The organism is Streptomyces sp. NRRL WC-3742, assembly GCF_000720635.1.
Taxonomy (GTDB): domain Bacteria; phylum Actinomycetota; class Actinomycetes; order Streptomycetales; family Streptomycetaceae; genus Kitasatospora.
Genome location: NZ_JOCF01000063.1, coordinates 1 through 56,203, shown reverse-complemented (window position 1 = coordinate 56,203; position 56,203 = coordinate 1). Strand labels below are relative to the sequence as shown.

49 protein-coding genes, 1 other RNA gene and 4 pseudogenes (1 of these 54 cut by a window edge) are annotated in these 56,203 nt (G+C 72.8%); 25 read left to right on the top strand and 29 right to left on the bottom strand.

Features of this window, described 5'->3' with window-relative positions; translation table 11 throughout:
• Positions 1-1,861, bottom strand: partial view of a pullulanase-type alpha-1,6-glucosidase gene (gene pulA, locus IH61_RS0129895; protein WP_031075494.1) — the beginning only. 3,653 nt of this gene lie to the left of the window's left edge; 1,861 of the gene's 5,514 nt are visible here — the first part of the coding sequence; the start codon lies at positions 1,859-1,861; its stop codon lies beyond the left edge, outside the window.
• A gap of 329 nt (positions 1,862-2,190) precedes the next feature.
• Here pulA and IH61_RS0129890 point away from each other — a divergent pair, with 329 nt between their 5' ends.
• Complete coding sequence (locus IH61_RS0129890) at positions 2,191-3,156, top strand: phosphatase PAP2 family protein (RefSeq protein ID WP_078911497.1); 966 nt, start codon at positions 2,191-2,193, stop codon at positions 3,154-3,156.
• 69 nt (positions 3,157-3,225) lie between these two features.
• Here the strand turns inward: IH61_RS0129890 and IH61_RS0129885 are convergent, their stop codons facing one another.
• On the bottom strand, positions 3,226-6,252 hold the full coding sequence (locus tag IH61_RS0129885) for a bifunctional [glutamine synthetase] adenylyltransferase/[glutamine synthetase]-adenylyl-L-tyrosine phosphorylase (protein WP_031075489.1): 3,027 nt from the start codon (positions 6,250-6,252) through the stop codon (positions 3,226-3,228).
• A 154-nt stretch (positions 6,253-6,406) separates the two neighbouring features.
• Between IH61_RS0129885 and IH61_RS0129880 the strand changes: the two genes are divergently transcribed.
• The gene (locus IH61_RS0129880) at positions 6,407-7,588 is read left to right on the top strand and encodes an acyltransferase family protein (RefSeq protein ID WP_063763299.1); all 1,182 of its coding nucleotides are present in this window, start codon (positions 6,407-6,409) and stop codon (positions 7,586-7,588) included.
• Here the strand turns inward: IH61_RS0129880 and IH61_RS0129875 are convergent.
• The gene (locus IH61_RS0129875) at positions 7,555-8,769 is read right to left on the bottom strand and encodes a hypothetical protein (protein WP_031075484.1); all 1,215 of its coding nucleotides are present in this window, start codon (positions 8,767-8,769) and stop codon (positions 7,555-7,557) included. The two genes, IH61_RS0129880 and IH61_RS0129875, sit on opposite strands and share 34 nt — an antisense overlap.
• Before the next feature lie 178 nt (positions 8,770-8,947).
• The gene (gene glnA / locus IH61_RS0129870; RefSeq protein WP_031075482.1) at positions 8,948-10,309 is read right to left on the bottom strand and encodes a type I glutamate--ammonia ligase; all 1,362 of its coding nucleotides are present in this window, start codon (positions 10,307-10,309) and stop codon (positions 8,948-8,950) included.
• A 185-nt stretch (positions 10,310-10,494) separates the two neighbouring features.
• On the opposite strand from glnA, the gene IH61_RS0129865 reads away from it, so the two are divergent.
• On the top strand, positions 10,495-12,246 hold the full coding sequence (locus IH61_RS0129865; RefSeq protein ID WP_031075480.1) for an NAD+ synthase: 1,752 nt from the start codon (positions 10,495-10,497) through the stop codon (positions 12,244-12,246).
• On the opposite strand, the gene IH61_RS0129860 is transcribed toward IH61_RS0129865, so the two are convergent.
• From IH61_RS0129860 to IH61_RS0129850, 3 genes are all read right to left on the bottom strand, one after another.
• On the bottom strand, positions 12,243-13,271 hold the full coding sequence (locus IH61_RS0129860; protein WP_031075478.1) for an endonuclease/exonuclease/phosphatase family protein: 1,029 nt from the start codon (positions 13,269-13,271) through the stop codon (positions 12,243-12,245). The genes IH61_RS0129865 and IH61_RS0129860 overlap by 4 nt on opposite strands.
• Before the next feature lie 239 nt (positions 13,272-13,510).
• Complete coding sequence (locus IH61_RS0129855; RefSeq protein WP_051838350.1) at positions 13,511-14,170, bottom strand: TetR/AcrR family transcriptional regulator; 660 nt, start codon at positions 14,168-14,170, stop codon at positions 13,511-13,513.
• A 126-nt stretch (positions 14,171-14,296) separates the two neighbouring features.
• A complete protein-coding gene (locus tag IH61_RS0129850) occupies positions 14,297-15,949 on the bottom strand; it encodes an MFS transporter (protein WP_031075475.1) in 1,653 nt (550 codons plus the stop codon).
• Between the two features lie 257 nt (positions 15,950-16,206).
• Between IH61_RS0129850 and panB the strand changes: the two genes are divergently transcribed.
• A complete protein-coding gene (gene panB / locus IH61_RS0129845) occupies positions 16,207-17,076 on the top strand; it encodes a 3-methyl-2-oxobutanoate hydroxymethyltransferase (protein ID WP_031075472.1) in 870 nt (289 codons plus the stop codon).
• A gap of 39 nt (positions 17,077-17,115) precedes the next feature.
• Here panB and IH61_RS0129840 read toward each other — a convergent pair whose 3' ends face one another.
• From IH61_RS0129840 to IH61_RS0129830, 3 genes are all read right to left on the bottom strand, one after another.
• On the bottom strand, positions 17,116-17,919 hold the full coding sequence (locus IH61_RS0129840; RefSeq protein WP_031075471.1) for a hypothetical protein: 804 nt from the start codon (positions 17,917-17,919) through the stop codon (positions 17,116-17,118).
• Between the two features lie 67 nt (positions 17,920-17,986).
• Positions 17,987-18,121: a hypothetical protein gene (locus IH61_RS49750; protein WP_267884079.1), complete on the bottom strand. Its 135-nt coding sequence runs from the start codon at positions 18,119-18,121 to the stop codon at positions 17,987-17,989.
• Positions 18,118-18,894, bottom strand: a complete 777-nt coding sequence (locus tag IH61_RS0129830) for a radical SAM protein (protein ID WP_324607633.1) — start codon at positions 18,892-18,894, stop codon at positions 18,118-18,120. The genes IH61_RS49750 and IH61_RS0129830 overlap by 4 nt, the downstream gene beginning before the upstream one ends.
• Before the next feature lie 29 nt (positions 18,895-18,923).
• Between IH61_RS0129830 and IH61_RS47915 the strand changes: the two genes are divergently transcribed.
• Together IH61_RS47915 and IH61_RS43330 are read left to right on the top strand one after the other, a co-directional pair.
• Positions 18,924-19,289, top strand: coding sequence for a hypothetical protein (locus tag IH61_RS47915; protein ID WP_051838346.1), 366 nt, complete (start codon positions 18,924-18,926; stop codon positions 19,287-19,289).
• 636 nt (positions 19,290-19,925) lie between these two features.
• Positions 19,926-20,558 (top strand): hypothetical protein, encoded by a 633-nt coding sequence (locus tag IH61_RS43330; RefSeq protein WP_051838343.1) that lies wholly within the window; start codon positions 19,926-19,928, stop codon positions 20,556-20,558.
• Positions 20,559-21,033: 475 nt separating this feature from the next.
• On the opposite strand, the gene IH61_RS0129820 is transcribed toward IH61_RS43330, so the two are convergent.
• From IH61_RS0129820 to IH61_RS0129810, 3 genes are read right to left on the bottom strand one after another with little or no spacing between them, the layout of a single operon-like run.
• Complete coding sequence (locus IH61_RS0129820) at positions 21,034-21,468, bottom strand: NUDIX hydrolase (protein ID WP_031075469.1); 435 nt, start codon at positions 21,466-21,468, stop codon at positions 21,034-21,036.
• Positions 21,465-22,718, bottom strand: a complete 1,254-nt coding sequence (locus IH61_RS0129815; RefSeq protein ID WP_031075467.1) for a DegT/DnrJ/EryC1/StrS family aminotransferase — start codon at positions 22,716-22,718, stop codon at positions 21,465-21,467. Before IH61_RS0129815 ends, IH61_RS0129820 begins: the two co-directional genes overlap by 4 nt.
• Positions 22,715-23,707 (bottom strand): Gfo/Idh/MocA family protein, encoded by a 993-nt coding sequence (locus tag IH61_RS0129810; RefSeq protein ID WP_031075465.1) that lies wholly within the window; start codon positions 23,705-23,707, stop codon positions 22,715-22,717. The genes IH61_RS0129815 and IH61_RS0129810 overlap by 4 nt, the downstream gene beginning before the upstream one ends.
• 155 nt (positions 23,708-23,862) lie before the next feature.
• On the opposite strand from IH61_RS0129810, the gene IH61_RS0129805 reads away from it, so the two are divergent.
• The gene (locus IH61_RS0129805) at positions 23,863-25,188 is read left to right on the top strand and encodes a helix-turn-helix transcriptional regulator (protein WP_031075463.1); all 1,326 of its coding nucleotides are present in this window, start codon (positions 23,863-23,865) and stop codon (positions 25,186-25,188) included.
• Between the two features lie 47 nt (positions 25,189-25,235).
• Here the strand turns inward: IH61_RS0129805 and IH61_RS0129800 are convergent, their stop codons facing one another.
• Entirely contained in the window at positions 25,236-25,526 is a 291-nt protein-coding gene (locus IH61_RS0129800; RefSeq protein WP_031075461.1) for a hypothetical protein, read from the bottom strand.
• Positions 25,514-26,122 carry an ATP-binding protein gene (locus tag IH61_RS0129795; RefSeq protein ID WP_051838341.1) on the bottom strand — a complete coding sequence of 203 codons (609 nt, stop codon included), beginning with the start codon at positions 26,120-26,122 and terminating at the stop codon, positions 25,514-25,516. Before IH61_RS0129795 ends, IH61_RS0129800 begins: the two co-directional genes overlap by 13 nt.
• 191 nt (positions 26,123-26,313) lie before the next feature.
• Here IH61_RS0129795 and IH61_RS41680 point away from each other — a divergent pair, with 191 nt between their 5' ends.
• The 4 genes and pseudogenes from IH61_RS41680 to IH61_RS0129775 all read left to right on the top strand — a co-directional run bounded on the left by IH61_RS41680 (position 26,314) and on the right by IH61_RS0129775 (position 29,778).
• Positions 26,314-27,357: a helix-turn-helix transcriptional regulator gene (locus IH61_RS41680; protein WP_037973540.1), complete on the top strand. Its 1,044-nt coding sequence runs from the start codon at positions 26,314-26,316 to the stop codon at positions 27,355-27,357.
• Between the two features lie 22 nt (positions 27,358-27,379).
• Positions 27,380-27,738 (top strand): annotated as a pseudogene (locus IH61_RS41675) (hypothetical protein).
• Between the two features lie 196 nt (positions 27,739-27,934).
• A complete protein-coding gene (locus IH61_RS0129780) occupies positions 27,935-28,960 on the top strand; it encodes a daunorubicin resistance protein DrrA family ABC transporter ATP-binding protein (RefSeq protein WP_031075454.1) in 1,026 nt (341 codons plus the stop codon).
• Entirely contained in the window at positions 28,957-29,778 is an 822-nt protein-coding gene (locus IH61_RS0129775; protein WP_031075452.1) for an ABC transporter permease, read from the top strand. The genes IH61_RS0129780 and IH61_RS0129775 overlap by 4 nt, the downstream gene beginning before the upstream one ends.
• Positions 29,779-29,947: 169 nt before the next feature.
• Here the strand turns inward: IH61_RS0129775 and IH61_RS0129770 are convergent, their stop codons facing one another.
• Positions 29,948-33,379, bottom strand: coding sequence for an AfsR/SARP family transcriptional regulator (locus IH61_RS0129770; RefSeq protein WP_037973539.1), 3,432 nt, complete (start codon positions 33,377-33,379; stop codon positions 29,948-29,950).
• A 174-nt stretch (positions 33,380-33,553) separates the two neighbouring features.
• Here IH61_RS0129770 and IH61_RS0129765 point away from each other — a divergent pair, with 174 nt between their 5' ends.
• Positions 33,554-34,330, top strand: coding sequence for a site-2 protease family protein (locus IH61_RS0129765; protein ID WP_031075448.1), 777 nt, complete (start codon positions 33,554-33,556; stop codon positions 34,328-34,330).
• 38 nt (positions 34,331-34,368) lie between these two features.
• Here the strand turns inward: IH61_RS0129765 and IH61_RS0129760 are convergent, their stop codons facing one another.
• Entirely contained in the window at positions 34,369-34,563 is a 195-nt protein-coding gene (locus IH61_RS0129760; protein WP_031075445.1) for a hypothetical protein, read from the bottom strand.
• Positions 34,564-34,696: 133 nt separating this feature from the next.
• Positions 34,697-35,410 carry an NADPH-dependent F420 reductase gene (npdG, locus tag IH61_RS0129755; RefSeq protein WP_031075442.1) on the bottom strand — a complete coding sequence of 238 codons (714 nt, stop codon included), beginning with the start codon at positions 35,408-35,410 and terminating at the stop codon, positions 34,697-34,699.
• 47 nt (positions 35,411-35,457) lie between these two features.
• On the opposite strand from npdG, the gene IH61_RS0129750 reads away from it, so the two are divergent.
• Both IH61_RS0129750 and IH61_RS0129745 read left to right on the top strand, forming a co-directional pair.
• Entirely contained in the window at positions 35,458-36,063 is a 606-nt protein-coding gene (locus IH61_RS0129750; protein ID WP_031075441.1) for a hypothetical protein, read from the top strand.
• A gap of 109 nt (positions 36,064-36,172) precedes the next feature.
• Positions 36,173-37,402, top strand: a pseudogene (locus IH61_RS0129745) (MFS transporter); the annotation flags it as partial.
• 84 nt (positions 37,403-37,486) lie between these two features.
• Here the strand turns inward: IH61_RS0129745 and IH61_RS49040 are convergent.
• A complete protein-coding gene (locus IH61_RS49040; RefSeq protein WP_078911499.1) occupies positions 37,487-37,711 on the bottom strand; it encodes a hypothetical protein in 225 nt (74 codons plus the stop codon).
• 105 nt (positions 37,712-37,816) lie between these two features.
• On the opposite strand from IH61_RS49040, the gene map reads away from it, so the two are divergent.
• Complete coding sequence (gene map / locus IH61_RS0129740; RefSeq protein ID WP_031075498.1) at positions 37,817-38,662, top strand: type I methionyl aminopeptidase; 846 nt, start codon at positions 37,817-37,819, stop codon at positions 38,660-38,662.
• A gap of 18 nt (positions 38,663-38,680) precedes the next feature.
• On the opposite strand, the gene IH61_RS0129735 is transcribed toward map, so the two are convergent.
• On the bottom strand, positions 38,681-39,373 hold the full coding sequence (locus tag IH61_RS0129735; protein ID WP_031075438.1) for a bifunctional DNA primase/polymerase: 693 nt from the start codon (positions 39,371-39,373) through the stop codon (positions 38,681-38,683).
• A gap of 438 nt (positions 39,374-39,811) precedes the next feature.
• Here IH61_RS0129735 and IH61_RS0129730 point away from each other — a divergent pair, with 438 nt between their 5' ends.
• Positions 39,812-40,021 carry a hypothetical protein gene (locus tag IH61_RS0129730; protein ID WP_063763298.1) on the top strand — a complete coding sequence of 70 codons (210 nt, stop codon included), beginning with the start codon at positions 39,812-39,814 and terminating at the stop codon, positions 40,019-40,021.
• 73 nt (positions 40,022-40,094) lie between these two features.
• Here IH61_RS0129730 and IH61_RS0129725 read toward each other — a convergent pair whose 3' ends face one another.
• Entirely contained in the window at positions 40,095-40,739 is a 645-nt protein-coding gene (locus tag IH61_RS0129725; RefSeq protein ID WP_031075434.1) for a PadR family transcriptional regulator, read from the bottom strand.
• A 185-nt stretch (positions 40,740-40,924) separates the two neighbouring features.
• Between IH61_RS0129725 and IH61_RS0129720 the strand changes: the two genes are divergently transcribed.
• Positions 40,925-41,323 carry an ACT domain-containing protein gene (locus IH61_RS0129720; RefSeq protein ID WP_031075432.1) on the top strand — a complete coding sequence of 133 codons (399 nt, stop codon included), beginning with the start codon at positions 40,925-40,927 and terminating at the stop codon, positions 41,321-41,323.
• 70 nt (positions 41,324-41,393) lie between these two features.
• A complete protein-coding gene (locus IH61_RS0129715; RefSeq protein WP_031075430.1) occupies positions 41,394-41,651 on the top strand; it encodes a hypothetical protein in 258 nt (85 codons plus the stop codon).
• Positions 41,652-41,730: 79 nt separating this feature from the next.
• Here the strand turns inward: IH61_RS0129715 and rnpB are convergent.
• The 4 genes and pseudogenes from rnpB to IH61_RS0129700 form a co-directional block, all read right to left on the bottom strand.
• An RNA gene (rnpB, locus tag IH61_RS43340) (RNase P RNA component class A) lies at positions 41,731-42,128 on the bottom strand.
• Positions 42,129-42,141: 13 nt separating this feature from the next.
• Entirely contained in the window at positions 42,142-43,617 is a 1,476-nt protein-coding gene (locus tag IH61_RS0129710) for an MFS transporter (protein ID WP_037973538.1), read from the bottom strand.
• Between the two features lie 27 nt (positions 43,618-43,644).
• Positions 43,645-45,103 (bottom strand): annotated as a pseudogene (locus IH61_RS41670) (RNB domain-containing ribonuclease).
• Between the two features lie 63 nt (positions 45,104-45,166).
• Complete coding sequence (locus tag IH61_RS0129700) at positions 45,167-45,466, bottom strand: hypothetical protein (RefSeq protein WP_031075425.1); 300 nt, start codon at positions 45,464-45,466, stop codon at positions 45,167-45,169.
• A gap of 93 nt (positions 45,467-45,559) precedes the next feature.
• On the opposite strand from IH61_RS0129700, the gene IH61_RS41665 reads away from it, so the two are divergent.
• Both IH61_RS41665 and yaaA read left to right on the top strand, forming a co-directional pair.
• Entirely contained in the window at positions 45,560-46,039 is a 480-nt protein-coding gene (locus IH61_RS41665) for a DUF3995 domain-containing protein (protein WP_037973537.1), read from the top strand.
• A gap of 9 nt (positions 46,040-46,048) precedes the next feature.
• Positions 46,049-46,834: a peroxide stress protein YaaA gene (gene yaaA, locus IH61_RS0129690; protein ID WP_031075419.1), complete on the top strand. Its 786-nt coding sequence runs from the start codon at positions 46,049-46,051 to the stop codon at positions 46,832-46,834.
• Positions 46,835-46,867: 33 nt separating this feature from the next.
• On the opposite strand, the gene IH61_RS0129685 is transcribed toward yaaA, so the two are convergent.
• Genes IH61_RS0129685 through IH61_RS0129675 form a run of 3 tightly spaced genes read right to left on the bottom strand, consistent with a single transcriptional unit; the run spans position 46,868 to position 49,609 of the window.
• Complete coding sequence (locus tag IH61_RS0129685) at positions 46,868-48,001, bottom strand: bifunctional RNase H/acid phosphatase (RefSeq protein WP_031075417.1); 1,134 nt, start codon at positions 47,999-48,001, stop codon at positions 46,868-46,870.
• 4 nt (positions 48,002-48,005) lie between these two features.
• The gene (locus IH61_RS0129680) at positions 48,006-48,749 is read right to left on the bottom strand and encodes a zinc ribbon domain-containing protein (RefSeq protein WP_031075414.1); all 744 of its coding nucleotides are present in this window, start codon (positions 48,747-48,749) and stop codon (positions 48,006-48,008) included.
• 23 nt (positions 48,750-48,772) lie between these two features.
• Entirely contained in the window at positions 48,773-49,609 is an 837-nt protein-coding gene (locus IH61_RS0129675; RefSeq protein WP_031075413.1) for a Nif3-like dinuclear metal center hexameric protein, read from the bottom strand.
• Positions 49,610-49,970: 361 nt separating this feature from the next.
• On the opposite strand from IH61_RS0129675, the gene IH61_RS43325 reads away from it, so the two are divergent.
• Both IH61_RS43325 and IH61_RS47910 read left to right on the top strand, forming a co-directional pair.
• Positions 49,971-51,971, top strand: a complete 2,001-nt coding sequence (locus tag IH61_RS43325) for an alpha/beta fold hydrolase (RefSeq protein WP_051838339.1) — start codon at positions 49,971-49,973, stop codon at positions 51,969-51,971.
• A gap of 250 nt (positions 51,972-52,221) precedes the next feature.
• Positions 52,222-52,365 carry a hypothetical protein gene (locus IH61_RS47910; protein ID WP_199823407.1) on the top strand — a complete coding sequence of 48 codons (144 nt, stop codon included), beginning with the start codon at positions 52,222-52,224 and terminating at the stop codon, positions 52,363-52,365.
• A 60-nt stretch (positions 52,366-52,425) separates the two neighbouring features.
• On the opposite strand, the gene IH61_RS0129660 is transcribed toward IH61_RS47910, so the two are convergent.
• A complete protein-coding gene (locus tag IH61_RS0129660; protein ID WP_031075409.1) occupies positions 52,426-53,508 on the bottom strand; it encodes an alcohol dehydrogenase catalytic domain-containing protein in 1,083 nt (360 codons plus the stop codon).
• A gap of 150 nt (positions 53,509-53,658) precedes the next feature.
• On the opposite strand from IH61_RS0129660, the gene IH61_RS0129655 reads away from it, so the two are divergent.
• The 3 genes and pseudogenes from IH61_RS0129655 to IH61_RS47305 all read left to right on the top strand — a co-directional run.
• Entirely contained in the window at positions 53,659-54,987 is a 1,329-nt protein-coding gene (locus tag IH61_RS0129655) for a M48 family metallopeptidase (protein WP_051838352.1), read from the top strand.
• A gap of 117 nt (positions 54,988-55,104) precedes the next feature.
• Positions 55,105-55,758, top strand: a complete 654-nt coding sequence (locus tag IH61_RS0129650; protein ID WP_031075405.1) for a class I SAM-dependent methyltransferase — start codon at positions 55,105-55,107, stop codon at positions 55,756-55,758.
• Between the two features lie 159 nt (positions 55,759-55,917).
• Positions 55,918-56,203: pseudogene (locus tag IH61_RS47305) on the top strand (hypothetical protein); the annotation flags it as partial.

The window sequence follows — 56,203 nt, the reverse complement described above, 5'->3', positions numbered from 1 at the left end:
AGGACAGCGCCGGTACGGTCACCGTCACCCTGCGGTCGGCGCCGGAGGTCAGGGTGGAGCCCGCCGACGGGTAGATCCGGTCGAAGCCCGTCCCCGCCGAGAAGGTGTCCAGGGTGACGGTCTTCGCCTCGGCCGCGTTGTTCACGGCCACCAGGTACTCGACCTGCTGCCCGGCGTCGATCCGGGAGAAGGCGTACACGCCCGCGCCGTCGGCGGCGTACCGCTCGATCTGCGCGCCGTCGGCCAGCGCCGGGTTCTCGCGCCGCAGTTCGGCCAGCGAGGCGAGGCCCTGGTAGAGCCCGCCGCCCTGCCCGTACCGGTCGGCCGGGCCGGAGGGGCCGCCGAGGACGCGGTCGGCGTTGTAGGAGGCGGTCCTCGAGGCGAACATGTCCTGCCGGGCGTCCTTGTCGCCGCCCGCGCCGGTGAAGCCCTGCTCGTCGCCGTAGTAGACGACGGGCTGGCCGCGGGTGAGGAACTGCAGCTCGTTGCCGAGCCGGTCCTTCCTCAGCAGGGTGGCCTCGTCGGCGCCCGGGTTGTCGGCGAGCAGGAAGGAGCCGAAGCGGCCCATGTCGTGGTTGCCGAGGAAGGTGGGCAGCTCGTAGGCGTCGGTGTCGGCGCTGGTGTAGCGGTAGTCCTGGGCGTACACGTCGGCGAGGGCCTTGGCGGTGCCGCCCTGGGAGACGTACGAGCGGGCCGCGCCCTGGAAGGGGAAGTCCAGGGTGGCCTGGAGCTTTCCCTTGGTGACGTAGGGCGAGGTGACGGCCGGGTCGCCGGAGTAGACCTCGCCGAACATGAAGAACTTCCTGTTGCCCTGCTCGGCGGCGAACTCCTTGAGCGCGGGCGCCCACTGCTGCCAGAAGGCGAGGTTGACGTGCTTGACGGTGTCGATGCGGAAGCCGTCCACCCCGGCGTCCTTCACCCACTGCTGGTAGACCTTCTCGAAGCCCTTCACCACCCGGGGGTTCTGGGTGTCGAGGTCGTCCAGCCCGCTGAAGTCGCCCTCGGTGGCGGACTCGCCGACGAAGGTGGAGTCGCCCCGGTTGTGGTAGAGCGACGGGTCGTTGAGCCAGTCCGGGCTCTTGGCCTTGGCGTCGGCCGGGGTGCGGAGGACCGGGGTGTAGGGGAAGGAGTCCCTGGTCAGGTTCGGCCAGGGGGCGCGCGCGTCGGCGACGGCCGTCTCGTCGACGGGGTTCCCGTCCGCGTCGAGCGTCGGGTAGGCGCCCGCGGAGCGGTAGGTGTGCTGCTGCTCCGCGTAGTCGACGACGTCGGCGGTGTGGTTGGTGATGACGTCGAAGAAGACCTTGAGGCCGCGCGCGTGCGCCTTGGCTATCAGCTCCTTGAGCTGCTCGTTGGTGCCGAAGTGCGGGTCGACCTGGGTGAAGTCGGTGATCCAGTACCCGTGGTAGCCGGCCGAAGCCTGGTCCCCGGTGCCCTGCACCGGCTTGTTCTTGAAGATCGGCGCCATCCAGATCGCCGTGGTGCCCAGGTTCTGGATGTAGTCGAGCTTCTGGATCAGCCCGGCGAGGTCGCCGCCGTGGTAGAAGCCCTTGTCGGCGGGGTCGAGGCCGTTCTCCAGCCGCCCGCCGGTGATGCCGCCGGTGTCGTTGGCGGTGTCGCCGTTCGCGAACCGGTCGGGCAGGACGAAGTAGAACTGCTCGCGGCTGAGGTCGTGGCGCCCGGCGGTGGCCGCGAGCGCGGCGTCGGAGGGCGGGGCGGGCGGGGCTGCGGCCAGGGCCGCGGGGGCGCCGCCGAGGCTCGCGGCGGTGAGGACCGCGGAGAGGGCGGCGGCGAGCAGCGCGGCCGTACGGCCGGATCTGCGGCGGGGGGTGCTCGGCGGAGGGCGGAGCGGCGAATCGGCCACTGAGGGGCTCCCTAGGGGGGAGGGGCGGTCGGGTTGCCTGGAAGCTAGCGGCCTGCAATATGTTTCAGCAAGATGCAGAAACGGTTTCCTGCCGGGAAAATGCAGGCCGACAGCGGTCACGGCCACCCCGATTACGCGCCCGGGGCGGTCGGCGTGACAATGGGACGTATGCCAGTCCCACCGGTGAGCACCAGACCCGTCCGCACCCCCTACTCCGGTGGGAGCCACCCCCTAGGACAGGCTGTACGCCTCAAGGGGGACAGCTGGTGAAGAATCCACTTCCGGAGGATGAGCGGACGGCGACGAGCCGTCTGGCAGACTTCTCGTCCATGGGGGAACCGACCGAGATCCAGCAGGGCGACACCGTGCGCGCCGAAGCGGCCCACGGTGGCGGTTCCACAACGGCGACGGCCACCTCGGTCCGCGTGCCCGAGGGAGCCACCCGTGCCGCCCAGTCCCGTACCGCCGCGCTGCGCAGCCGCATCCGCGACCAGCGCCGCTCCCCGGCCAGGCCCCGGCTCTGGATCGAGCTCGCCCTCATCGGTGTCAGCTACTGGATCTACTCGGTCGTGCGCAACGCGGTTCCGGAACAGGAATCGATAGCCCAGAAGCACGCGAGCTGGATCTGGAGGCTCGAGCAGAACCTCGGCATCGCCGTCGAGCGCTCGGTCAACCACGCCATGGACGGCGTCGGGTGGCTCATCACCGGGATGAACTACTACTACGCGACGCTGCACTTCGTCGTCACCATCGGTGTGCTGGTCTGGCTCTACCGCAGCCACCCCGGCCGCTACGTGGCCGCCCGCACCGTGCTGTTCGTCACCACCCTGATCGCCCTGGTCGGCTTCTACTCCTTCCCGCTGGCCCCGCCCCGGCTGATGACGGACGGCGGCTTCGTCGACACGGTGAAGGACCACGGCACCTGGGGCTCCTTCGCCTCCGGCCCGGCCGCGCACGTCTCCAACCTGTACGCGGCGATGCCCTCCATGCACATCGGCTGGTCGATGTGGTGCGGCCTGGCGATCTTCTTCCTGGCCCGCCGCAGGTGGGTCAAGGTGCTCGGCCTGATGTACCCGGCCGCCACGCTGCTGGTCATCGTCTCGACGGCCAACCACTTCTGGCTGGACGCGGTCGGCGGCGAGATCTGCCTGGCCGGGGGTTTCCTGGCCGCCCGCTGGCTCTACCACGAGTGGGTCTACAAGCTGCCGCAGGTGCCCGCCCGGGAGCAGGCCGAGGCGCCGATCACCGTGCCCGAGCAGTGGAGCGAGCCGGCGGTCAGCAGCGGCCGGCGCTGAACGTACGAAAAAGCTGAACATACGAAAAAGGGGCCCTTCTCCGTCCGGAGAGGGGCCCCTTCGCATCGCTCAGCTGTACCCGTAGAACAGCCGGTCCACGACCGCCCTGGCCCGCCGGGTGGTGCGCCGGTAGTCGTCCACCAGCTCCCCGCTGTGCCCGGCGCCGTACCCGAGGTAGCGCGCCACCCCGGCCAGCTCCCTGGCCTCCCCGGGGAAGCTGTCGCCCGGCCGGCCGCGCACCAGCATCACCGCCGAGCGCACCCGGGAGGCCAGCAGCCAGGCCGCGTCCAGCACCCGCGCGTCCGCCTCCTCGACCAGCCCGGCCGCGACGGCGGCGGCCAGCGCGGCCCTGGTCCGGGTGGTGCGCAGGGCCGGCACCTCGTGCCCGTGCCGCAGCTGCAGCAGCTGCACCGTCCACTCCACGTCCGCCAGCCCGCCCCGGCCGATCTTGGTGTGGGTGGTCGGGTCGGCCCCGCGCGGCAGGCGTTCGGCCTCGATCCGGGCCTTGATCCGGCGGATCTCCATCAGGTCCCGCTCCGGCACGCCCGTGCCCGGGTAGCGCAGCGGGTCGATCAGCCGCCGGAACCGCTCGCCCAGCTCCTCGTCCCCCGCCACCGGCTCGGCCCTCAGCAGCGCCTGGCTCTCCCAGGCGTGCGACCAGCGCCGGTAGTACGCCTCGTACGAGGCGAGGGTGCGCACCAGCGGGCCGCTGCGCCCCTCCGGCCGCAGGTCGGCGTCCACCAGCAGCGGCGGTTCGGTGGAGGGCGCGGCCAGCAGGGTGCGCAGTTCGTTGCAGACGGCCTGGGCGGCCCGGGCGGCGTCCTCGTCCAGGGAGCCGAGCAGCGGCTCGTGGACGAAGAGGACGTCGGCGTCGGAGCCGTAGCCCAGCTCGTGGCCGCCGAAGCGGCCCATCGCGATGACCGCGATCCTGGTCGGCAGGCCCCCGTGCTGGGCCTCCCAGCCCGCGACGCAGGCGCGCAGGGCGCCCTGGAGGGTCGCGGCGTTGAGCGAGGTCAGCGCCTCCCCGGCGAGGTCCAGCGCCTCGGACGGGTCGTCCGCGAGCCGCCCGAGCACGTCCGCGGCGGAGGTGCGGAACAGCTCCCGGCGCCGGACCGACCGGGCGGCGGCCACGGCGGCGGCGGTGTTCCCGGCCCGGCCGACGGCGGCCAGTATCTCCGACTCCAGAGCCGCCCGGCCGCGCGGCGCCAGGCCCTGCGGGTCGCCCAGCATGGCGACGGCCTCGGGGGCGCGAAGCAGCAGGTCGGGGGCCAGCCGGCCGGCCGAGAGCACCCGGGCGAGCTGCTCGGCGGCGGCGGACTCGTCGCGCAGCAGCCGCAGGTACCAGGGGGTGCGGCCGAGGGCGTCGGAGACCTGGCGGAAGTTGAGCAGCCCGGCGTCCGGGTCGGCCGAGTCGGCGAACCAGCCGAGCAGCACCGGCAGCAGGGTGCGCTGGATCGCGGCCTTGCGGCTCACCCCGGAGGCGAGCGCGCTGAGGTGGCGCAGGGCGGCGGCCGGGTCCGTGTAGCCGAGCGCCTCCAGCCGGGCCCTGGCCGCGTCCGGGGTCAACCCTGCGGCGCCGGGCGGCAGTTCGGCGACGGCGTCGAGCAGCGGGCGGTAGAACAGCTTCTCGTGCAGCCGCCGCACCTCGACGGCGTGGCGCCGCCACTCGCGGCGCAGCGCGGCCACCGGGTCGGTGCGGGTGTCGCCGTTGATCAGCGGCGCCAGCGAGCGGGCCAGGCGGCGCTGGTCCTCGTCCCCGGTGGGCATCAGGTGGGTGCGGCGCAGCCGGTAGAGCTGGATGTGGTGCTCCAGCGAGCGCAGGAACCGGTAGGCGGCGTCGAGCGCGGCGGCGTCCGCCCGGCCGACGTACCCGCCTCGGGAGAGCGCGGCCAGCGCCTCCAGGGTGTTGCCGCTGCGAAGCGCCTGGTCGGTGCGGCCGTGCACCAGCTGGAGCAGCTGCACGGAGAACTCGACGTCGCGCAGCCCGCCGGGGCCGAGCTTGAGCTGGCGGTCCAGTTCGGTGGCGGGGATGGAGTCGATCACCCGGCGGCGCATCTGCTGCACGTCGGCGACGAAGTTCTCCCGGGCGGCGGCCTGCCAGACCATCGGGGCGAGCGCCTCCACGTACGCGGCGCCGAGCTCGGCGTCCCCGGCGACGGGGCGGGCCTTGAGCAGGGCCTGGAACTCCCAGGTCTTGGCCCAGCGCTGGTAGTAGGCGAGGTGGCTGGCCAGGGTGCGCACCAGCGGGCCGTGACGGCCCTCGGGGCGCAGGTTGGCGTCCACCGGCCAGATGGTGCCCTCGCCGGTGGTGTCGGCGCAGAGGCGGGTGAGGGCGGCGGCGAGCCGGGTGGCCGCCTTGACCGCCTCGTGCTCGTCGACGCCCTCGCGGGGCTCGGCGACGAAGACCACGTCCACGTCGGAGACGTAGTTGAGCTCCCGGCCGCCGCACTTGCCCATCCCGATGACGGCCAGGCGGCAGGCGGCGGCCGCCTCCGGGTCCCGGTCGGCGGCGAGGTCCAGGGCGGTCTGGAGGGTGGCGCCGGCCAGGTCGGCGAGTTCGGCGGCGGTCTGGGCGAGGTCGGTGGTGCCGGTGAGGTCGCGGGCGGCGACGGCCAGCAGGCAGCGGCGGTAGGCGATGCGCAGCGCGTCGGCGGGGTCGTGGCGGTGGTCGCGGACGCCCTCGGCGAGGGCGCGGCGGAAGTCCTCGGGGCCGGGGTGCATGTCGCGCAGCTCGAAGGTGACGAGCACGTGCCAGTCGTGCGGGTGCCGGGCCAGGTGGTCGCCGAGGGCGGCGGAGACGCCGAGGACGCCGAGCAGCCGGTCGCGCAGCGGCTTGGAGGTGGTGAGGGTGTCGCGCAGGGTGTGGCGGTCGGCCTGGTCGGACGCCTCCAGGAGGCGGGCCAGGCCGAGCAGGGCGAGGTCCGGGTCGGCGGTGGCGCCGAGCGCGTCCAGCAGCACGGGATCGTCGGCGAGGCCCTCCAGCCCGGGGCCGTCCAGCAGCCGCACCGCCTGCGCCGGGTCGGTGAACCCGCGCCTGACCAGCCGCATCTCCGGCCGGCTCACCCGGCCGCCGGTCCGCTGATCCTCCACCGCCATCGGCCCCTCCATCCCGTCTCCCCCCAGCAGGCTACGCGCCCGCGCGACCCCGTGCCGGGCGTGACCACCAGCCGGGCGGGCTCGTTCACCCGGCGCCCATCCTCCACCTCACTCCCCCTTCCTCCCCACCCCAGTTACGCTCCGGAGCCGCCCGATGCCCAGCCGCCTGCCCTCGCTGACCGGGCTGCGCTTCTGGGCCGCCCTGCTCGTGGTGCTGTACCACCTCTCCCGCAAGGTCGGCGAGGTGCCGCTGCTCAGTCCCCTTGCCTGGTACGGGCGTTCGGGCGTCACCTTCTTCTTCGTCCTCTCCGGCTTCGTCCTCGCCTGGACGTACGACGCCTCCCCCGCCTCCCCCACCCGCGCCGCGGCCTTCGCCCGCCGCCGCTTCGCCCGGATCTGGCCGCTGCACGCGCTGACCACCGCGCTCTCCCTCGGCGTCGACGCGGCGATCGGCGCGGCCCTGCCCCTCGCGGCGGCGATCTGGTCGCTGGCCCTGCTGCACACCTGGGCGCCGGGGACGGTGTACGGGGGCAACCCGGCCTCCTGGTCGCTGGGCGCCGAAGCCTGGTTCTACCTGCTGTTCCCGTACCTGCTACGGGTGTTGAGGCCCCGCCCGCGCACCTGGCTGCCCCTCGCGGCGCTCTGCGCGGCCCTCGGCCCGGTCCTGTGGGCGGCGGGCGCCCTGCTGCCGTCCGACCCGGTGCTTCGCGGCTTCCTGCTGGACTACCTGCCGCTGACCCGCACCCCGCAGTTCCTCCTCGGCGTGGTCACGGGCCTCGCCGTACGCCACGGGCTGCCGTGCCACGGGCCGCTCCCCCGGCTGCGGCTCGCCCCGGCCGTCCTCGCCGTGGCGGCCTGGCACCTGGCGCTGCTCCCCTGGCACGCCGCCGTGCCCGACGCGCTCTGGTACGGCCCGTACAGCGCCGCCCAGTTGGTGCCCGCGCCGCTGTTCGCCGCCCTGCTCGCGGCCGCCGCCGCGCGGGACGTACGGGGCTCGGCGCCCCGCCTGCTGGCCGGGCGGACGGCGGTGCGGCTCGGCGAGTGGTCCTACGCCTGGTACCTGGTGCACGAGATCGGCCTGCGCTGCTGGCTGGCCCTCCGGGGCCGCCCCGCGCCGGGCGCCGACACGGCGGCCGTCTGGCTGCTGCTGGCCGGGGCCTCCCTGCTCGCCGCCGGCGCCCTGTACGGCCGGGTGGAGCGCCCCTGCGAGCGGCTGCTGCGCGGGGCGGCCCGGAACGCGGCGGCGCCGCTGCCGCGAGTGGTGCGGCAGCGGCGCCGGGAGGCTTCCCGGGACCAGCGGGATCAGACCTCCGTGGAGCCGTCCAGGTTGACGTAGGAGTAGAACACCCCGATGTCGTAGCCGTCCTTCTGGGTGTTGAAGGTGGCGGTCAGGTCGGTGTCCCCGTTGCGCAGGAACGGCGAGATGTCCCAGCGGTTGGAGTCGTAGCCGAAGTTGTTGCGGTTGTACGGGTTCCGGGCGAACTGGTCGGCCGGGGTCAGCTCCTCGATGGTGGAGTTGAACGCGTCGTTCGGCGCGTGGTTGACGTCCTCGAACAGCGTCGAGGGCCCGTTGGTGGACTTGACCGACAGGGTGTCGCCCGTCCACTTGAGGTCGCCGTCGTAGACGACGAAGCCGAGCTTGCCGCCGACCGGTCCGCTCTGCGGGGTCTGCAGCCCGCTCAGCTTGATGTCCAGCTGCGGGCTGTCGGGCAGTTCGACCTGGAAGCCGTCCCACAGGTGGATGTGGCGCATCGGCTTGCAGTCGTTCTGGTACGCGACGACGATCGTCCAGCCGCCCCAGCTGTGCGGCTTCACCACCGAGTCCATGTTGGCGACGGTGTAGGTGCCGTTTCCGGCGTTCTTGACCAGGTCGGTGATGTCGGCGGACGCCTGGTAGCTGCTCTCCACGTCGGTGGTGATGTAGCCGATGGACGGCTGGTCGTTGGCGATGTTGCGGTACTGCTTCTCGCCCGGGACCTTCAGGTACACCTCGTCGATCTGGCTCTCCGGGAGCACGGTGTCACCGATGCCCCGGGTGCCGCCCCAGTACAGCCGGGCGTACTTGACGTTGGAGCCGTCGATCAGCCCGAGGTCCGCTGAGCTGGCGGAGTAGATCGGGTCGCCGAGCGGGCCGATCGTGCCCGGGTCGATGTTGATGTACTTCATCTCGTACTTGTTGTTGATCGGCATGGGCCCGAGGCCCTTGCGGGCGTCCTCGCAGGGCACCTGTGCCGGGTCCAGCGGCGCCTTGGTCTCGTCACAGGTCATCAGCGAGTTGCTGATCCGGGTGATGGAGCCGTGGAAGTCGCCCTGGAAGCGGGTGGTGAACGGCAGCCGGTTCTCGGAGATGGTCTCGGCGCGCGTGTGCGGCTTCGAGGAGCCGGAGCCGCGGGCGTCGGCCACGGTGGGGGCGATGAGGAGCTGGCCGGCGACGGCGACGAGCGCGGCGCCCGCGACGCCGGTCCGGCGGGCGAGCAGACGGGCGGCGGCGGCGCGGCTGACGGTGGAGGAGCGCATGGTGCCTCTCGGGGACGTAGCGGACGAAGCCCGCCAATCGGACCACGACGTTCCGTCACATCATCGTCACAAACCGCCATCGGAGGAACGATTCGCCTCAGATCCACCCAGACGGAGGGGTCCGCCGTCACCCTCCCGGACGACGACGGACCCCGACCCGTTTACGCGGAACCCGCCGCTACAGCACCTGCAGGTTCTTGCGCAGCTCGAAGGGCGTGACCTCGGAGCGGTACTCCTCCCACTCCTGGCGCTTGTTGCGCAGGAAGAAGTCGAAGACGTGCTCGCCCAGGGTCTCGGCGACGAGTTCGCTGCGCTGCATCAGGTCGATGGCCTCGCCGAGGTTCTGCGGCATCGGCTGGATGCCCAGGGCGCGGCGCTCGGAGTCGGACAGGGCCCAGACGTCGTCGTCGGCGCCGGGCGGGAGCTCGTAGCCCTCCTGGATGCCCTTGAGGCCCGCGGCGAGGGTGACGGCGTAGGCGAGGTACGGGTTGCAGCCGGTGTCCAGGGAGCGGACCTCGATGCGGGTGGAGCCCTGCTTGCCGGGCTTGTACATCGGCACGCGGATCAGGGCCGAGCGGTTGTTGTGGCCCCAGCAGATGTACGAGGGGGCCTCGCCGCCGGCTCCGGCGGTGCGCTGGGAGCCGCCCCAGATGCGCTTGTAGGAGTTCACCCACTGGTTGGTGACGGCGGCCGTCTCGGCGGCGTGGCGCAGCAGGCCCGCGATGAAGGAGCGGCCCACCTTGGAGAGCTGGTACTCGGCGCCGGACTCGTGGAAGGCGTTGCGGTCGCCCTCGAAGAGGGAGACGTGGGTGTGCATGCCGCTGCCGGGGTGCTCGGAGAACGGCTTGGGCATGAAGCTGGCGTGCACGCCCTGCTCCAGCGCGACCTCCTTCATGACCAGGCGGAAGGTCATGATGTTGTCGGCGGTGGAGAGCGCGTCGGCATAGCGCAGGTCGATCTCCTGCTGGCCGGGGGCGCCCTCGTGGTGCGAGAACTCCACCGAGATGCCCATCGACTCCAGCATGGTGATGGCCTGTCGGCGGAAGTCGTGGCCCACCCCGCGCGGGGTGTGGTCGAAGTAGCCGGACTGGTCGGCGGGGATCGGCGGGGTGCCGTCGCCGGGGAGGTTCTTCAGCAGGAAGAACTCGATCTCCGGGTGGGTGTAGAACGTGAACCCCTGTTCGGACGCCTTCTCCAGCGTGCGCTTGAGCACGAACCGGGGGTCGGCGTAGGAGGGCGAGCCGTCCGGCATCAGGATGTCGCAGAACATGCGGGCGGTGCCCGGGGTCTCCGAGCGCCAGGGCAGGATCTGGAAGGTCGTCGGGTCCGGCTTGGCGATCATGTCGGACTCGTACACCCGGGCGAACCCCTCGATCGCCGACCCGTCGAACCCGATGCCCTCCTCGAACGCCTGTTCCAACTCGGCCGGCGCCACCGCGACCGACTTGAGGAACCCGAGAACATCGGTGAACCACAGCCGGACGAACCGGATGTCACGCTCCTCGAGCGTCCGAAGCACGAACTGCTGCTGCTTGCCCATGGGGACAGTCTCACCTCTGCTCTTTACGCTCGTGTTACGCCCGGAAGGCCGCCGAAAGCCCCCACCGAACGCCTGACCCCATCATGGCCGATCGCCGCCCCGCCCGGCAGTGCCGACCCCCCGGAACCCCCGTCCAGGGGCCCCTGGCGGGACATTGCGTCAGATCGACGATTACACTTCGAGCCATGCCCAATCTCCGTCTCGCCCTCTGTCAGACCGACCCGTGGGTCGGTGACCTCGCACGCAACGGCGATGAGGTGGTGCGCTGGACCAGGCAGGCCCTGGAGGCCGGTGCGCAGCTGGTCGCGTTCCCCGAGATGGCCCTGACCGGGTACCCGGTGGAGGACCTCGCGCTGCGGCACTCCTTCGTGGAGGCGTCCCGCGCCGCCCTGGTCGAGCTCGCGGGGCGGCTGGCGCGGGAGGGGCTGGGCGAGGTGCCCGTCGTGGTGGGCTACCTCGGGCGTTCGGAGCACGCCTCGCCGCGGCTGGGCCGCCCCGCAGGGTCCCCGCAGAACTGCGCGGCCGTACTGCACCGGGGCGAGGTGGTGACCCGCTTCGCCAAGCACCACCTGCCCAACTACGGGGTCTTCGACGAGTTCCGCTGGTTCGTCCCCGGCGACCAGCTGCCGGTGCTGCGGGTGCACGGGGTGGACGTGGCCCTGGCGATCTGCGAGGACATCTGGCAGGACGGCGGCCGGGTGACCGCCGCCGCCGAGGCCGAGGCCGGGCTGCTGCTGGTGATCAACGGCTCCCCGTACGAGCGCGACAAGGACGACCAGCGCCTGGAGCTGGTCCGCCGGCGCGCGGTCGAGGCGGGCTGCGCCCTGGCGTACGTCAACATGGTCGGCGGCCAGGACGAGCTGGTCTTCGACGGCGACTCGATCGTGGTCGCCGCGGACGGCGAGGTCCTCGCCCGCTCCCCGCAGTTCGAGGAGCACCTGATGGTCCTCGACCTCGACCTTCCGGCCGCCAGCAGCGACCACACGGACGGCCTGCTGCTCGCCGACGGCCTGCACCTGGTGCGTACCGAGCTGGGCGGGGAGCCTGGGGAGCCGGCCGAGCGGCTGAGCGCCGAGGTCGCGCCGAGGATCTCCGACGAGGCGGAGATCTGGGCCGCCCTGGTGTCCGGTACCCGGGCGTACGTGGAGAAGAACGGCATGCGGTCGGTGCTGATCGGCCTGTCCGGCGGCATCGACTCGGCGCTGGTGGCCTCGATCGCCGTGGACGCGATCGGCGCGGAGAACGTGTACTGCGTCTCGATGCCGAGCCGCTACTCCTCCCAGCACTCCCGGGACGACGCGGCCGAGCTGGCCCGCCGCACCGGGCTGAACTTCCGCACCGTGCCCATCGCCCCGATGTTCGACGCCTACATGGCCGCGACCGAGCTGACGGGCCTGGCCGAGGAGAACCTGCAGTCCCGGCTGCGCGGCACCCTGCTGATGGCGGTCTCCAACCAGGAGGGCCACCTCGTCCTCGCCCCCGGCAACAAGAGCGAACTGGCCGTCGGCTACTCGACCCTGTACGGCGACTCGGTGGGCGCGTACGGCCCGATCAAGGACGTCTACAAGTCGCTGATCTTCCGCCTGGCCCGCTGGCGCAACGAGGAGGCCCTCCGGCGCGGCGAGGAGCCGCCGATCCCGGAGAACACGATCAGCAAGCCGCCGTCCGCCGAGCTGCGGCCGGACCAGGTGGACACCGACTCGCTGCCCGACTACGACCTGCTGGACGAGGTGCTGACCCGCTACATCGAGGGCGACGAGGGCCGGGACGCGATCGTCGCGGCCGGCTTCGACCCGGCGGTGGTGGACCGGGTGGTCCGGCTGGTCGACACCGCCGAGTACAAGCGCCGCCAGTACCCGCCGGGCCCGAAGATCTCGGTGAAGAACTTCGGCCGGGACCGCCGCCTGCCGATCACCAACCGGTGGAGGCGGGGCTAGTACCGGTAGGTGGCGGCCACCGGGAGGTGGTCGCTGCCGTCCCGGGGCAGGGTGCGGGAGTCCACCGGGGTCAGCCCGCCCTTGCTCATGATCTGGTCGATCCGCGCCATCGGGAAGGCGGCCGGCCAGCTGAACCCGAAGCCGTCCCCGGCGGCGCCCTGGGCCGAGCGCATCTGCGAGGTGACGGGCGCCAGGCTGCGGTCGTTCATGGTGCCGTTGAGGTCGCCGAGCAGCAGGACCTTCTTCACCCGCTCGGCCTGGATCGCGTTCCCGAGCGCCTGCGCGCTGACGTCCCGCTGGTCGACGGTGAAGCCGCCCTCGGCCTTGAGCCGGACGGAGGGCAGGTGCGCCACGTACACGGCGAGCGGGCCCTGCGGGGTGGTGACCTCGGCGCGGAAGGCCCTGGTCCAGCCCATCCTCAGGTCCACCGGGGAGACCTCGCCGATCGGGTACTTCGACCAGAGCCCGACCGTGCCCTCCACCGCGTGGTACGGGTAGGCCCCGGCGAGCCCGGTCTCGTACGAGCGCAGCGCCGAACCGGCCAGCTCCTGGAGGGCGACGATCTGGGCGCCGGAGCCCACCAGGCCCCGGATCGTGCCGGGCACGTCGGTGTTCCCGGCGGCGACGTTGTGGCTGACCACCGTCCAGTCGCCGTGGCCGCCGCCGCTGCGGTCGGTGACCAGGCCCCCGAACAGGTTGGCCCAGAGCGCGGCGGGCAGCAGCAGGGCGAGCAGCGCGGTGGCGGAGCGGCGCAGCAGCGCGGCCGCCAGCAGCACGGGGACGGCCAGGCCCAGCCAGGGCAGGAAGGTCTCCAGCAGGCTGCCGAGGTTGCCGACGCCGTTGGGCACCTCGGCGTGGAAGGCCAGCAGCAGGGCGACGAGGACGGCGAGGGCGGCGAGCAGCAGGCCCCGCCGCCAGGTGGTGGCGCCGCGCCGGTCGCGGCCCCAGTGGCGCAGTCCCAGGAAGCCGCCGCCTCGGGCCGGTGGGGCCGGGGTCCGTTCCTCGGTCGTGCCCGCCTGCGCCATCCGTGGCTCCCGTTCGCTCGTGCCGTCCGCCGGTCCGGCCCCGTCCGTACGGTGCGCGGACGAAATGCCGGACTGGTGCCGGTTCGATCGGATTCCCGGCTCAGCCTATGCCGGGACAGACGTGGGGCCCCGCGGTGAGGGTTCCGGCGCGGCCGGTTCCGTGAGCGAGGCCACGTCGGCGAGGGTGCGCGTCAGCGGGTCGGCGGGTCAGCGCGCCGGCAGGTCAGCGCGCCGGCGCGTCAGGAGGGCGGGGCGAGGCCGTCGAGGAGGGAGTCGACCATCGTACGGGCGAGGTCGGGGGCCTCCAGGTCGGAGTCGTCCCAGAGGATGGCGCGGTAGAGGATCGGGCCGAGGATCAGGTCGCCGAGGAGCTCCACGTCGAGGTCGGAGCGGAGCACGCCCTCCTGGACGGCCTGGCGGATCAGGGTCAGCGCGGCCTCGCGGCGCGGCTTGATCACCCGTTCGCGGTACGCGGCGTACAGCTCGGGCTGGCTCTGCATCTGGCCGAGGGCGGCCTTGAGCACCCAGCGGGTGCGCTTGGCGAGGCCGCGGCGGCGCATGTAGTCGACCATCTCGACCAGGTCCTCGCGCACGCCCAGGCCGCTCGGCTCGGGCGCGGGGGCCTCCAGCCGGCTGACCACGTCGACGAGCAGGGCCTCCTTGTTGGGCCAGCGCCGGTAGATGGTGGCCTTGCCGACGCCGGCGGCGGCGGCGATGCCCTCGATGGTCAGGTCGGACATCATCGTGCCGGCGGCCATCATGCCCTCGACGGCGGTGAAGATGGCCTGCTCGGCGGCCTCGCTGCGCGGCCGCCCGCGCCGTCCCGCACCGGCGGCGCCGCAGTCCCGCTCGCCGCAGTCGGGGGCCTGGGGCCCGGCCGTCGGGGTGTCCGTCTTCATTCCCCGGTACTCTCCCTCGCTCTGCCCGGGCGCTGGGGCCCGTCCTGCCGCCGATGGCCCCGCCGGCCGGACGGCGTCCGGTCGACAGGGCCATTGTCACTCAGTCCGCATGTGCTTCGCCGCTGGTCAGGCGTCCGCGGCCGCGGCCTCGCGGGCCTGGCCGTCCTGGACGGAAGCCTGGCCGTCCTGGGCGGACGCCCGGTCGGCCTGCGGCGGCACCTGGCCGGCCGGGCCGCCGGGGGCGGCGGTGCGGCGCGGCAGCAGGAACCAGGCGACGAGCGCGCCGACCACCGAGATGGCCACGGAGAACCAGGAGACGACGTGCATGGCGTGCATGAAGGAGTCGAAGGCGGGGGCGATCAGGCCCTTGCCCTTGTCTCCGAGATGCTCGGCGACGGCCATGGTGGCCTCCAGCGACTCGCCGGCCTTGTCCCGGTACTCGGGCGGCAGCTGCTGGAGGGTGTCGGACATGCCGTCGCGGTAGACGGTGGAGAGCACCGCGCCCAGGACGGCGACGCCCAGCGAGCCGCCGACCTGGCGGAAGGTGTTGTTGACGGCCGAGCCCGCGCCCGCCTTCTCGCGCGGCAGCGAGCCCATGATGGCGACGGTGACGGGCGGCATGACGTGCGCCATGCCCGCGCCCATGACCAGGCCGAGGATGATCAGCACCCAGATCGGCGAGGTCGCGCTGATCACGCCGTACCCGACGAAGCCGAGGGCGACGAGCATCATGCCGGCCGCGGCGGTGGCGGCGACGCCGAGGCGGTCGACGACCAGGCGGGCCCGCGGGGCGAACACCAGCTGGGCGGCGGCCATCGGCAGCATCAGCATGCCGGCCTGGAGGGCGCTGTAGCCGCGCACGCTCTGGATGTAGAAGACGCCGAAGAAGGAGACGCCCATCAGCGCGAAGAAGATCACGCCGACGACCACGACCGAGGCGCTGAAGACCTTGTTGCGGAACCAGCTGATGTCCAGCGCGGGGAAGCGGGTGCGGCGCTCGAACAGGACGAAGGCCACCAGGGCGGCCACACCGATCAGGGTCGGCAGCCAGGCTTGGACGTCGGTGAAGTCGGCCAGCTCGCCGCCCTTGATGATGCCGTAGATCAGCGCGACCAGGCCGATGATCGACAGCAGCACGCCGACCGGGTCCATCCTGCCGGGGTTCGGGTCCTTGGACTCGGGCACCAGGATCGCCATCGCGACGACGGCGACGATCACGATCGGGACGTTGACCAGGAAGACCGAGCCCCACCAGAAGTGCTCGATCAGCAGGCCGCCGGTGATCGGGCCGATGGCGATGGCCAGGCCGACCGCACCGGCCCAGATGCCTATCGCCTTGGGCTGCTCGGAGCGCTCGAAGACGTTCATGATGATCGCCAGCGTGGCGGGCATCGCCAGCGCGCCGCCGACGCCCATCAGGGCGCGGTAGCCCACGAGTTCACCGGGCGAGCCGGCCATCGCGGAGAGCAGCGAGGCGATGCCGAAGACGACCATGCCCGCCAGCAGCGCGCGCTTGCGGCCGAAGCGGTCGCCGAGCAGGCCCGAGGTGAAGAGCAGCCCCGCGAACACCAGGGTGTACGAGTTGATCGCCCATTCCAGGTCGCTCTGGGTGGCGCCCAGGCCGACCGGGGCCGGGGTCGCGATGGTCTTCATCGCGACGTTGAGGATCGAGTTGTCGAGCACGACGACGAGCAGGGCGAGCACCAGGGTGCTCAGGATCGCCCAGCGGCGGCGGTGGATGGCTTCCGGTACCCGTGGTGGCGCGGCTGCGGTGGTCATTGGTCTTCCCCGTCCGGTTCGGTGGTGCGGTGTACGGGGCGGTTCCGAGCCGTGTGCGTCTCGTATTACCCCCGGACGTCAGCCTAGCCCCATTTTCGATACGAGACGAATCCGTTTCATAAAAGCTCCGGTGTGTCCCGGATCGCACCCGTGCGTGCTCCCCCCTCTTTGCGGCCACGCCGGGGCGTGCAAGCATGGAGGTGATCCGGGGACGCCGCACGGCGCCACGAGACGACAACCCTTCAGGAGTCCGTTCGATGAACGCTTCTTCGCCTTCGCCTGCCCAGAACCAGGCGTCGACCACCTCCCTCTACGGCGGGGTCACCAACCGACGGGTCACCGTCCGCGACCTCGCCGCCGCCAAGCAGCGCGGCGAGAAGTGGGCCATGCTCACCGCCTACGACGCCCTCACCGCCGGGGTGTTCGACGAGGCCGGCATCCCCGTCCTGCTCGTCGGCGACTCGGCCGGCAACTGCCACCTCGGCTACGAGACCACCGTGCCCGTGACCATGGATCAGATGGTGATGCTCTCCGCCGCCGTCGTCCGCGGCACCAAGCGCGCCATGGTCGTCGCCGACCTGCCCTTCGGCTCGTACCAGGAGTCCCCCGCGCAGGCCATGCACAACGCCGCCCGGCTGATGAAGGACGCCGGGGTCGGCGCCGTCAAGCTGGAGGGCGGGGAGCGCAGCGCCCGCTCGATCGAGCTGCTGGTCGAGGCCGGCGTCCCGGTGATGGCCCACATCGGCCTCACCCCGCAGTCCGTGCACGCCTTCGGCGGCTACCCCGTCCAGGGTCGCGGCGACGAGGCGGCGCACCAGATGCTGCGCGACGCCAAGGCCGTGCAGCAGGCCGGCGCCTTCGCCGTCGTCCTGGAAGCCGTCCCCGCCGAGCTGGCCGCCCAGGTCACCGAGCAGCTGGCGATCCCGACCGTGGGCATCGGCGGCGGCGCCGACACCGACGCCCAGGTGCTGGTCTGGACGGACATGGCCGGCATGACCGCGGGCCGGGTGCCCAAGTTCGTCAAGCAGTACGCGAACCTGCGCTCCGTCCTCGGCGACGCCGCCCGCGAGTTCGCCGAAGAGGTCCGCACCGGCGCCTTCCCGGCGGAGCAGCACACCTTCCACTGACGGCCCCGTCGCCGCTTCGGCCCCGCCGAAGCGGCGACGTCACCCTCGGAAGCGGGCCCACCGCTGAGCCGCCCTGCTCAGCCCGGCCGTCCACGCGTCCGGCTCGCTCCCCGCGATGTCGGCCCACATGCGGGCCTGAGCCTTCGCGAAGACGTCCAGCAGTGCAGGATCGCCGAGACTCCAGGCGGGAATCCTGGCAGCCCAGCCCTCCGCCGAAGCCGGGCTGTGGCCGCCCGCGGCGATCAGCCAGATCACCCAGAGAGCCGGGTCGATCCAGGCCGCGCCGCGCGTGGCCCACGCCCAGTCCACCAGAACCGTCCGTTCTCCCTGAACCAGCACGTTTTCGCTGTTCAGGTCCGTGTGCAGCAGCGCATCGCCCGCGAACCGGGCCGCCGACTGCGGCTCGTCCACATACGCAGCCCATCGCTGCTCCGCCTGACGGAGTTCGATCCGGGGGCACGGGACACGGCCGAGCCGGGTCAGCACGTCAACCATCGACTCCAGGTCCCCGACCGCTTTGTAGTCGGCGTGCCGGGCCCGGATGTGCTCGAACGCGAGCAGGCTCCATCCTTCGACTTCCATGTGCCACAGCACCGTCGGCGCGAGGCCGTGCAGGGACGGGTTGATCTCCGCCTCGCGCTGCTGTGTCCACACACGCGGGTGGCTGAGCCGCATGCCCTTGACGAAGACGCTGCCCTCTTCGGTGGCGAGCCTGACGGCGATCTCGGAGTTGAACCCGGCCGAGACCGTCTCCGCCCGAAGAATCGGACCTCCAAGCCGTACAGAAACAGCCTGGTGCACGGCTGCGGGCAGATCCGCCCAGTGGATGCGCGTGGTGGTCACGACCTACAGGCTCCCAGAATCAGCCCGGAGGCCGACCGCATCGACGCGGTCGGCCTCCGGGGGCGTGCTACCGGTACGGGTTGTCGTCGCTGCATCCGGGGAGGGCGTCGGCCCCGAAGTCCTCCATGTCGTCGACGAACCTGATCTCGTCGTCGTCGCTCTTCGTGCGGGTGGTGGTCATCTCGACCATGACAGCGGTCATCCTGTGGTTCCTTTCCGGCCGTGTTGGCAGTAGGTGTTCAGTGGTGCCTTCGCCTCCTGGTACCGCTTGGCCAGTGGCCTGCACACCGAGCAGTTCTCGGAGAGCAGGCAGCCGGAGCAGCCACCGGTGCGAAGCATGAGGCGGTCGGCGATCGTGCCGAGCCGGGCGAGACCCTGGACGCCTTCGGCCAGGACGTCGATCTGTTCGTCGCGGCCGACCTTGCAGATCGAGGCCCGTCCGTGCGGGTCGACGTGGAGGAAGGTGTGTCCCGCGTTGCAGCCCGTGAAGCGTTCGAGGGGTTTCAGGTGGGCCGGGGACTGGGAGGCGAGGGACTCGGCGCCGCCGTAGATCGTCGGCGACATGTGGGTGTACTCCTTGAACGGCAGCCCGAGCCCGTTGGCCAACTCGCGCATCCGGTCGTGCTCGTGGGCGTTCTGCGCGGTGACGATCAGCGCCAGTCGCAGGGGCAGACCGGCCTCGACGCCGGCGGCCAGCCCCCGGGTGACCCGCGCGAAGGCGCCTCGGCGACGGGTGAACGCGTCGTACGTCTCCGGGGTCGCGCCGTAGAGGGAGACGGTGACCCTGTACGGCCTGCACGCAGCCAGGGCCGCCAAGGTGGCGGGGTTCGACAGACGGGTGCCGTTGGTGAGGACCTCGATCATCATCCCGAGGTCGTGCGCGAGCCGGCACGAGGCGGCGAAGTGGGGATCGATCAGGGCCTCGCCGCCCGTGACCTGGAGCCACAGCACTCCGGCGTCCCGCAGGGTGCGCAGCAGGCGGCGCTTGCCCTTCTCGTCCAGCCATGTGGGACTACCAGGTGCACCTGCCGCCCGAGTGCCGGCTGTCGACCGACAGCCTCTGGGATGGGGCGAGCATGCACCAACTCGCCCAGACGCCTGCCCCCGGCCGGGAGAACAAGACTCCCCGGATCGCCCCCGCCACGATGGAGGCCCTGCTGGCCTGGAGCCTGCGGATGATCGAGGACATCGGTCCGGACATCGTCGCTGCCCAACACGAGTTCCAACAGCTCGAAGCGAAGACCCACCCTCGCCAGGCAGACTTCCACGGACTGCCCGTCCGCCAGCGCGTGGAGATCTCCTCGCCCGCGCCGAAGCCGAGGGAGCCGCTCTTCCGGGGATACAAGCCGACGACGGCACGTATCAGCTGAATTGGCGTCATCTCTCCCGACTCCTTGGCATGAAGCTGACCACCTCACAGCCGAAGGTGCGCCAGACAGTCGTGGACAGCGGCCTCCCGATCGCCCGAGGCTCATTCCTGGGGGAAGTTTGCGGCCTCATCGACGGGCACGCCTGGCGCGAGCATCCCATCACGGTCAAGGAGCTTCCCGAGCTGGTCTCGCACCTGGCCGCCGCCTGTTTCGTGGTGATCAGCTACCTCTCCGGCATGCGGCCGGGCGAGGCGCTCAACCTCAGACGCGGCTGCCGACGACGCGACGAGACCACTGGACAGCTCTTCGTTGACGGCCGTCACGGCAAGGGGGCCGGGCGATCTCCCCGCCCGAGCGCGGGCGAGGACGAGTGGGGCCGCTCGTGGGTCGTCGTGCAACCGGTCCACGACGCCATCGCCATACTCGAATCGCTGTCCGACTCCCCGTTCCTCTTTCCTTCCAGCCTCGTGTCCGCCCACGCACGCCGACCCGCCCATGAGCATGCCCGTGTCGCCCGATATATGACCCGTGACCTGGACAAGTTCATCGGCTGGCTGAACAGCAGCTTCCGACGGTCAGCCGGTCGTCCCGGCCGACCCGACCCGCAACATCCACCCGTCCAGGTTCAGACGGACTTTGGCCTACTTCATCGTCCGCAGGCCCCGCGGCCTGATCGCGGCAGCACTTCAGTACGCACACGTCTCAACCAAGGTCACCTTGAGCTACGCGGGGCAGGCGAACGCCTCCTGGCTGGAGGACGTGGCCGTCGAGCGGCTGGAGTTGATCGTTGAGCAGAGCGAGCGGGACTGGTCGCTCCTGGAGCAGGGCGAACGAATCAGCGGCCCGGCAGCTCCGGAATACAGGTCGAGGGTGGCGCGTGCCCACCGGTTCGCCGGTCGTGTCGTCAACCGCGTCCGCAACGTCGAGCGGCTGGTCTCCCAGGTCGACCCCAGCATCCACCATGGCGACGGCATGACCTGTGTCTGGCAGGCGGAGACAGTTGCATGCCGCAACGCCCGGATCGCCCAGGGGCTGCCGGTCGGTGACGCACCGATCGAGGCCGAGTGCCAGTCGACCTGCCAAAACCTCGCGTACACCGACCGCGATGTCGCCCAACTACAGGAAAGGCTCTCTGCGTTGGAGGCGGCGGTTGCCGACCCACTCGCCCCTCATCCGCTTCGGGATCGCGCCAAAGCCCAGGCTGTTCAGGTCCGCAAGGTCCTGCACCGGCACGTAGGCACCGCTACCACCAGGGAGAACAGCGAATGACCCGCAAGCCCCGCGATCGCGAAGCCGAGCGGGCGGCGCTCCAGGCTGCCGCAGAACGGCTGCTGGCGGGTACACCGCTGCGGTCGGCCAGCGGCAAGCTCACCGGATCGGAGCTGATCACCGAGTCGGGGCTTCGCCGCGATGTGGTCTACGGCGATCACAAGGACCTCGTGCACGAGTTCCAGGCCCGGGTGAAGGCACAGAGCTCGGCACCTGCCGCTGTGGAGAAGGTCCACGAGCAGAACAGGCTCCTGAAGGAGGAGATCAAGGCCCTCAAGGCAGACCTAGCTATCGAACGTGAGAAGAGCAAGGTCCTGACGAAGATCGCCGTAGAGCTGTCGCTGGAGTTGGACCAGGCAAAGCAGGAGCTCGGCAGCGCATCGGCAGTTACCCCCTTGAGCCGCAGCAGGTCATCTCGACCATGGTGTGGCGGGGGCCTGGGGGAATCCGAGGCCCCCGCCACACTCTCACCACCTCAACGGGCGATCAGCTTGCGGACCGCGTCGCTGACCTCGGGCAGCTCGCCGGGGAGTGCCCACTGGTGGGCGTCGTGTTCGGTGAGGACGACCGGTTCGGTCTTCTCCACGGTGACCGCGAAGTTGAACTGGCGGGTCGTGCCACCGCGGCTGTTCTGGTAGTCGAAGTGCCCGATGTAGCCGCTGACCTGGTCGACGGTCAGGCCGGTCTCCTCGGCGGTCTCCCGGTACATTGCGTCCAGGATCGTCTCCCCGGTCTCGACCGTTCCGGAGGGGATCTCCCACATCCCGCCCATGTAGTCGTCGGGGTTGCGCCGTACGAGCAGGACCCGGCCGTCGTGGTTGATCACGGCGGCCGCGACGAAGCCGGTGATGCCGGCGGCTTCAGCGTCGGCCGCCAGGCCAGCCACGAACTCGGGGGAGGTGACGGTCACAGAAGCTCCTTGTGATGGTCGCTGATCTTGATGGCCGCGCGGACGTACTGCTCGGCCAGTTCGAGATCCTGTTCACGATGCCAGACCGGGAGCTTGATCGTGTGCGCGTGAGCCTGCTCCGCGACCGGGAAGTCACCGCTCGTGTAACGGCGGTGGGAGTGCGGGTGCCCCGGGAACAACGGTCCGGGGTGCTGGTACAGCGGGAATTGGTTGAGCGGGCAGGTGGAGCCCGGGCGGTCGAACTCGGTGGCGCCCTCGGCGACCAGCGCCTGGTGGAACCGCTCGATCGGCAGCCCGCCGAGCTCGTCCGGCCGGTAGGTGAGCGTCAACCCGTACCAGGACGGGACCACCCCTTCGGGCATGCTGGTGACCTCCAGGCCGGGTACCCCGGCGAGTGCACCGGTGAGGTAGCGGGCGATCTCCGCCCGTCCGGCGAGGTAGCCGTCGAGGCGGGTGAGCTGGTCGTGGGCGATGGCGGCGGCGAGCGGGTGGATGCGGAGCTTGAGGCCGGCCCCGGTGACCGCGTACCGCGCGAGCGGATGGCCTTCCGGGATCTCCGACTTGGCCCGCTTGTTGTAGTGCGCGAGCGTGATGACCCGGTGGTAGGTGTCGTCGTCGTCCGTAAGGACGAACCCGCCCTCGCCGCCGGACAGCGGCTTGGGTCCGTTGAGGGAGAACGCCGAGGCCAGGCCGAAGGTGCCGACCTTCTGCCCCGCGATGCTGGCGCCGTGGGCGTGGGAGCCGTCCTCCAGTACGAGAAGGTCGTGCGCGTTCGCCACGGCGACGATGTCAGTCATGTCGGCGGGCTTGCCCCACAGGTGGGTGACCATGATCGCGCGGGTGCGCGGGGTGATCAGCTCCTCGACCCCGTTCGGGTCGATGTTGCCGTCCGGCCCGGTCTCGCAGAGCACCGGCACCGCACGGAGATGGAACAGCGGGGAGGCGGTGGCGTGAAAGGTCCAAGCCGGGACGATCACCTCGTCGCCGGGCTTGATCCTCGCGGCCCAGTAGGTGGCGTGCAGAGCGGCCGTGCCGGAGCTGGTGGTGACCGCGTGACGGACGCCGAAGTACTCCTGCAGTCCGTCCTCCAGCTCGGCGACGATGCCGGACCGGCCGGGGATGGAGATCGACTCCTCCAGCTGGGCGGCGACCTTGGCGCGGGTGGTGTCGTCGATCGGCGGCCAGCTGAAGTGCGGGCCAGTGGCGGTGACGGCGGGCTTGCCGCCGAGCAGGGCGAGAGGGCTGGTCACAGCATCTCCTTCGGGTCGATGTAGCGCCCCGCTGCCTTGGACCGGTAGCAGGAGGCGATGAACGCGGCGTGCGCGAGGTGCTGCTCCGGTCCGGAGGTGTTGGGCCTCTCGCCGTCCAGAACCCGGCAGAAGTAGTCGATCTGCGCGGCCGACGCCGAGGCCGGGGCGTGCGGGCGGGTCAGCTCCTCCACGACCGTGCCGCCCAGGTCAAGGCGCTGGACCTGGCCCTTGGTCAGCAGCACCGAGCCTCGGGTGCCGACCACATGCAGTCGCTCAGTCTTCGGGGCCACCCACCTGGACAACAGCACCGAGCCGTACAGGTCGCTGCCGTAGCCGAGCTGGATGACGGCGGTGTCCTCCGCGTCGTACCCGCCGCCGGGGACGGCGGTGGTGGAGAACTCCGCGATGACCCGGCTGGGCAGGCCGAAGTACCACAGCAGCAGGTCGATCAGGTGGTAGCCCATGTCGATGATGCAGCCGCCCCCGGCCTGCCGGACGTCCCCGCGCCAGCCGCCACCGGGGTCGTCGGTGTGGAAGGTGTACTGACCGTCGATCAGGAACGGTGTGCCGATCTGGTCCAGCAGCCCGGCGACGCTGGCATAGATCGGGTTGAACCGCCGCTGGAGGGTGACCATCAGCTCGACCCGCCCAGCCTGGCAGACCTGGACGAGGTCCCGGGCCTCCTGCACGCTGGTGGCGAAGGGCTTCTCCTTGAGGACGTGAACGCCCCGGTCGGCGCACTCCTGGACGACCTCCCGACCGGCGTGATGCGGGACGGCGACGACCACGAAGTCCGGCTTCACGGCGTCCAGCAGCTCACCGGCGCGGGTGAATCCCGGGACCTGGAGCCGGTCTTGTCGCTCGCGCAGGGTGTCGGGGTTGCTGTCGCAGACGGCGACGAGCTCGGCCTTGCTGGAGGCGAGCAGGCCGGGCAGGTGGTCTTCGAGCGCCTGGTGGCCGAGGCCGATAACCGCAGCTCGTCGTTTCATGCGCGGACTCCTTCCGCTTGGTGACGAAACTTGTCGGTGCACGACGAGTAGAGCCCAACTCACGGTCACCAACCAGGCGTTGTCCGTAGTCCCGGGGTAGTCCCGCCCGTACGCGCAGTAGGCTCACGGTCACCGTCGATGATGGGATTGGCCCCGTGGACGACCAGATCCGGCACCCCCTCGCGTACGCCCGCGCGCTTCGCGGCTGGTCCCAGACCGACCTCGCGGCCCGCATCCACCACGCCGCTCGGCACCGGCCCGAGGGCCTTCGCTCCGGCACCGACAAGGCCGCCGTCAGCAAGTGGGAGAACTGGCGCAAGACGCCCAGCATCGAATCCCAACTCCTGATCGCCGAAGCCTTCGACGTCCCGATCGCCGACCTGGAAGCCTTCGAGTGGCCTCACTGGCTGCCAGGGCAGGAACAGCCCGTTCCACTCGGGTCGGCGTTCACCGTCCTCGCCCTTCGAGATGCACAGAGAGCCGCTATGGACCACCGCCGACGCACCTTCATGACCTTCAGCGCGCTCGCGCTGGCCGGGCTCTCCACCCAGTGGACCGCCCTCGAACCTGACCGGCTCACCGCCGCCCTGAGCGGCAAGCACGTCGATGCCGAACTGGTCGACTGGCTAGAGGACACCTGCGCCAAGCTCACCGCGCTGCCCACCGAACAGCGCCAGCACACCGCGAAGCTGATGGACGCCCAGCTGGACACGGTCACCGACCTGCTGGAACAAGGCCGCTACACCGAACCCGTCGGCCGGCGACTCCACCTGCTCGCTGCCTCCCTGGCCAGCACCTGCGGGTGGCATCACTTCGACCAGGGCCAGCACTTCGCGGCGGGCAAGCTCTGGAACGCGGCCCTCACCAACGCGCACGCCGCCCGCGACCGCGACTTCGACGCCGGCGTCCTCTCCGACTTCGCCTACCAGTCGATCTGGCTCACCCAACCCGGCGCCGCCGTCGAACCGCTCAGCCAGGCTCTCATCCACACCCAGCACCCCACCGCCCGCTCCCTGCTTCACCTCCGCCGGGCCCGCGCGCACGCCGCCCTCGGCGCCGCCTCCGACTGCCACCGGGACCTGGCCGCCGCCGAGAGCGCGCTGCTGACCGACAGTCCCGACCCCGCCCCGGCCTGGTGCCGGTGGATGAGTACGGCGGACCTGGCTGTCGACTCCGGCCAGTGCATGCTCGACCTAGGCCGCACCGAGGAGGCCCACGCCCGTATCGGCGAGGGCATGAGCCTGCTGCCGCGTTCCCGTGACAAGACGCGGGGGATCTTCCTGACGTACGAGGCCCGTAGCCTCTTGCAGGCCCGCGAGGTCGAACAGGCCCTCGCTGTCACGAATCAGTCGCTCGACCTGGCGACCCGGATCGGCGCCGAACGGTGCGTCACCTTGGTACGCGAGCTCGCTCCGGCGTTCAAGCCCTACCGCCAGGTTGATGGCGTCGCCGACCTCATGGACCGCCTCAAAGCGAGCTGACGGTACGGGTCCAAAGCCGACACCTTTGAACCCGACACTCAATTTGCCTAATGAATGCAGCCGAGGTCGCAGCCCAGGTTGATCTCCCAGCTCGCCCGGCCGTGACCGTACGGCGGGGCGTCGCGGATCAGGACGGCGTCACTCGCCGACCGGATCACCAGGTCGACACCCCAGCGGGCGCGGACGGCCCTCGCCAGCCACAACGGAAGGTCGGCGCCCGAGTCGTGGGCGAGTTCCAGATCCCGGAACCGCCGCTCGGACAACGTGAGGCCCTCCAACCGGCCCGGCCGCAGGACGACGAAGCCGTTGAGGAAGGGGCTCGCGATCAGGTCGTGCACTTCCCCACCTCCCGGCTCAGATGGGCCGCGGCGGCGGCCTTCGTGTAGAAGCGCCTGATCCGGTCCGACGAACCCGGAACCCGCAGGTAGTCGTGCCGTTCACGGTCGTAGATGCCCCAGCACTCCAAGAGGACAAAGTGAGGGCTGCGGGAGTCGATCACCCGGACCTCGTACCGGGGCTGATCGCCCTGCCCGGGCGCCACTTCGCACCACACCACCTTCTCGCCCTCCTCCGGGTACCAGCCCCAGGAGTGGGCCAGCGCCTCGACGAGCAGGAGACCGCGCCCACCAGAGGCCAGATCGTCGGCGCTGGTTCGCGTCGGCGGCAACGGGCTCCCGTCAGCGACCTCCACGCGCACACGAACGCCGGTCCACCGAACCACGACGCGGCAACGCTCCCCGACATGCTCGACGGCGTTGGCGAGCAACTCACCGACACACAACTCCACGTCTCCCAACGCCTCGTTCGACAGAGGGAGGTTCAAGGCCAGGACGGTCTGCCCGACCTCACGGCGGGCCGGGGGTACTGCGGCAACACCGGCTTCGATGTCCAAGGTGCAGAGCACCGGCGCTGTCGGGGTGTTCAGCGGAGTCATGGTTGTTCCACTCCAAGCCGAGGTCTCGGCGATCGCACGCCTCTTCGGTGCGGCGTTCGTGCGCCGCACCACCCAGGAAACAAGGGTGAGTTGGGGCAAACCAGAGCAGTCCGGGTGCAGTTCTGGTGCATACTCGATGCACCACGAGCTCTGACCTGGATCAATGCATCAGCAGAGCGAAGGGCAGTGGCATGAAGGCCACCAGGCCGCATCTGGCGCGGCGCCGGAAGGCACTCGGCTGCAGTCAGGACGGGTTCGCCGAAGCACTCGACGTCGACCGGTCCACGGTCAGCCGTTGGGAGCGTGGCGACTCCGAGCCGCAGCCGCACATCCGGCCCAGGCTCGCCAGGCTGTTGAAACTCTCTGTTGTGGAACTCGACGGTCTACTGGAGTTGCACCCGACCGGTGCTGCTCCGGCGACATGTGAACCGCAGATCGCGATCATCGCCCCAACCGGATCCGCAGTCTCGCGGGCTCCGACCGAGACTCAGCGCAGGCGGCTCTGCGAGACAACGGCGGATCTGCTGCAACTGGCAGGCGAGATCTTCTTCGACGGAAATCGCTACACCGATGCCGCGCAGTGCTATGCCCTCGCCGTCAGCGCCGCTCGGGAGGCCAGTGCCTATGACCTCTGGGCGTGTGCCCTGGCCCGGCACGCTTTCATCGGCCTGTACGAGAGGCGGTTCGCCACGACGGTGCCCATGTTGAAGGCGGCTTCGGAGCTGGCCGGGCACGGGAATCGTGAGCTCTCGACCCGCCACTGGGTGGCGGCCGTTCAAGCCCAGGCGTTCGCCGGCTTGGGAGACCTCGACTCGTGCAACAGGGCGCTGGATCTAGCAGGTCAGGTCCACTCACTGGCAGGACAGGTTCACAACGGCGGCTGGCTGCGCTTCGACGGCTCTCGGCCGGCCGAGGAACGGGGCACCTGCTACACCCGGCTCGGGAGACCCGATCTTGCGGAGGGAGCCCTGGTCGAGGCATTGGACCAGCCGCTCTCGGCACGCCGCAGGGGGAGCGTTCTCACTGATCTCGCCATACTCGGGATTCAACAGAAGGACAGCGATCGCCTACTGTCGTATGCCGGTGAAGCCCTGTTGCTTGCCCAGCAGAGCGGGTCGGGGTACGTCGGCCGCAAGTTGAGGGAGCTTCAAGGGCGCCTCGAACCGTTCGGCGCCGACCGGCGGATCTCGGCCCTGAGCAGTCAGATCGCAAGCCTGCCTGCGATTCCGACCTGAACGGACGATGAGAGGCCTGAGGATGGAGCACGAGGACGGCCGGATCTTCCGCGAGGCGTGGATCGCCGGGGTGAGCGGCACTTTCCGGGTGACCCGAAGCCGGGGTCCATCACGCCCTGGGAGGAGACTCCGGACTGGGAGCGTCAGTCCGCGGCCGCTGTGTTCGGTCAAGTTCGTGACTTCATCACCGTGAGCGGCGGGACGACGGCCAAGCTCAGCCGCGAGCAGAAGGGCCGCTTCGTCGCCCTGTGCTGGATCGCTCAGATCTACAAGCACATCGCCGACCCCAAGCCGGGCTATGTCGCCGACTGGGACGCCCTGCCGGACTGGCAGAAGGAAACGGACGCCGACATTTTCGAGGACATCGAGCGAGTGCTCTGACTTCAAAATTGATTCTTGTTTCAGGGGCGCCTCCTCGATCGAGGAGGCGCCCCTGTTTTTCCGAATCTCTTCTGGGCGCTGAAATGATGTGTGCCCGAGAAGCGCCCTCAAGCGGTGACAGCCGGGTGACAGCGGCCTGACAGGGGGCCCGGCGGCGTGACAGGGGGGCGACAGGCGGGGCGGGCACCTTGGAGGCATGACAGGAATCGCCACCGCCCCGAACACGCGGGGAACCACCGGGAACGCCGTCGAGGTGCAGGGGATCGTCAAGCACTTCGGCGAGACGAAGGCTCTCGACGGGGTCGACCTCACCGTCCGCGAAGGCACCGTCCTCGCCCTGCTCGGCCCCAACGGCGCCGGCAAGACCACCCTCGTCCGCGTCCTCTCGACGCTGATCAAGCCGGACGCCGGCACCGCGTTCGTCGGCGGCTACGACGTGCTGCGCCAGCCCAAGCAGCTGCGCCGCACGATCGGCCTCACCGGCCAGTACGCCTCGGTGGACGAGTTGCTCTCCGGCTACGAGAACCTCTACCTGATCGGCCGCCTCCTCGACCTCCCCCGGCGCGAGGCCAAGGCCCGGGCCGCCGAGCTGCTGGAGCGCTTCTCGCTCACCGAGGCCGCCGGCCGGATCGCCAAGACCTACTCCGGCGGCATGCGCCGCCGCCTCGACCTGGCCGCCAGCATGATCGGCCGCCCCCGGGTGCTCTACCTGGACGAGCCCACCACGGGCCTGGACCCGCGCACCCGCAACGAGGTGTGGGACGAGGTGCAGCGGATGGTCTCCGAGGGCAGCACCGTGCTGCTCACCACCCAGTACATGGAGGAGGCGGAGCAGCTCGCCGACGAGCTGACCGTCATCGACCGCGGCAGGGTCATCGCCAGCGGCCGCGTCGCCGAGCTCAAGGCCAAGGTCGGCGGCCAGACCCTCCAGGTCCGCCCGGTGCACCCGGCCGAGCTGCCCGAGATGGCCCGCTGCCTGTACGAGTCGGGCGTCACCAACGCGACGTACTCCCAGGACACCGGGCTGCTCGCGGTGCCGATCGTCAACGAGGAGCACCTGACCGCCGTCATCGGGGTGCTCGGCGGGCGCGGCTTCGCGATCGCCGGGATCGACACCAAGGTGCCCAGCCTGGACGAGGTCTTCCTCGCCATCACCGGCAAGCCCTCCGCCGACCGCGCCACCGCCACCGCCACCGGCCACGCCAAGGAGACCGTCGCATGACCGCCGCCACGCTCGCCCCCGCCCACGCCCGGGGCGACGAGTCCCGGATCGGCCTGGCCGCCAACCTGCGCCACGTCGGCGCGCTGACCAGGCGCAACCTGATGAGGATCAAGGCCGACCCGGAGTCGATGTTCGACGCCGTGCTGATGCCGATCGTCTTCACCGTGCTCTTCGTCTACGTCTTCGGCGGCGCGATGTTCGCCGGGGACCAGGACGCCTACAAGCAGTACATGATCCCGGGGCTGATCGGGCAGACCGGGATGACCCTGGCGCTGGCCGTGGGCACCGGCCTGAACAGCGACTTCCAGACCGGGGTGATGGACCGCTTCCGGACCCTGCCGATCGGGCGGGCCTCCGTCCTGCTGTCCAAGATCGTGGCCGAGTCGCTCCGGGCCCTGCTGTCCACGGCGATCCTGCTGACCTTCGGCTTCCTGCTCGGCTTCGAGCTGAAGACCGGTGTGCCGGAGCTGCTGGCCACCGTCGGCCTGTCGATGGTGTTCGGCATGTCGATCGTCTGGATCTCGATGCTGCTGGGCATGGCGCTGCGCAGCGCCCAGGCCGTCCAGGGCGTCTCCATGCTGGTGCTGCTGCCGATGCAGTTCGGCAGCTCGATCTTCGCGCCGACCGACACCATGCCGGGCTGGCTGCAGGCGTTCACCAAGGTCAACCCGCTGTCCGCGCTGGCCGACGCCTCCCGGGCCCTGCTCAACGGCCACGGGGCGGTGGCCCACCCGGTGATGGTGGTGGTGATCTGGTCGGCGGTCTCGACGGCGATCTTCGCCCCGCTGGCGGTGGCCCGGTTCCGCAAGCGGACCTGACCCCCTGTGAACCTCCGTCGGCCGCCTCACGGGGGTGTGACCGACGGGATCGGCGGGCGGCCCGGGACAGGCCGCCCGCCGGAGGTACGGCCGGCCGGTGAACCCTGGGGACGGGCACCGGTCGGCCCTTCGTCGTTCCCGGGCAGACCCCGGGCGCCTCGACGGGCCGTCAGTCGAGGATCTCCGCCAGCAACTCCTGGGTCTGCCGGTGGTTCAGGACGGAGCCCTCCGCGCGGACCGCCTCGAAGGTCCCCTCCCCCAGCCGGGCGCGCAGGCCCGCGATGGCGCGGTCGCGCTCGTGCCGCTCCAGGTAGCCGCCCTTGGGGCCCTTCATCCCGCTCTGGGCGCCGATCAGGAGCGCCGCCGTCCGGGCCCGCTCATCGTCCTCATGGGCCTCGGCGAGGGCGCGCAGTACCCCGATCACGGCCGGGACCAGCATCACCGTCATCTGCTCCGCGAAGCCGGAGACCGAGTCCACGCTGCGGACCAGCCGCCAGCCCTCGCGCAGCAGCGCGAAGCCGGTGTCGGCGTCGCCCGACCGGGCGGTGACCCAGCCCTTCGCGGTGGTCAGCAGTCCGGCCGTCAGGCCCGGGGCGAAGAACCCGACCCTGGTCACCTCCAGCGACTCCAGCTCCGCCAGCGCCTCGGTGAACTCGCCGCGGTAGGCGTGGATGCCGCACAGCGTCAGGTGGCCGAGCAGGACGGCGCCCACGGTGGCCTGGTCCGCCGCCGGCCCCGCCAGCCCGGCCATGGTCTCCCGGATCATCCGCTCCCCGGCCGCCATGTCCCGCTCCACCAGGACACTGGCCAGCTGCACCCGCAGGATCGGCACCTCCTGGGGCGCGCCCAGCCGCTCGGCGATCTCGATGGCCCGCTCGTACGCGGCGGTCGCCCCCTCGGTGTCTCCCCGGTTCGCCAGCGCCTCGCCGCGGGCCGAGAGCGCCTGGGAGATCCCCCAGAGGTTTCCGGCCCGCTCGAAGATCTCCAGCGAGCGGTCGAGGTCGCGCAGGCTCTGGTCCTGCCCGTCGGGCCAGTCGTTGAGGGCCTTGGCCCGCACCTGGAGGACGAAGGCCAGGTCGTGCGGCTTCCCGTGGATCTCGCTGCCGCGCACGGCGTCGTCCAGGAGGTCCCGCATCAGCTCCAGCCGGCCGGCCAGGAACGCCGCGAACACCCGCATCAGCGCCGGGAAGCGGTAGGACTGCGGCAGCTCCGGCCCGTACACCTCCAGCAGGCGGCGGGCGAGGCGGACCGCCTTCGGGTCCCCGAGCACCTCGAGGTTGCCCTCGAACAGCCCTATCAGCCGGAACATGGCCAGCAGGCGGCGGGCCTCCTCGACCACGCCTGCGGGCATCGGCAGCTCGTACTCCAGGACGTTGCGGTCCAGCGGCACCGGTGTCGGCGCGTCGTCGGCGAACGGGTCGCCGCCGAGCGCGGTGACGGCCTCGTACCAGCCCCGGGCCTCCCGGGTGTAGCCGCGCAGCCCCCAGTACCAGGCCAGGCCGAGGACGAGGACGAGCGCCTGCTGCTCGTCGCGCAGGTCGATCGCGCGGCGCAGGGCGGCGCGGATGTTGTCCTGCTCGCGGTCGAGCACACCGAGCCAGCGCAGCTGCCCGTGGCCGTGGACGGCCTGGTCGGCGCTGGCGACGACCGTACGGAAGCGGTGCAGGTGGCGGGCCTCGGTCGCGGCGCGCTCGGCGGGGGACTCGGCGAGGCGCTCGGCCGCGTACTCGTGGATGGTCTCCAGCATCCGGTAGCGCGGCAGGCCACCGCCGTCGTCCAGGTCGGCGACCAGCAGGGACTTGTCGACCAGGGAGAGCAGCACGTCGGCGACGTCCTCCGGGGCCACCTCGGAGTCGTCCGCGCAGACCGCCTCGGCGTCCTCCAGCTGCCAGCCGCCGGTGAACACCGCGAGGCGGCGCAGCACCGCGCGCTCGCGCTTGCCCAGGAGGTCCCAGCTCCAGTCGACCACCGCGCGCAGGGTCTGCTGGCGCGGCAGCAGGGTGCGGCTTCCGGCGGTGAGCAGGGCGAAGCGGCCGTCGAGCCGGTCGGCGATCTGGCGGGCCGTCATCACCCGCAGCCGGGCTGCGGCCAGTTCGATGGCCAGCGGCAGCCCGTCCAGGCGGCGGCAGATCTCGGCGCACGCCTGCGGGTCGCTCTCCGGGTCGAAGCCGGGACGGGCGGCGGCGGCGCGCTCGGTCAGCAGCCGCAGGGCCACCGGGTCGGGCAGCGGCTCGACCGGCAGCACCGTCTCGCCGGGCACGCCGAGCGGCTCCCGGCTGGTGGCGAGCACGGCCAGGCCCGGGCACTCGGCGAGCAGGACGGCGACGAGCTCGGCGGCGGCCTGGATCAGGTGCTCGCAGTTGTCGAGGACGAGCAGCATCCGGCGGTGGCCGCAGTGCTCGACCAGGCGGCGCACCGGGTCCTCGGGGCGCTTCTCCATCACCTCGGAGACCACGCTGGTGTGCAGCACCAGGTCGCGCAGGCCGAGCGCGGCGACCACGGCGGCGGGGACGGCCTCCGGGCTCTCCAGCGGGGCGAGTTCGGCGATCCACACGCCGTCCGGCCAGGCGCCGCCGGGCTGTTCGGCGCGGCCTGCCTCGACGGAGAGGCTGGTCTTGCCGGAGCCGCCGGGGCCGATGAGGGTCACCAGCCGACGGTCCGCCAGCAGGCTCCGTACGGTGGCGAGATCGGCCTCGCGGCCGACGAAGCTGGTCAGCCGGCCGCGCAGATTGCCCACCGGGCGCGGGGGCTTGGGCGCGGCGGGCGGTTCGATCCGCCGGCCGACCGGCCCGCCGGCGGGGAGCGGCTCCTCGGCGCCCGCCCTCTCGGCGCCCGTCTTCTCAGCTCCCATCCTCTCGGCGCCCGCCCTCTCGGCGCCCGTCATCTCGGTGGAGGCGAGCAACTCGGCGTGCAGGTCCTGGAGTTGGCGCCCAGGGTCGACGCCGAGCTCCTCGGCGAGGGCGTGCCGGGTGCGCTCGTAGTGGCGCAGCGCCTCGGCGGTGCGGCCGCTGAGGTGCAGCGCCCGGAGCATCAGCTGCTGCAGCGGCTCGTCCGAGGGCCGGCGGTCGCAGAGTTCGGCGAGTTCGGCCACCAGGTCGGCGGCGCGGCCGAGCTCGAGGTCGGCGGTGATCCGGTGGCGGCGGGCCTCCTCCCGCTGGGCCTCCAGGCGGGCGGCCGGGCCGGAGCGGTCGGGCAGGTCGGCCAGGGCCGGGCCGCGCCACAGGGCGAGGGCGGCGCGCAGCCGCTCGGCGGCGAGGGCGTGGTCGCCCGCCTCGAGGGCCCGGCGGCCCTCGGTGCCCAGCCGCTGGAACTCGGCGAGGTCGGTGGCGGAGGAGGTCAGCCAGTAGCCGGCCGGGCCGGAGCCGACCTCGTCACGGCCGATGGTGCGGCGCAGCCGGCCTACCAGGGTCTGCAGGGCGGCGGAGGCGTCCTGCGGCGGTTCCGCCTCCCACACCTCGTCGGCCAGGACGTCCGCCGGGACGGGCCGGCCCTGCCGCAGGGCCAGTGCGGTGAGCAGGGCGCGCAGCCGGGCGCCGCCCAGCGGCACCGGTGTGCCGTCGTCGTGGTGGGCCGTGGTGGTGCCGAGGATGCCGTAGTGCACCGGACCATTCTGGTCGATCCGCGGGCATGCGGGCGCACAATTGTGCGTGCCCCTCGTCGCGGGCGGAACCCGGCGGGGGCCTCGGACGTTCACCGGGAACGGCTTGTCCGGCCCCCACGCCGCCCGGCATGATCGAACCCGACCCCCGTCACCCCGCACCCGGAGCCCCCAGAGATGACCTTCGCCTCCACGCAGCGCTCCCGCAGCGAGGACCGCCGGATCAGCCCGGTGTTCTGGGTGCTGCTCGCCGTCCTCGGCACCTCCGCCTGGGCCGTGTCCACCGGCTACGGCAACCTGCGCTTCGGGGTCTTCCTGTTCGTGGTGTCCGGCTGGGTCGTCTCGCTGTGCCTGCACGAGTACGCCCACGCGCGCACCGCGCTGCACGGCGGCGACATCAGCGTCGGCGCCAAGGGCTACCTCACGCTCAACCCGCTCAAGTACACCAACCTGCTGTTCAGCATCGTGCTGCCGATCGTGATGGTGATCCTCGGCGGCATCGGCCTGCCCGGCGGCGCGGTGTGGATCGAGCGCCACCGCATCCAGGGGCGGCTCAAGCACAGCCTGATCTCGGCGGCCGGGCCGCTGACCAACCTGGTCTTCGCGGCGGCGCTGCTGATCCCGGTCGGCGCGGGCTGGGTGACGGGCCTGGGCCTGGTCTCCGCGATGTCCTTCCTCGGCCTGCTGCAGATCAGCGCCGCGCTGCTGAACCTGCTGCCGGTGCCCGGCCTGGACGGCTACGGGATCGTCGAGCCCTGGCTGTCGTACCAGACCCGGCGCGCGATCGAGCCCTTCGCGCCGTACGGCGTGATCGCGGTATTCGCGCTGCTGTGGCAGCCGCAGGTGCGCAGCGTCTTCTACGACGCCGTGTACGGCGTGATGGACCTGTTCGGCGCGAACGGGGCCTTCGCGAGCTTCGGCTACCAGCTGTTCCGCTTCTGGACCCAGGTCTAGGCCGTGTCTTTCGGCTCACGGCCCAGCCCTGCTGGGATCTAGCCCTGCTGGGCCGCGGCGGACGCCTCGAGGATCCTGGTCCGGCGGCGGTTGAGCCAGATCACGTTGCTCGCCACGCCCGCGAGCAGCGGCCACAGCACCAGGCCGAGCCAGAACGCGTTCAGCGCCGAGATCACGGTCGCCGCCAGCGCGAGGACGACGACGGTCAGGGCGAACAGGGACGTGCGGGGCATGGCGGGGGCTCCTCGGGCGGGGGTCGGCCGGGTCGATCGGCCGGGTCACGGCCGGGACCCATTGTCGCCGACCTCACCCCCGGAGCCCGTCCAGGGGTGAGGCCGACACACCCCGCGGGTGTCGCACGTCCTGTCACACGTCGGTGATCCGCAGCCCCGCGTGGGCCTTGTAGCGGCGGTTGACCGAGATCAGGTTGGCCACCAGCGCCTCCACCTGGTGGGCGTTGCGCAGCCGGCCCGCGAAGACGCCCCGCATGCCGGGGATGCGCTCCGCCAGCGCCTGCACCACGTCGGTGGCAGCCCGCTCCTCGCCGAGCACCAGGACGTCGGTGTCGATGCGCTCCACCGACTCGTCCTGGAGCAGCACCGCCGAGAGGTGGTGGAAGGCGGCCGTGACCCGGGAGTCCGGCAGCAGGGCGGCGGCCTGCTGGGCGGCGCTGCCCTCCTCCGGCTTGAGCGCGTAGGCGCCCTGCTTGTCGAAGCCGAGCGGGTTGACGCAGTCGACGACGATCTTGCCCGCCAGCTCCTCGCGCAGCGCGCTCAGCGTGGCCGCGTGGCCGTCCCAGGGCACCGCGACGATCACCACGTCGCTCTCCCGGGCGACGGTGGCGTTGTCGGCGCCGCGCACGCCGAGGCTTCCGCCGCCGAGCTCGGCCGCCGAAGCCTCGGCCCGGGCGGCGTCGCGGGAGCCGATGATCACCTGCTGGCCGGCCCTGGCCAGCCGCAGGGCCAGGCCCCGGCCCTGGTCGCCGGTGCCGCCGAGAACGCCGACCACCAGCTGGGAGACGTCCGGGAGTTCGCGGGCGGAGGGCTTCGGGGCGTTTGTCGCTGAATCGAGGGAAGTCATGGCCCGATCCTCCCAAACCCCGTGCCGGGCGCGACATCCTGGGCCGCATGGACGCGCTCAGGGTCACCGCACTGCGGGAACGGCTGGCCGGAACCGGCTGGCTGGAGACGGTCGGCGGCTTCGCCGGCTCGCTGCGGCGCTCGGTGGAGCGGCGCGGCGCGGGCGATCTGCTGCTGGTCGGCACCGAGGCGTACGAGCCCTGGCACCTGGCCGCCCACCTGGAGGACGAGGCCGCCTGGTCGGCCGTCCCCCGGCTGGCGCCCACCCTGCTGCGCCACCGTCCGCCCGCCGGCGCCCCCGCGCACCTGGCGTACGGCCTGGGCCGGCTCGCCGCGGCCGGGCGCGGGGCGACCGTCCTGGTGGTGGCCCCCTCGACGGCGGGCGTGCCGCTGCTGGAGCGGGTGCAGGACGCCCGGCGCCAGGGCGCGACCGTCCTGGCGCTGGACGGCGCGGCCCCCGGCGAGCCGGGCGACCTCGGGGGCCTGGCGCACGAGCGGCTGGGGGTGGGCACCGCCGCCGAGGAGCCCTTCGACCTCGCCCAGCACCTGGTCAGCGCCGCCGCCGGGGAGCCGCCCGCCCGCCGGTCGGCGCTCGGCAGGCTCGCCGAGGTGGCGGGGCGGCTGACGGCGGGGCCGGCGATCAGCCGCTGGTGAGTCAGTAGTTGGTGAGTCAGTGGTTGGCGAAAAACCCGTTGCGGGCGGCGGAACCGCCGTCCGAGGATGGTCGTTCGTGAACGACGACGAACCGCCCCATACCGGTCGCCTGCGCACGACGCTGCGCTCCCTCGCCCCGGACCTGTCCCCCTGGCGCGCCTCCCGCGACTTCCGCCACCTGTGGATCTCCGGCTGCGTGACCAGCTTCGGCAGCTTCCTGACCTTCGTCGCCGTGCCGATGCAGATCAAGGAGCTCACCGACTCCTCGTTCGCCGTCGGCCTGATCGGCGCCGTCGAGCTCGTTCCGCTGATCGTCTTCGGCCTCTGGGGCGGGGCCCTGGCCGACGCCCTGGACCGCCGCAAACTGGTGCTGCGCTCCGAGGCCGCGCTGGGCCTGCTCGCGGGCCTGCTGCTGCTCAACGCCCTGCTGCCGCACCCGGTGCTCTGGCCGATCTACGTCGTCGCCGCCCTGGTCGCGGCCTGCGACGGCCTCCAGCGCCCGGCCCTGGACTCGCTGCTGCCGAGGCTCGTCGCCCACGAGCACCTGAGCGCCGCCTTCGCCCTCAAGTCGCTGTACCACAACGTGGCTTCGATCGCCGGACCGGCGCTGGCCGGTGTGGTGGTGGCCTTCTCCGGGGTGCAGACCGCGTACGCGCTGGACGTGCTGACCTTCGCCGTCTCGCTGCTGCTGCTCGTCCGCATCAAGGCCGTACCGCCCGCCACCGGGGCCGAACGGCCGTCCGTACGGGCCGTGTTGACGGGCATCCGGTACGCGTGGAGCCGCAAGGATCTGCTGGGCACCTACGCGATCGACGTCTGCGCCATGCTGTTCGCCTTCCCCGTGGCCGTCTTCCCCTTCCTGGCCTCGGAGTTGGGCGCCGACTGGGCGCTCGGCCCGATGTACGCGGCCTCCGCCGTGGGCGCCCTGCTGATCGGGGCGACCAGCGGCTGGACCTCCCGGGTCCACCGGCACGGCCGCCTGCTGGTGGTCGCGGCCGTCGCCTGGGGCGCCTCGATGACGCTGGCCGGGCTGACCGGGAACATCTGGGTGGTGCTGCTCGGCCTGGCCCTGGCCGGCGGCGCGGACGAGATCAGCGGGATCGCCCGCTCCACCATGTGGAACCAGTCCATCCCGGACGAGGTCCGAGGCCGGATGGCCGGCGTCGAGCTCCTCAGCTTCTCCGTCGGCCCCCAGCTCGGCCAGGTCCGCGCCGGCACCATGGCCGGCCTCGTCGGCGCCCGCGCCGCCGTCTGGACCGGCGGCCTCGCCTGCGTCGCCGCCGTCCTCGCCGTCGCCGCCGCCCTGCCGAAGCTCCTCGCCTACGACGAGAAGTCCTCGTACTGGACGTACTTGGGCTTTCGGCCGGTGCGGCGAGAGTGCGTGCCGGGCGTCGCGACGGGGCGAAGGTTGCCTGACGCGGCACTAGGGCTGCTTCGGGCCCTCGTCGTTCCAGCGCGGGTCCTCGCGCCACTCCTCGTTGCGTTCGGCGGCCGTCTCCAGGGCGCGGGCGGCCTCCTCGGGGGTGGAGTAGGGGCCGAGGCGGTCCTTGGCGGGGCACTCGGGGCCCTCCTCGACCTTGGCGTGCTTGATGCAGTAGAACCACTCGCCCGGCTTGCCGGTGGTCCTGCGGTGGAATCCGAGGGGCATGGCGCTCTCCCGTCCAGACATAGGGGTCGCTACCGATCATTCCCCGGCGCGAGCCCCTCCGCACACCGCCCGGGCGGCCCGAGCGTCACGACTAGACTCGCCGCCATGGCTCTCGAACCCGGCATCCAGTCCCCCACCCGCAAGGTCCCGGCGCACATCGCGCGCCCCGAGTACGTCGGCAAGCCCGCGCCGACGCCGTACACCGGGCCCGAGGTGCAGACCGCCGAGACGATCGAGAAGATGCGGATCGCGGGCGGGATCGCCGCCCGGGCGATGGAGGAGGCGGCCAAGCTGATCGCCCCCGGCGTGACCACGGACGAGCTGGACGCCGTCGCCCACGCGTACATGTGCGACCACGACGCCTACCCGTCCGACCTCGGCTACCGGGGCTTCCCCAAGTCCGTCTGCACCTCGATCAACGAGGTCATCTGCCACGGCATCCCGGACTCGACCGTGCTGCAGGACGGCGACATCGTCAACATCGACGTCACCGCGTTCATCCACGGGGTGCACGGCGACCTCAACGCCACCTACCTGGTGGGCGATGTGGACGAGGAGTCGCGACTGCTGGTCGAGCGCACCCGGGAGTCCCTCAACCGGGCGATCAAGGCCGTCAAGCCGGGCCGTCAGATCAACGTCATCGGCCGGGTGATCGAGTCCTACGCCAAGCGCTTCGACTACGGCGTGGTGCGGGACTTCACCGGACACGGCATCAACACGTCGTTCCACTCCGGCCTGATCATCCCTCACTACGACAGCGAGCGGGCCACCGAGGTCATCAAGCCGGGCATGACCTTCACCATCGAGCCGATGCTCACCCTGGGCACGTACGACTACGAGATCTGGCCGGACGGCTGGACGGTCGTCACCAAGGACCGCAAGCGCACCGCCCAGTTCGAGCACACCCTGGTGGTCACGGCGGACGGCGCGGAGATCCTCACCCTGCCGTGACCCCACCCGGTGGGCGCCCTAGCCGATGATCCACTGCTCCTCGGCGACGGCGCCCGTCTCGGTGCAGGCGTCGGTCAGCACGTCGAGGACGCGCAGCGGGTCCGGCAGGGGCAGGTCGGGCCCGCGCAGCCAGCGCACCTGGGAGCCGTCCGGGAGGGCGGCCGGGGGCAGCAGGGTGTACGAGCCGCGGCAGTGCCAGCGCATGCCGGGGTGCTCGGAGTCGGTGTCGGGGGTGGAGTCCAGCGCGCTGTCCCACCACTCGTCCTCGTCCTGCGGGGTGCGGGTGGTGGTGAAGAACAGGTAGCGGTCCTCGCCGACCGCGGCGACCGGGCCCTCGACGCCCAGCGCCGTCAGCCGTTCCAGCGCCAGCCGTCCGGCCTCCGCCGGGACGTCCAGCACGTCGTGGACCCGGCCGGTGGCGGTGACGAAGTTGGCCTGCGGGTCGCGGGCGAGCCAGCGGGAGACCTGTTCGGGATCGGTGGTGGCCTGCGTCTGCCAGGCGAAGGAGACCGGGTGCCGCGCCGGGGCCGGACAGGCCACCCGGTCGCAGGAACAGCGGTATCCGGCCGGGTGGGCGGCGGGGGCGACGGGGAAGCCCGCGCGCACCGCGCCGAGCAGCTGGTCCAGCCGGGCGGCCGGCCCGTCCGCGTCCCCGGTCCGCTGACGATCACGCTTCTGCCACCAGGTCGTCCACCTGTTGCCGGCTTCCATCGGGCCCCTTCCGCGCAACTGCCGTGCCCCCGTGCGAGACGGCGTTCGACGTACCACTGGAACGCAACGCACGGCACCCGCCGGTGCTTCCCGAAGCGGTGCTCGGCCCTGCTGTCCGCGCCCCGCCGGCCGCTGACCGGGGTCACCGGACGGCCGACGCCCGGGTCTCGGTACGCCTGTCGCGGCAGCACGCTGTCCGCGCCGGTGACGGCCGGAGGGCGCGCCGACGCGCGCCCCGCCCGGCCCGTACGGGCCCGCTGACCCGGGGTGAACCCCGAGGGCGTAACAGGAAGGATAAGGGTGCGCGGCGCCTCCGGATGACCGGGGGCGGTGCCTCTCCGGTCACACTCCCTCCCCCCGAGCTCCGCGCCGGCTCCCCCCGAGCCCCACGGGGCCTTCGCGTTTCGCGCGGGATGAGACCCTGGAGGGGTGAAGAGTGTGGACACCGAATTCGTGGGCGGCCCCCTGGACGGGAAGGTCCTCCCCATCCCCCTGGGCCCGATGCTCGGTGTGCCCAAGAAGTACAAGGTCCCCGTCCCCGCGCACGGCGACTCCCCCGAGCGCACGCTGGTGTACGTCCGCAGCAAGCAGGTGCGGGGCCTCAGCTGGTTCTGGCGCTACGAGTACGACGAGGCCGCCTCCGGCTGACACCGCCGATCCCCGCTGACACCCGCTGACACCCGCCGATCCCCGCTGACACCCCGTCGGACCCGTTCCGGGGTCAGTCGTCCTCGGCGAGGATCAGGTACAGCTTCTTGCGGGCCTCGGTCAGCACCGCGAGCCCCTTGGTGCGCTGCGCCTCGGTGCCGGTGGTCATGACCTGCCGGATCGCCTGGTCCACGGCGGCCAGCGCCTGGCCGACCTCCTGGACGGCCGCCCAGTCGACCTCCCGGCCCGCCTCGGCCCACGGCTCCGCCTGACCGGCGTCGGCCTCGGCCCGGCCCGCCTCGGTGAGCGAGACCAGCCGCTTGCCGCCGACCGTCTCCGAGGTGATCAGGCCCTCCTCCTCCAGCAGTTGGAGGTTCGGGTAGATCGAGCCGGGGCTGGGCCGCCAGGCCCCGCCGGTCCGCTCGGCGATCTCGGCGATCATCTCGTAGCCGTGCATCGGCCGCTCCTTGAGCAGCGCCAGCAGCGAGGCGCGCACGTCCCCGCGCCGCGCCCGGCCGCCCCGTCGCCCGTGCGGTCCCCCGCGCCGGCCGCCGTGCCCGCCGAACCCGTGCCCGTACGGGCCGCCGCGGGGCGGGCCGAAGCCGCCGAACGCCTCGCGTCCGTCGAACCCCTCCCCGGGCATCCCCGTCATCCCCCGGAACTCGGGCCCCGGACCGCGGCGCCTTCCGCCGCGCGGGCCCTCTCCACGAAATCGCATTCCTGAGCGCACTGCGCCCACCTCCCGTTTTCTCGTACGGCTCGTTCAGCTCGTACAGCTCTTCCCGAAACAGTCGAGTCACTGTCTCGATAGCTCGACGATATATCGGTGAGCGCTCGCCGTCAACGCTACCGATATGTCGTCGATCCGCGCGCCGCCGCCGCGCAGCGGCTACGGTGACGGGCATGGCCGGTGAAAGAGATCTCGCGCTACTCCTGCGCGGCATGCGCCCGTTGCTGAACCCCGGGCGGTACGTCTACTGCACGCTCCCCGCGAAGGTGCCCGCCGGAATGCGCCCGGTGGTGACCGTCGCCGAGCCCGAAGGGGTCACCGTCGTGGTCGCCCAGGAGGAGGCGGACGCGCTGGGCCTGCGCTACGAGTACGTCGCCGCCTGGATCACCCTGCAGATCCACTCCGCCCTGGAGGCCGTCGGCCTCACCGCCGCCGTCGCCACCCGGCTCGCCGAGGACGGCATCAGCTGCAACGTGGTGGCCGGCTTCCACCACGACCACCTCTTCGTCAACGCCGACGACGCCGACCGCGCCGTCCGCGCCCTGGAGGACCTCTCCACCCGCTCCGTCTGAGTGGCCGCCCGCCGCTCCCCCTCCGACACTGGGACCAGCCGCTGCACCCACTGGAAGGGAAGCACCCCCGATGGCCACCTGCGTCACCTGCGGGAACGACTACTGGCTCGCCTTCGAGATCAAGACGATCACCGGCGACACCTACACCTTCGACAGCTTCGAATGCGCCATGGAGAAGCTCGCCCCCCGCTGCGAACACTGCAACGTCCGCATCGTCGGCCACGGCGTCGAAGTCGCCGGCATGTTCTTCTGCTGCGCCAACTGCGCCCGCGTCAACGGCGGCCTCGGCACCCAGATCCGCGACGCCATCGGCGCCCACCCGGCGTAAGGGCGTGAAAAAAGGCCCTCCGGCCCGCGCGAGGTGCGCGGGCCGGAGGGCCTTCGATCGTTCAGAAGCGTCCAGGGGGCGGAAGAGTCGGCCTGTACGCCGGGTTCTGTCACCCGGGTCGCTTGCGCGGCCCGGGGAGACGGCCATCCATCTAGGGCTGCCGTTGCCGACAGCCTCGTGCGGTCTACCCGCGAATTCGGGCGAGCAGCCCTCGAACATCCGCGCACGGCGCCCGAGGGCACCGATCTTGACCTTGCTCCAGGTGGGGTTTACCTAGCCGGCCGGGTCACCCCGGTCGCTGGTGGTCTCTTACACCACCGTTTCACCCTTACCCACGCGCCTGAGCGGTGGGCGGTCTGTTTTCTGTGGCACTGTCCCGCGGGTCACCCCGGGTGGGCGTTACCCACCACCCTGCTCTGTGGAGCCCGGACGTTCCTCGGCGGGTCTGGGACCCGTCGCGACCGCCCGGCCGGCTCTTCCGCCGTAGTGGTCATCGTAGCCGCTCGGGCGGGGCCTGCCGTACGTCGGGGCGGGCGACGGGAGGCTCGCCGCCGAGGCGGGCGGCGACCCGGGCGGCGGTGGCGGTGGCCCAGGGGGTGGTGGTGAGCAGGCCGAGGGCGAGGACGGCGGCGCCGAGGCCGACCAGGATCCACCAGCCGGCGTGGCTGGCCGGCGCGAAGCCCGTCGCCATCGGGCCGACCACGGCGGAGGTGACGACCGTGCCGATCACCGCGACGCCCAGCGACTGGCCGACCTGGCGGCTGGTGGAGGCGACCGCGGCGGCCACGCCGGCCTGGGCGCGGGGCATGCCGGAGACGGCGGCGTTGGTGATCGGCGCGTTCACCATGCCGAAGCCGAAGCCGAACAGCGCGTACGCGGCCAGCAGCAGCGCCGCCGGGGAGTCGGCGGTGAGGCGGGTGAGCAGCAGGCCGCTGGCGGCGAGGCCCAGGCCCGCGGCGACCAGCGGCAGGCGCGGGCCCCAGCCGCCGACGATCCGTCCGGACAGCGGCGCGCAGACCAGCATCATCCCGGCCATCGGCAGCGTCCACAGGCCCGCCTCGACCGGGCCGTAGTGGCGGACGTCCTGGAGGTAGAGGGTGTTGAGGAAGAGGAAGCCGCCGAGCGCCGAGAAGGCGCAGACCGCGGTGACGGTGGCGCCGGTGAACGGCGCGCTGGCGAAGAAGCGGGGGTCGACCAGCGGTTCGGCGACCCTGCGTTCCCACAGCGGGAAGGCGATCAGCGCGGCAACGGCGGCCGAGGCGAGGACGAGGATCAGCGGGGAGGTCCAGCCGTTGCCGGGGCCCTCGATGATGGCGGCGGTGCCGCAGCCGAGCAGGACGACCATCAGCAGCTGGCCCACCGGGTCCAGCCGGCGCGGGCGGGGCGAGCGGGACTCGGGGACGTAACGGAGGGTCAGCGCCATGGCCAGCAGGGCGACCGGAACGTTGATCAGGAAGATGGACGGCCAGCCGGCGCCGTCCACCAGGAAGCCGCCGACCAGCGGACCGAGCGCCATCGAGATGCCGACCACCCCGCCCCAGACGCCGATCGCCCGGGCCCGTTCCCTCGGGTCGGTGAAGGTGTTGGTGATGATCGACATCGCCACCGGGTTGAGCATCGAGCCGCCGACCGCCTGCACCGCGCGGAAGGCCACCAGCCACTCCAGGCTCGGGGCGAGGCTGCACAGCAGGGAGCCGAGCGCGAAGCAGGACAGGCCGATCAGGAACACCCGGCGGCGGCCGAAGCGGTCGGCCACCGAACCGAACAGCATCAGCAGCGAGGCCAGGACCAGGGTGTAGGCGTCGATGATCCACTGGAGCCCGGAGGCGGGGGCGTCCAGGTCCTTCTGGATCGAGGGCAGGGCGATGTTCACGACGGTGTTGTCCAGGCCGACGATGAACAGGCTCAGACAGCAGATCGCGAGGACGAGGAAGCGGCGGCGTGGGGTGGCGGGAGCGTCGGGCACAGGCAGATCCTCCCACTCCCGTCCGGTTCAGACGGCGGCGAAGCGGACCGTCCGGGTGGCCGGGTCGGCCGTCGTCAGCCGGACGTCGATGACCCGGCCGAGCGGCAGCGCCGCGCCCGCCGGCGCACCGTCGCAGCGGGCCCGGACGGCGGGCTCGCGCAGCTGGACGGTGCCGGTGCCGGGCCGCTTCCCGTCCACGTCGATCACCACCGCCGAGAAGCCCTCGCCCTCCCGGCCCGCCAGCAGCTCCGCCTCCACCAGGTCCACGCAGGCCCGTTCGACCTCGGCGGCCCTGCGGTCCCCGCTCGCCATCAGCGCCGGTACGGCCGGCAGCGCCTCGCGCGCCCAGGCCGGCACCTCCTCCCCCGCCGCGACCGCCGCGCACACCTCCTGGGTGAACCGGTCGCCGAGACGGCGCAGCGGAGCGGTGCAGTGCGCGTACGGCGCGGCGATCGCCGCGTGGCCCGGGTCGGCGGGGGCGGGCAGGCCCCGGGACTCGTCGAACGCCTGGTAGCCGGCGCCGCGCAGCAGGCCCGTACAGGCGTTGAGGAAGGCGGCGTCGAGCGGGGCGTCCGGGTCGAGGGAGCGGATCAGCTCCGGGTACGGGAGCGCCTGCGGCCAGTCCACGTCCAGGGCGGCGGCGATGCGGCGCAGCCGCTCGTACGCGGCGGGGGGCGCGGCGGGCAGGGTGCGCAGCAGGCCGATGCCCGCGTCGAGCATCATCTCGGCGGCGGCCATGCCGGTGAGCAGGGAGATCTGGGCGTTCCAGCCGTCCGCGGGGCTCGGGGCGCGGTAGCCGAGGACGTAGCCGTGCAGGGTCTCCTCGACCTCCTGCTCCGGCACGGGCAGGCTCACGCCGCCGCGTTCGCGCTCCCGCTGCTCGCGCAGGCCCCCGACGGTGGCGAGGAGGGCGAGCTGCTCGTCGGCGCCGCCGAGGTCGACGGCGCGCTGTACGGCGGCGTAGTCCAGGCGGCGGTGGGAGCGGACCATGGCGCGGCGCAGGTCGGCGAGGACGAGGGCGCCCTCGGCGTCGAGGTCGAGCTGCCACAGCAGGGCCGGGCGGGGCTCGCCCGGGCAGCAGGCTGGCGGCGTCCTCGGAGATCCGGGCGGGGTGCAGGGGGATGCGGTGGTCCGGGAAGTAGAGGGTCTCGACGCGGCGGCGGGCCTCGGTGTCGATGGCGCCGCCGGGGTGGACGAAGGCCGCGACGTCGGCGATCGCGTAGTACACCCGGAAGCCGCCGCCGGGGCGGTGGGTGAGGTGCATGGCCTGGTCGAGGTCGCGGGAGCCGGGCGGGTCGACGGTGAACAGCGGCAGGTCGGTGGCGTCCAGCTCGGGCGTCCGGGGGCGCTCGGCCGCCTCCTCCGCCTCGGCCAGCACCGCCTCGGGCCACTCGGTGTGGATCTCCAGGCGGGTGCGGAGCTCCGCGAGCTCGGTGTTGATCCGGGCGGAGTCGGCGGCCTTGACGCGCAGTTTTCGGCGAGGCATGGACGCCAGCGTAGGGCGAATCGGGTGATTCCGGACGGAGGCGCGGACGCTTACGCGCGGACCTTACGCGCGGATGCGGACCACCATCGCGGCGCGGCGGTCGGCGCGGGTGGGCCGGGGGTCGGTGAGGGCTTCGGGGAGCTCGGACTGTCGGACGTCGAAGGCGAGTTCGGTGGTGTCCGACCCGGCCGGCGCCTCCGTCACCCGCACCCGGCCCGCCATCACGGCCTCGGCGGCGGCGCGCACGGCGAACTCCAGCGCCTGCCGCGTCTCGGCGGGCAGGCCGGCGGGCAGCCGCACGGGCAGGGACTCCTCCACGGCGTCGTCGTCGCCGGGCACCAGGTTCAGGGGGCGCAGGGTCATGGCGTTCACTCTCCTCGCTAGCTCACGGTAGTGGCGCGGGGGTGCGCGGCCCAACGGGTTTGCCGGGCGTAAGGGCTCGTACGGTGGGGGTGGGTGACCGTGGACGAAGGGGGTTTCCGGGCGATGGACGTGGTCAGGGCGGGCGGGGTCGCGGTGTCGGGAGCGCTGGCGGTGGTGGGGGCGCTGCACGGGGTGTGGGCGGTGACGCCGTGGCCGCTGCGGACGCCGGAGGAGTTCGCGGACGCGGTGGTGGGAGCGGGCGAGGGGGTGCCGCCGGCGGCGGCCTGCCTGGGGGTGGCGGGGTTGCTGGGGGCGGCCTCGTACCTGGTGGCGGCGGAGGCCGGGGTGGTGCCCGCCGTGGGGCCGGCGCGGATGCGGCGGGCCGGGGTGCGGGCGGTGTCGGCGGTGATGCTGGCGCGCGGGGTCGGCGGACTGACGCTGTTCGGGACGGTGGTCGAGCGCTCGGAGCGGTTCCGGCGGCTTGACCGGCGCTACTACTCGCCGCTCTGTCTGGCTCTGGGGGCCGGCGCGGCGGCAGTAGGGTGGCGGGGTTCTGCTGCCACGAATTGTTGAGGAGCCGCTGTGCTGGTGCTGTTGCCGCCGTCGGAGGGCAAGGCCGCGCCCGGGGACGGTGCGCCGGTCGCGCTCGGCGCCCTGTCGCTGCCGGGGCTGACGGCGGCGCGGGCGGCGGTGCTGGACGCGCTGGTGGAGCTCTGCCGGGGTGACGAGGACGCCGCCGCCGGGGTGCTGGGGCTGACGCCCGGGCTGCGGGGCGAGATCGCGAAGAACGCCGGGCTGCTCACGGCCGGGGCCCGTCCGGCGGCCGAGGTGTACACCGGGGTGCTGTTCGACAACCTCGGCCTGGCCACCCTCGACGACGCCGCCCAGGACCGGGCGGCGCGCTCGCTGCTGGTCTTCTCCGGTCTCTGGGGCGCGGTGCGCGTCTCGGACCGGATTCCGTCGTACCGCTGCTCGATGGGCGTGAAACTCCCCGGCCCGGGGGCGCTCGGGGCGTACTGGCGGAGCGCGATGGCGTCCGTGCTTCCGGAGGTCGCGGACGGGCTGGTGCTGGACCTGCGCAGCTCCGCGTACGCGGCGGCGTGGAAGCCGGCCGGCGAGGTGGCCTCCCGTACGGCGACCGTCCGGGTGCTCCAGGAGCGGGACGGCAGGCGCACGGTGGTCAGCCACTTCAACAAGGCGACCAAGGGCCGGATCGTCCGGGACCTGCTGACCGCCGGGGCCGAGCCGAAGACGCCCGGCGAGCTGATGGACGCCCTGCGGGAGCTGGGCCACCACGTCGAGCTCGCGGCCGAGGGCACGGCGCGCAGGGCCTGGCAGCTCGACGTGGTGGTCACCGAGGTGCACTGAGCCGAACCCGAGCCGAAGCCGAGCCGAGAAGGCTTACCGCAGGTGCGAGGTGTCGTTCAGCAGCCGCAGCGAGGCGTTGCCGTCCGCGTAGTACTGGACGGCGCAGATCGAGGCGGCGGACAGCTCCATCCGGAACAGCGAGTCCGGCGGGGCGCCCAGCGCCAGTCGCACCAGGGTCTTGATGGGGCTGACGTGCGAGACCACCAGCACCGTCTTCCCCGCGTACCGGGCGAGGATCTTGTCCCGGGCGACACCCGCCCGGTGGGTGAGGCTCGCGAAGCTCTCGGTGCTGCCGGTCGGCCTGGCCTTGGTGGAGCCGAGCCAGGCCGTCAGGTCGTCCGGGTGGCGCTGCTGCACCTCGGCGAAGGTGAGGCCCTCCCAGTCGCCGAAGTCGACCTCGCGCAGCCCGTCCTCGTAGCGGACGTCCAGGCCGAGCCGGGCGGCGACGATCTCGGCGGTCTGCCGGGTGCGGAGCATCGGGGAGGCGACGACGGCCTGGACGCTGCCGCGCGCGGCCAGGGCCTCGGCGGCGCGCTCGGCCTGCCAGCGGCCCTTGTCGGAGAGCTCCGGGTCGCTGCCGCCGCTGCCGGAGAAGCGCTTCTCCGGGGTGAGCGGGGTCTCGCCGTGGCGCAGCAGGACGAAGGTGGTGGGGGTGCCGAGGTCGGCGGGGGCGGCCCAGCCGGCCTTGGGGGCGGCGGTCTCCGGCTGCGGTTCCCCGGGCACCGCGACGGGCTTTCGGGGCTCCCACTGCCGCCCGGCCTGCCCGGCGTCCATGGCCTCGTTGGCGAGCCGGTCGGCGTCCTTGTTGCGCTCGCGCGGGATCCAGCCGTACGTGACGCGGCCGCCGGGGAAGACCTCGCGGGCCTCGGCGGCGAGCGGGCGCATGTCGGGGTGCTTGATCTTCCAGCGGCCGGACATCTGCTCGACGACCAGCTTGGAGTCCATGCGGACGTCGACGCTCGCCTCGGGGTCGAGGGCGTGGGCGGCCCGCAGGCCCGCGATCAGGCCCCGGTACTCGGCCACGTTGTTGGTCGCGTGGCCGATGAACTCGGCGGCCTCGGCGACGACCTGCCCCGTGTCCCCGTCCCGGACCACCGCGCCGTAGCCGGCCGGCCCCGGGTTGCCCCGGGACCCGCCGTCCGCCTCGACGACGAAGCGCGCCGCCACGGGATCAGGCGCCCGAGTCGGCGGTGCGGACCAGGATCCGCGAGCAGTTCTCGCAGCGGACGACCTTGTCGGCCGGCTCGGCCTTGATCGCGTTCAGCTCGGTGATGGAGAACTCGGTGCGGCAGCCCTCGCAGCGGCGCTGGTAGAGGCGGGCCGCGCCGACGCCGCCCTGGGTCTCGCGCAGCTTGGCGTAGACCTTGAGCAGGTCGGCCGGGATGACGGCGGCGACGGCCTCGCGGTCGCGCCGGACCTTCTCGGCCTCGCCGTCGATCTCGGCGAAGGCGGCGTCGCGGCGGGCCTCCGCCTCCTTGAGCACGACGGTGGAGTGCTCCAGGCGGGCGCCCAGCTCCTCGACGCGGGTCCTGGCGCTCTCCTGGCGCTCCATGATCTCGAGCACGACCTCTTCCAGGTCGCCCTGGCGCTTGGCCAGCGAGCCGATCTCGTGCTGGAGGTTCTCCAGGTCCTTCGGCGAGGTGACCGCGCCGGAGTCCAGGCGCTGCTGGTTGCGGGCGGAGCGGGCGCGGACCTGCTCGACGTCCTGCTCGGCCTTGATCAGCTCACGGGTGGTGTCGCCCTGCTGGGCCTCGGCGGCGACGACGAGGTCCTTGAGCGCGGTGTGGTCGGCGGTGACCTTCTCGATCTCGGCGTGCTCGGGCAGTCCCCGGCGCCGGTGGGCCAGCTGGTCGAGCTTGGAGTCGATGGCCTGGAGGTCGAGCAGGCGGATCTGGTCGGCGGGCGCGGCGTTCAAGCGGAAGGCTCCTGTGAATCGGGTCAGGCGGGGAAGGACATGGGGGCGTGCGCGGTCCACGGGTCGGTGACCAGGTGGGACACCTTGGTCTCGACCGTCCAGCCGCGCTCGTCGGCGGCGGCACGCAGGGCGCGCTCGGCGAGGGTGAGCCAGGGCCACTCGGTGGCCCAGTGCGCGGCGTCGAGCAGGGCGACCGGCGCGGCCTCGGATGCCTCCGAGGCCGGGTGGTGGCGCAGGTCGGCCGTCAGGTAGGCGTCGACGCCGGCGGCCCGTACGTCGGCGAGGAAGGAGTCGCCGGAGCCTCCGCACACCGCGACCCGGCTCACCAGCCGGTTCGGGTCCCCGGAGACGCGCACGCCGGCGGCGGTCGCGGGCAGGCCCTCGGCGACGCGGGCGGCGAAGGCCGTCAGGGTCAGCGGGGGATCCAGCAGGCCGATGCGGCCGCTGCCCCGGCGGCCCAGCGGGTCGGTCGGGTCCGGCACCAGCGGGCCGGTGACCTCGAGGCCGACCGCCTCGGCGAGGGCGTCCGAGACGCCCGGGTCGGCGTGGTCGGCGTTGGTGTGCGCGACGTGCAGGGCGACACCGTTGGTGATCAGCGTGTGCACCACCCGGCCCTTGAAGGTGGTGGCGGCGACGCTGGTGGTGCCGCGCAGGTAGAGGGGGTGGTGGGTGACCACCAGGTCCGCGCCCCACGCCACGGCCTCGTCGACGACCGCCTGGACGGGGTCGACGGCGAAGATCACGCGGGCGACCTCGGCCTGAGGGTCTCCGCAGACCAGGCCGACGGCGTCCCAGGACTCCGCCCACTGCGGGGGGTAGACCTCTTCGAGGGCGGCGATGACGTCGGACAGTTTCGGCACCAGTCGAGACTACCGTGCGCGTGGGGGCGGTCGGGCCTCGGCCGATTCCGGGGGACTCGGGCGGACGTCGTTCGGACGCGGGTGCCCCGCGCGTACGGGTGCTCGGCGGGGCGCGGGGAGGGGCGTCAACCTGTGCGCGGGGGTGCCCGCCGCCCGATGCGCACAGTTACGTGCTCGTACGAATTCGAAACCACCCCCGGATCACCCTTACGAGTGAAGTGACCGGATCTGCGTTGAGCCGCCGATTCTCTCGAAACTAACTTCTGTCCTGCGAACGGAAGTTGCCGCGGACTCCTGGGGGCCCGGACCCCCGGGCCCCCAGGGCTCGCGTCCGGCAGCCGAGACGACGAAGGGACGGGTCATGAACGTGGCCACCACCCTGGCCGCCCAGGCCCTGCGCCGCCTCGGCTTCGGCTTCGCGGGCGACGGCAGCCACGCCGCCTGCCTCGCCTCCGCCGCCGACGGCGGCTGGTTCGTGGAGAGTTGGCGCCTCCCTGCGGACGGCGGCCCGGCCGTCCCGGCCGCGCTGCCGCTGGCCGGCCACCGCTCGGAGAGCCTGCACGCGCAACTGGTCGCGCTCGCCGACGGCTCGGTGCTGGTCTGCCGGCACGACGGCGACCGGCACGACCTCGTACGCCTCTCCTACGGCGAACCGGCCGCCTTCGAGCAGCAGTTGGCGACGCTGCGCATCCCCGGGCTGCGTCTCCTCCCGCTCCCGGCGCCCACCCCGGCCGACCCCCACGCCCCCGTCGCCGTCGCGCTCGGCAGCGACACCCGCCCGGCCACCACCGCCTGGCTGATCCGGACGGACGGCAGCGCGCCCGAACCGGTCGCCGAGATCCCCGGGCTCCACGGCGGCGGCACCTGGCTGGACCGCACGGGCGCCCTGCTCGCCCTGGACCGGATCGGCGACGGCCTGGTCCGCAGCGTGGCGCTCGACCTGCGCAGCGGCGTCACCACCCCGCTGCTGGAGATCGGCGAGCGCAGCAACGACCGGCTGGTCCTGTTCGACCCCGACAGCCGCTTCGCGATGGTCCGCAGCGACGCCCCCGGCACCGACCGGCTCGGCTGGGGCGTGCTCGGCGGCGGCGAGCCGCTGCGCTTCCCCGAATGCCTGCACGTGGCGGGCATGTTCCTGCAGCCGGTCGCGCTGCGGCAGGCCGCGGACGGCCCCCGGGTGGCGGTGCAGATCGACCACGGCGCCGCCTCCGCGCTCGCCCTGTGGCGGCCCACCCTCAACCGGCTGGACCGGCTGCCGGTGCCGCCCGGCCGGCTCGGCGCGGTCGGGCACTGGAGCGGCGCCGGGCTGCGGATGCCGTACTCCTCGCCCGACCACCCCGCCGCCCTGGCCACCCTGGACGTGGACGCGCTGCTCTCCCACGGCCCCGCCCCGGCCGCCACCGGGCCGATGCCCCTGCCGCTCCAGCTCGCCCCGCTCGGCTCCGGCCTTCCCGGCCCCTGGCGGAACACCGTCCCGCCCTGGCAGCCCGGCGGCGTGCGCACCGCCGCTGCCGCCCGTACCGCGCCCGCCGGCTGGCGCCTGGACGGCAGCACCCCGCCCGGGGACGGCGGCCGCTGGCGACCGGCGCAGAGCCTCGAACTCGCGGGCCCGGCAGGCCCGTTGGAGGCCGTGGTGTACGGCGGGGACGCCTGGCTGAGCAGCCCGCACCTCGTCCTGGCCCTGCACGGCGGCCCGGCGGACGCGTGGCGGCTGGAGTTCGACCCGGCCCTGCAGCGGATGGCCGCCGAGGGACTCGCCGTGGTTGCCCCCAACCAGCGCGGCTCCACCGGCTACGGCGTCGCCCACGCCCTGGCCATCCGCGGCGCCTGGGGCGGGCCCGACCTCGACGACGTCCTCCACCTCCTGGACGGCATCGCCGGGCAGCGGGCCGCACTCGGCCTCGAACCCCCCGCCCTCTTCGGCGTCAGCTACGGCGCCTTCCTCGCCCTGCTCGCCTCCGCCCACGCGCCCGCCGAGCACGTGTCCCGCTGCGCGGTGGTCGCCCCCTTCCTGTCCGGCGCCCGCCTGCTCGCCGAGGCCGCACCCCCCGTACAGGCGCTCACCACCCGCCTCGGCGGCGGCGACCCCGTCACCGACGGCCGCGGCCCGCGCGACGTCCTGCAGCTCGCCCACCGCATCGGCGCCCCCCTGCTGATCGTGCACGGCAACCACGACCAGGTCGTACCCGTCACCCAGTCCCGCGCCCTGCGCCACGAGTTGCTCCGCATCGGCCGCGTCGAGGGCGAGGACTTCCGCTACGTCGAGGCAGCGGGCGCGGGCCACGAACTCCTCGCCGAGGAGGGCGGAGCCGTCCTCCACGAACTCCTCGCCACCTTCCTCCGCACCGCCCGCCCGGGCTGAGCCCGCGGCCGTGAGGCCCAGCCGGTGACACGCCCTTTCAGGCTCCGCCGGGGCTGTAGGGCGATCTCGATAGGATCTCGTCCGGCCCGGCCGTTATGGTGTCCGGGTTCGCCGGCCGCTCCAAGGGCCGCGATCACCGGCTGCGGGCGCGTACCGAGCGCCCGCTCGGGGACCTGGCCGTGCGCGCCACAGCGCCGGTCGGGCGCCGATGACCTGCACCCATCCGCACGAAACACGGGGACGATTCCGAATGTCCGACACCCTCACCCACGCCGACGAGAAGACCGCCGAGGACACCGTGGCGCACGGTCGCCACCGTGGCGGCTCCGCCGCCGACGACAGCCCCCAGTCCGACCCGCACGGCCGGCACCGCGCCGCCGACCACCGGGGCTGAACCGGGAGGCACGTGCGAGGGCCCGTCGGGACTGTGGTGTCCCGACGGGCCCTCGCACGTTCAGCCCAGGGTCACGACCGTCCGCAGCGCCTCGCCGCTGCGCATCTGCGCGATCGCCTCGTTCACGTCCGCCAGCGCCACCCGGTGGGTGATCATGCCGTCGAGGTCGATCCGCCCGGCCCGCCACAGGTCGACGACCAGGGCGATGGTGCGCGCCACCGTCGCCCCGCCGTACAGCGAGGGCAGCAGGCGCTTCTCGTTGAAGAACAGCTCGCCCATGGTGAACTGCGCCAGGTCGTCCTGCGCCCCCGCGCCGATGACGACCACCGCGCCGCCGCGCCGGGCCGCGTCGTAGCCGGCCCGGACGGTGGCCGAGCGGCCGACCGCCTCGAAGACGTAGTCGAAGCCGCCGCCGGGCAGGGACTTGGCGAGGGCCTTGAGCTCCTCGGGCGCGACGGCCTCGGTGGCACCGAAGGCCAGCGCCCGCTCGCGCCGCGAGGCGACCGGGTCGACGACGGTGATCCGCGCGGCGCCGCACACCCTGGCGCCCTGGACGGTGGCCACCCCGACCCCGCCCGCGCCGATCACGGCGACGGACGAACCGGGCTCCACCCGCGCGGTGTTGACGGCCGCGCCGATGCCCGTGGTCACCCCGCAGCCGATCAGCGCGGCGACCTCGTACGGAAGGTCGGCCGGCACCTTGACGACGGCGTCGGCGGCGACGACCACCTCCTCGGCGAACGCCCCGGTGCCGTAGAACCCGGACGCCTGCGTGCCGTCCTCCGCCAGCTGGAAGCCGGGCGCGCCGAGCCGCCGCAGGCTGGCCACGCACAGGTGGCCCCGGCCGGCCCCGCAGTGGGCGCAGCGGCCGCAGGGGGCCATCCAGCAGAGCACCACCCGGTCCCCGGGTTCGAGGCCCGCGACGCCCTCGCCGACCTCGACCACCTCGCCCGCGCCCTCGTGCCCGGGCACGAACGGCGCCGGCTGCGGCAGGACGCCGCTCATCGCGGACAGGTCGGAGTGGCACAGGCTGGCGGCACGCATCCGCACCCGTACGGTGCCCGGGCCGAAGCCGACCGCCGTCACGTCCTCGCGGACGTCGAGGATGTCCTGGCCGGTCTTGTGCAGGACGGCTGCGCGCATGGGGCTGCTCCCGGGGGTGCCTGGTGTGCGTCGGGCGAGGGTCGGGCCGATTCTGGCACGCCGCCCGCGCACGGACTAGAACGCGTTCCAGTCACCGGAAACGGCAGGACGCCAGGACATGTGTCGGCCGCGACTGCCATGATCACCGTCGTGACCGAGCCCAGCTCCCCCGTCCTCCCGGCCCCGGCCGACGCCGCCGCCGCCGAGCCCTGCCCCCGCTGCGGCGCGGGCCTGACCACCGACCCGCGCTTCGCGTTCTGGTGCCCGACCTGCGACTGGAACGTCGGCCCCGAGCGGCCCGAGCCCACCCGGCACGAACGCGCGGCCGCCGCCCGGGCCGACCGGCTCCACCGGGAGCTCGCCGCCGGGACCTCCCCCACCGCGCGCCGCGAGTGGCTGCTCGCCTCCGCCGCGGCGACCCTGGTCCACCTCTCCACCGCCGCCCTGTTCCTCGGCTCGCTGGCCCTGCTCGTCGCCGGCAACACGGTCCAGCGCTGCCTGGGCGGCGTCCTGCTGGTCTTCGCGGTCGTCCTGCGGCCGCGGTTCGGCCGGGTGCCCCGCGGTGAGGGCGTCCTCGATCGCGAGCAGGCGCCCGCCCTGTACGGCCTGGCGGACCGGGTCGCCGCCGAGGTCGGCGCCCCGCGCGTGGACCTCATCGTCCTCGACGACGACTTCAACGCCTCCTTCGGCGTCGTCGGGCTGCGCCGCAGGGCCGTTCTGACGCTCGGCCTGCCGCTGTGGGAGGCCCTGGACGACCAGCAGCGCATCGCCCTGCTCGGCCACGAGTTCGGGCACCGGGTCAACGGCGACAACCGCCGCTCGTTCTGGCTCGGCACCGCGATCTCCACCCTCGCCACCTGGTACGACCTGGCCCGCCCGGGTCGGCTCCACCTCGGCGTGAGAACCCTGCTCGTCCGGGTCGGCGAGATGATCGCCGACCTGCTGCTCAAGGCCCTGGCCTGGCTGCTGCTGCAGGCCGTCCAGCTGCTCGACGGCCTCACCTCCCGGGCCGGCCAGCAGGCCGAGTACCTCGCGGACTCCCTGGCCGCGCGCACGGCCGGCACAGAGGCCGCCCGGGGCCTGCTCACGACCCTGCTCCTTCGCGGCTCCGCCGAGGTCGCGCTCACCCGGGCCCGCTCGGGCGGCGGCCGGGGCCCGCGCATCGTCCGCCGCCGCGGCGTACGGTCCGCGGAGACGGCTCGCACCGACGCCCCGAACCCGGACCTGCTCTGGGAGCGGATGCGCGAGCACCTCGCCTCCATCCCGGCCGTGGAGCGCGACCGGCTACTGCGCTGGAACACCCTCGACCGCACCGCCGTGGACGGCTCCCACCCGCCGACCCACCTGCGGCTCGCCCTGCTCGGCCACGGCCCGGAGCAGCCCGCCGCCGTCCGGACCGGGCCGGAGGAGGCCGCGGCCGTCGCCGCCGAGATCGCCCCGCACCGCGCCCGGATCGCCGCGGCCCTGCTCGCCGGCTGACGGCCGGGACCACCGGGACCGCCGGGACGGCCCGGACCGCCCACCGGCGCCGCGCGCCGCTACCGTCGAGTAGGGTCCGAGCACGTCCGTCCACCGCACGATCCCGAGGAGCACCGCATGTCCGACCTGCTGGAGAGCGCCCGCCCGGCGCCCGAGGTGCTGGCGGCGTTCGAGGCGGCCACCGGGTTCATGCCGGTGGACGAGGGCCTCGCCCTGTACGCGGCGGCGGTGGAGGCGGCCCGGCGCACCGGGCTGCCGGTGCTGGAGATCGGCACCTACTGCGGCCGCTCGGCGATCCTGCTCGCGGCGGCGGCCCGGGAGGCGGGCACCGTCGCGCTGACCGTCGACCACCACCGGGGCTCCGAGGAGCAGCAGCCCGGCTGGGAGTACCACGACGCGACGCTGGTCGACCCCGAGGTCGGGCTGATGGACACCCTGCCGCGCTTCCGCCGGACCCTGCACGCCGCCGGGCTGGAGGAGCACGTGGTGGCGCTGGTCGGCCGCTCGCCGAGGATCGCCGCGCTGTGGGGCCGCCCGGTGGGCCTGGTGTTCATCGACGGCGGGCACACCGACGAGCACGCGACGGGCGACTACGAGGGCTGGGCCCCGCACCTGGCACCGGAGGGCCTGCTCGTGGTGCACGACGTCTTCCCCGACCCGGCGGACGGCGGCCAGGCCCCGTACCGGGTGTACCTGCGGGCGCTCGCCGAGGGCTTCGAGGAGGTCTCGGTCACCGGCTCGCTGCGCGTCCTGCGCCGCCCCGCCGCCTGACCTTCCCGACGGGTAACCCCGCGCAGCCCCGCACCGATGCTCTAACGTCGTGCCGGGGCTGTCGGGCGTGGGTTCGAACGGTACGGTGTCGGCGCAGCAGGCAGCTCGGCAAGCAGCTCAGCAGGCAGATCATCGGCGGACGGCGGGGGCTAGCGGCACATGACGGACCAGCACAACACCGCACCGGCGGTCTGGGACCCGACCGCACGCGGTGGCGCGGGCGGCTGGGTGCGCAACGCGCAGCAGCCCGCGGCGGAGGCGGCGCCGGTGCCCGCACCGAAGGCCGCCCCGGAACCCGCGCCCGCGCCTGCCTCCGCCCCCCAGGCGGCTCCTCGGCCCACCCCGCCGCCCCAGCCCGCCGTCGAGCCGGTCGCCCAGCCCGCCGCCCAGCCCGAGGACGCGCCGACCACCCGGCTCGCCCCGCCCCCCTCGCTCCCCCCGGTCC

Coding starts and splice junctions, on each gene's coding strand:
- IH61_RS0129890 (WP_078911497.1), top strand. CDS start 2,191: ATGGGGGAACCGACCGAGATCCAGCAGGGCGACACCGTGCGCGCCGAA.
- IH61_RS0129885 (WP_031075489.1), bottom strand. CDS start 6,252: ATGGCGGTGGAGGATCAGCGGACCGGCGGCCGGGTGAGCCGGCCGGAG.
- IH61_RS0129880 (WP_063763299.1), top strand. CDS start 6,407: ATGCCCAGCCGCCTGCCCTCGCTGACCGGGCTGCGCTTCTGGGCCGCC.
- IH61_RS0129875 (WP_031075484.1), bottom strand. CDS start 8,769: ATGCGCTCCTCCACCGTCAGCCGCGCCGCCGCCGCCCGTCTGCTCGCC.
- glnA (WP_031075482.1), bottom strand. CDS start 10,309: ATGGGCAAGCAGCAGCAGTTCGTGCTTCGGACGCTCGAGGAGCGTGAC.
- IH61_RS0129865 (WP_031075480.1), top strand. CDS start 10,495: ATGCCCAATCTCCGTCTCGCCCTCTGTCAGACCGACCCGTGGGTCGGT.
- IH61_RS0129860 (WP_031075478.1), bottom strand. CDS start 13,271: ATGGCGCAGGCGGGCACGACCGAGGAACGGACCCCGGCCCCACCGGCC.
- IH61_RS0129855 (WP_051838350.1), bottom strand. CDS start 14,170: ATGAAGACGGACACCCCGACGGCCGGGCCCCAGGCCCCCGACTGCGGC.
- IH61_RS0129850 (WP_031075475.1), bottom strand. CDS start 15,949: ATGACCACCGCAGCCGCGCCACCACGGGTACCGGAAGCCATCCACCGC.
- panB (WP_031075472.1), top strand. CDS start 16,207: ATGAACGCTTCTTCGCCTTCGCCTGCCCAGAACCAGGCGTCGACCACC.
- IH61_RS49750 (WP_267884079.1), bottom strand. CDS start 18,121: ATGACCGCTGTCATGGTCGAGATGACCACCACCCGCACGAAGAGCGAC.
- IH61_RS47915 (WP_051838346.1), top strand. CDS start 18,924: ATGTGGGACTACCAGGTGCACCTGCCGCCCGAGTGCCGGCTGTCGACC.
- IH61_RS0129810 (WP_031075465.1), bottom strand. CDS start 23,707: ATGAAACGACGAGCTGCGGTTATCGGCCTCGGCCACCAGGCGCTCGAA.
- IH61_RS0129795 (WP_051838341.1), bottom strand. CDS start 26,122: ATGACTCCGCTGAACACCCCGACAGCGCCGGTGCTCTGCACCTTGGAC.
- IH61_RS41680 (WP_037973540.1), top strand. CDS start 26,314: ATGAAGGCCACCAGGCCGCATCTGGCGCGGCGCCGGAAGGCACTCGGC.
- IH61_RS0129780 (WP_031075454.1), top strand. CDS start 27,935: ATGACAGGAATCGCCACCGCCCCGAACACGCGGGGAACCACCGGGAAC.
- IH61_RS0129775 (WP_031075452.1), top strand. CDS start 28,957: ATGACCGCCGCCACGCTCGCCCCCGCCCACGCCCGGGGCGACGAGTCC.
- IH61_RS0129765 (WP_031075448.1), top strand. CDS start 33,554: ATGACCTTCGCCTCCACGCAGCGCTCCCGCAGCGAGGACCGCCGGATC.
- IH61_RS0129760 (WP_031075445.1), bottom strand. CDS start 34,563: ATGCCCCGCACGTCCCTGTTCGCCCTGACCGTCGTCGTCCTCGCGCTG.
- npdG (WP_031075442.1), bottom strand. CDS start 35,410: ATGACTTCCCTCGATTCAGCGACAAACGCCCCGAAGCCCTCCGCCCGC.
- IH61_RS0129750 (WP_031075441.1), top strand. CDS start 35,458: ATGGACGCGCTCAGGGTCACCGCACTGCGGGAACGGCTGGCCGGAACC.
- IH61_RS49040 (WP_078911499.1), bottom strand. CDS start 37,711: ATGCCCCTCGGATTCCACCGCAGGACCACCGGCAAGCCGGGCGAGTGG.
- map (WP_031075498.1), top strand. CDS start 37,817: ATGGCTCTCGAACCCGGCATCCAGTCCCCCACCCGCAAGGTCCCGGCG.
- IH61_RS0129735 (WP_031075438.1), bottom strand. CDS start 39,373: ATGGAAGCCGGCAACAGGTGGACGACCTGGTGGCAGAAGCGTGATCGT.
- IH61_RS0129725 (WP_031075434.1), bottom strand. CDS start 40,739: ATGCGATTTCGTGGAGAGGGCCCGCGCGGCGGAAGGCGCCGCGGTCCG.
- IH61_RS0129720 (WP_031075432.1), top strand. CDS start 40,925: ATGGCCGGTGAAAGAGATCTCGCGCTACTCCTGCGCGGCATGCGCCCG.
- IH61_RS0129715 (WP_031075430.1), top strand. CDS start 41,394: ATGGCCACCTGCGTCACCTGCGGGAACGACTACTGGCTCGCCTTCGAG.
- IH61_RS0129700 (WP_031075425.1), bottom strand. CDS start 45,466: ATGACCCTGCGCCCCCTGAACCTGGTGCCCGGCGACGACGACGCCGTG.
- IH61_RS43325 (WP_051838339.1), top strand. CDS start 49,971: ATGAACGTGGCCACCACCCTGGCCGCCCAGGCCCTGCGCCGCCTCGGC.
- IH61_RS47910 (WP_199823407.1), top strand. CDS start 52,222: ATGTCCGACACCCTCACCCACGCCGACGAGAAGACCGCCGAGGACACC.
- IH61_RS0129660 (WP_031075409.1), bottom strand. CDS start 53,508: ATGCGCGCAGCCGTCCTGCACAAGACCGGCCAGGACATCCTCGACGTC.
- IH61_RS0129650 (WP_031075405.1), top strand. CDS start 55,105: ATGTCCGACCTGCTGGAGAGCGCCCGCCCGGCGCCCGAGGTGCTGGCG.